The organism is Hydrogenophaga aquatica (assembly GCF_054780915.1).
Genome location: NZ_BAAGVK010000014.1, coordinates 53548 through 109995 on the forward strand (window position 1 = coordinate 53548; position 56448 = coordinate 109995).

49 protein-coding genes, 5 tRNA genes and 2 pseudogenes (2 of these 56 cut by a window edge) are annotated in these 56448 nt (G+C 61.5%); 22 read left to right on the forward strand and 34 right to left on the reverse strand.

Annotated features, from left to right (window positions below; all coding sequences use genetic code 11):
• From ACYVHH_RS12210 to ACYVHH_RS12225, 4 genes are all read left to right on the forward strand, one after another.
• Positions 1 to 19 (forward strand) — tRNA-Glu (locus ACYVHH_RS12210) (it extends 57 nt beyond the left edge of the window).
• A gap of 6 nt (positions 20 to 25) precedes the next feature.
• A tRNA-Asp gene (locus ACYVHH_RS12215) sits at positions 26 to 102 on the forward strand.
• Positions 103 to 149: 47 nt separating this feature from the next.
• Positions 150 to 225: transfer RNA gene (locus ACYVHH_RS12220), tRNA-Glu, on the forward strand.
• Between the two features lie 6 nt (positions 226 to 231).
• Positions 232 to 308: transfer RNA gene (locus tag ACYVHH_RS12225), tRNA-Asp, on the forward strand.
• Positions 309 to 389: 81 nt separating this feature from the next.
• Here ACYVHH_RS12225 and ACYVHH_RS12230 read toward each other — a convergent pair.
• Together ACYVHH_RS12230 and ACYVHH_RS12235 are read right to left on the reverse strand one after the other, a co-directional pair.
• Entirely contained in the window at positions 390 to 764 is a 375-nt protein-coding gene (locus tag ACYVHH_RS12230) for an ATPase with chaperone activity (RefSeq protein WP_460565456.1), read from the reverse strand.
• Complete coding sequence (locus ACYVHH_RS12235; RefSeq protein ID WP_460565457.1) at positions 757 to 1032, reverse strand: hypothetical protein; 276 nt, start codon at positions 1030 to 1032, stop codon at positions 757 to 759. Before ACYVHH_RS12235 ends, ACYVHH_RS12230 begins: the two co-directional genes overlap by 8 nt.
• Before the next feature lie 206 nt (positions 1033 to 1238).
• Between ACYVHH_RS12235 and ACYVHH_RS12240 the strand changes: the two genes are divergently transcribed.
• Positions 1239 to 1919 carry a carbonic anhydrase gene (locus tag ACYVHH_RS12240; protein WP_460565458.1) on the forward strand — a complete coding sequence of 227 codons (681 nt, stop codon included), beginning with the start codon at positions 1239 to 1241 and terminating at the stop codon, positions 1917 to 1919.
• A 15-nt stretch (positions 1920 to 1934) separates the two neighbouring features.
• Here the strand turns inward: ACYVHH_RS12240 and ACYVHH_RS12245 are convergent, their stop codons facing one another.
• The 4 genes from ACYVHH_RS12245 to ACYVHH_RS12260 all read right to left on the reverse strand — a co-directional run bounded on the left by ACYVHH_RS12245 (position 1935) and on the right by ACYVHH_RS12260 (position 5996).
• Entirely contained in the window at positions 1935 to 2375 is a 441-nt protein-coding gene (locus tag ACYVHH_RS12245; protein WP_460565459.1) for a bacteriohemerythrin, read from the reverse strand.
• Positions 2376 to 2391: 16 nt separating this feature from the next.
• Positions 2392 to 3939: a methyl-accepting chemotaxis protein gene (locus ACYVHH_RS12250; protein ID WP_460565460.1), complete on the reverse strand. Its 1548-nt coding sequence runs from the start codon at positions 3937 to 3939 to the stop codon at positions 2392 to 2394.
• Positions 3940 to 4063: 124 nt separating this feature from the next.
• Entirely contained in the window at positions 4064 to 4678 is a 615-nt protein-coding gene (locus ACYVHH_RS12255; RefSeq protein WP_460565461.1) for a nitroreductase family protein, read from the reverse strand.
• A 19-nt stretch (positions 4679 to 4697) separates the two neighbouring features.
• Positions 4698 to 5996, reverse strand: a complete 1299-nt coding sequence (locus ACYVHH_RS12260) for an NnrS family protein (protein ID WP_460565462.1) — start codon at positions 5994 to 5996, stop codon at positions 4698 to 4700.
• A 159-nt stretch (positions 5997 to 6155) separates the two neighbouring features.
• Between ACYVHH_RS12260 and ACYVHH_RS12265 the strand changes: the two genes are divergently transcribed.
• From ACYVHH_RS12265 to ACYVHH_RS12305, 9 genes are all read left to right on the forward strand, one after another.
• Entirely contained in the window at positions 6156 to 8003 is a 1848-nt protein-coding gene (locus tag ACYVHH_RS12265) for a type IV pili methyl-accepting chemotaxis transducer N-terminal domain-containing protein (RefSeq protein ID WP_460565463.1), read from the forward strand.
• The gene (locus ACYVHH_RS12270) at positions 8004 to 8726 is read left to right on the forward strand and encodes a response regulator (protein ID WP_460565464.1); all 723 of its coding nucleotides are present in this window, start codon (positions 8004 to 8006) and stop codon (positions 8724 to 8726) included. It begins immediately after the preceding gene.
• Positions 8727 to 8868: 142 nt separating this feature from the next.
• Complete coding sequence (locus ACYVHH_RS12275; RefSeq protein WP_460565465.1) at positions 8869 to 10137, forward strand: MFS transporter; 1269 nt, start codon at positions 8869 to 8871, stop codon at positions 10135 to 10137.
• A gap of 28 nt (positions 10138 to 10165) precedes the next feature.
• Positions 10166 to 11827: an MFS transporter gene (locus ACYVHH_RS12280; RefSeq protein ID WP_460565466.1), complete on the forward strand. Its 1662-nt coding sequence runs from the start codon at positions 10166 to 10168 to the stop codon at positions 11825 to 11827.
• Positions 11828 to 11869: 42 nt separating this feature from the next.
• Positions 11870 to 15685, forward strand: coding sequence for a nitrate reductase subunit alpha (locus tag ACYVHH_RS12285; protein ID WP_460565467.1), 3816 nt, complete (start codon positions 11870 to 11872; stop codon positions 15683 to 15685).
• 28 nt (positions 15686 to 15713) lie between these two features.
• Complete coding sequence (gene narH / locus ACYVHH_RS12290) at positions 15714 to 17246, forward strand: nitrate reductase subunit beta (RefSeq protein ID WP_460565468.1); 1533 nt, start codon at positions 15714 to 15716, stop codon at positions 17244 to 17246.
• A 3-nt stretch (positions 17247 to 17249) separates the two neighbouring features.
• Positions 17250 to 17948 carry a nitrate reductase molybdenum cofactor assembly chaperone gene (gene narJ / locus ACYVHH_RS12295; protein WP_460565469.1) on the forward strand — a complete coding sequence of 233 codons (699 nt, stop codon included), beginning with the start codon at positions 17250 to 17252 and terminating at the stop codon, positions 17946 to 17948.
• The gene (gene narI / locus ACYVHH_RS12300) at positions 17945 to 18661 is read left to right on the forward strand and encodes a respiratory nitrate reductase subunit gamma (protein ID WP_460565470.1); all 717 of its coding nucleotides are present in this window, start codon (positions 17945 to 17947) and stop codon (positions 18659 to 18661) included. The genes narJ and narI overlap by 4 nt, the downstream gene beginning before the upstream one ends.
• 28 nt (positions 18662 to 18689) lie before the next feature.
• Positions 18690 to 19523 carry a peptidylprolyl isomerase gene (locus ACYVHH_RS12305; RefSeq protein ID WP_460565471.1) on the forward strand — a complete coding sequence of 278 codons (834 nt, stop codon included), beginning with the start codon at positions 18690 to 18692 and terminating at the stop codon, positions 19521 to 19523.
• Between the two features lie 16 nt (positions 19524 to 19539).
• Here ACYVHH_RS12305 and ACYVHH_RS12310 read toward each other — a convergent pair whose 3' ends face one another.
• From ACYVHH_RS12310 to ACYVHH_RS12325, 4 genes are read right to left on the reverse strand one after another with little or no spacing between them, the layout of a single operon-like run.
• A complete protein-coding gene (locus ACYVHH_RS12310) occupies positions 19540 to 20289 on the reverse strand; it encodes a DUF2894 domain-containing protein (protein WP_460565472.1) in 750 nt (249 codons plus the stop codon).
• Entirely contained in the window at positions 20282 to 20926 is a 645-nt protein-coding gene (locus ACYVHH_RS12315; protein WP_460565473.1) for an OmpA family protein, read from the reverse strand. The genes ACYVHH_RS12310 and ACYVHH_RS12315 overlap by 8 nt, the downstream gene beginning before the upstream one ends.
• A complete protein-coding gene (locus tag ACYVHH_RS12320; protein ID WP_460565474.1) occupies positions 20923 to 22953 on the reverse strand; it encodes a coiled-coil domain-containing protein in 2031 nt (676 codons plus the stop codon). Before ACYVHH_RS12320 ends, ACYVHH_RS12315 begins: the two co-directional genes overlap by 4 nt.
• A complete protein-coding gene (locus ACYVHH_RS12325; protein ID WP_460565475.1) occupies positions 22950 to 23615 on the reverse strand; it encodes a DUF3348 family protein in 666 nt (221 codons plus the stop codon). Before ACYVHH_RS12325 ends, ACYVHH_RS12320 begins: the two co-directional genes overlap by 4 nt.
• A 252-nt stretch (positions 23616 to 23867) precedes the next feature.
• On the opposite strand from ACYVHH_RS12325, the gene ACYVHH_RS12330 reads away from it, so the two are divergent.
• The gene (locus ACYVHH_RS12330) at positions 23868 to 24146 is read left to right on the forward strand and encodes a cupin domain-containing protein (RefSeq protein WP_460565476.1); all 279 of its coding nucleotides are present in this window, start codon (positions 23868 to 23870) and stop codon (positions 24144 to 24146) included.
• A 26-nt stretch (positions 24147 to 24172) separates the two neighbouring features.
• Here the strand turns inward: ACYVHH_RS12330 and ACYVHH_RS12335 are convergent, their stop codons facing one another.
• The gene (locus ACYVHH_RS12335; protein ID WP_460565477.1) at positions 24173 to 25615 is read right to left on the reverse strand and encodes an NCS1 family nucleobase:cation symporter-1; all 1443 of its coding nucleotides are present in this window, start codon (positions 25613 to 25615) and stop codon (positions 24173 to 24175) included.
• A 390-nt stretch (positions 25616 to 26005) separates the two neighbouring features.
• On the opposite strand from ACYVHH_RS12335, the gene ACYVHH_RS12340 reads away from it, so the two are divergent.
• Positions 26006 to 27145 (forward strand): HD-GYP domain-containing protein, encoded by a 1140-nt coding sequence (locus tag ACYVHH_RS12340; protein WP_460565478.1) that lies wholly within the window; start codon positions 26006 to 26008, stop codon positions 27143 to 27145.
• A gap of 12 nt (positions 27146 to 27157) precedes the next feature.
• Positions 27158 to 28180: a thiosulfate oxidation carrier complex protein SoxZ gene (soxZ, locus tag ACYVHH_RS12345; RefSeq protein ID WP_460565479.1), complete on the forward strand. Its 1023-nt coding sequence runs from the start codon at positions 27158 to 27160 to the stop codon at positions 28178 to 28180.
• Positions 28181 to 28279: 99 nt separating this feature from the next.
• Here the strand turns inward: soxZ and ACYVHH_RS12350 are convergent.
• Positions 28280 to 28355, reverse strand: a tRNA-Asn gene (locus ACYVHH_RS12350).
• Between the two features lie 201 nt (positions 28356 to 28556).
• On the opposite strand from ACYVHH_RS12350, the gene ACYVHH_RS12355 reads away from it, so the two are divergent.
• Genes ACYVHH_RS12355 through ACYVHH_RS12365 form a run of 3 tightly spaced genes read left to right on the forward strand, consistent with a single transcriptional unit; the run spans position 28557 to position 30387 of the window.
• Positions 28557 to 29510 (forward strand): Acg family FMN-binding oxidoreductase, encoded by a 954-nt coding sequence (locus ACYVHH_RS12355; RefSeq protein ID WP_460565480.1) that lies wholly within the window; start codon positions 28557 to 28559, stop codon positions 29508 to 29510.
• Between the two features lie 29 nt (positions 29511 to 29539).
• The gene (locus ACYVHH_RS12360; protein ID WP_460565481.1) at positions 29540 to 29887 is read left to right on the forward strand and encodes a DUF6920 family protein; all 348 of its coding nucleotides are present in this window, start codon (positions 29540 to 29542) and stop codon (positions 29885 to 29887) included.
• 32 nt (positions 29888 to 29919) lie between these two features.
• The gene (locus ACYVHH_RS12365; RefSeq protein ID WP_460565482.1) at positions 29920 to 30387 is read left to right on the forward strand and encodes a helix-turn-helix transcriptional regulator; all 468 of its coding nucleotides are present in this window, start codon (positions 29920 to 29922) and stop codon (positions 30385 to 30387) included.
• A gap of 14 nt (positions 30388 to 30401) precedes the next feature.
• Here ACYVHH_RS12365 and ACYVHH_RS12370 read toward each other — a convergent pair whose 3' ends face one another.
• The 5 genes from ACYVHH_RS12370 to ACYVHH_RS12390 form a co-directional block, all read right to left on the reverse strand.
• The gene (locus tag ACYVHH_RS12370; protein WP_460565483.1) at positions 30402 to 32345 is read right to left on the reverse strand and encodes a polysaccharide biosynthesis protein; all 1944 of its coding nucleotides are present in this window, start codon (positions 32343 to 32345) and stop codon (positions 30402 to 30404) included.
• A 45-nt stretch (positions 32346 to 32390) separates the two neighbouring features.
• Positions 32391 to 33632, reverse strand: coding sequence for a DegT/DnrJ/EryC1/StrS family aminotransferase (locus ACYVHH_RS12375; RefSeq protein ID WP_460565484.1), 1242 nt, complete (start codon positions 33630 to 33632; stop codon positions 32391 to 32393).
• Positions 33633 to 33651: 19 nt separating this feature from the next.
• Positions 33652 to 34284: an acetyltransferase gene (locus ACYVHH_RS12380; RefSeq protein WP_460565485.1), complete on the reverse strand. Its 633-nt coding sequence runs from the start codon at positions 34282 to 34284 to the stop codon at positions 33652 to 33654.
• Complete coding sequence (locus ACYVHH_RS12385; protein WP_460565516.1) at positions 34281 to 34877, reverse strand: sugar transferase; 597 nt, start codon at positions 34875 to 34877, stop codon at positions 34281 to 34283. The genes ACYVHH_RS12380 and ACYVHH_RS12385 overlap by 4 nt, the downstream gene beginning before the upstream one ends.
• A 69-nt stretch (positions 34878 to 34946) precedes the next feature.
• Complete coding sequence (locus ACYVHH_RS12390) at positions 34947 to 36341, reverse strand: glycosyltransferase family 4 protein (protein ID WP_460565486.1); 1395 nt, start codon at positions 36339 to 36341, stop codon at positions 34947 to 34949.
• On the opposite strand from ACYVHH_RS12390, the pseudogene ACYVHH_RS12395 reads away from it, so the two are divergent.
• Positions 36282 to 36541, forward strand: a pseudogene (locus ACYVHH_RS12395) (IS3 family transposase); the annotation flags it as partial. The gene ACYVHH_RS12390 and the pseudogene ACYVHH_RS12395 sit on opposite strands and share 60 nt — an antisense overlap.
• A 4-nt stretch (positions 36542 to 36545) precedes the next feature.
• Here ACYVHH_RS12395 and ACYVHH_RS12400 read toward each other — a convergent pair.
• From ACYVHH_RS12400 to ACYVHH_RS12415, 4 genes are read right to left on the reverse strand one after another with little or no spacing between them, the layout of a single operon-like run.
• Positions 36546 to 38564 carry an acyltransferase family protein gene (locus tag ACYVHH_RS12400; RefSeq protein WP_460565487.1) on the reverse strand — a complete coding sequence of 673 codons (2019 nt, stop codon included), beginning with the start codon at positions 38562 to 38564 and terminating at the stop codon, positions 36546 to 36548.
• Positions 38561 to 39772: a glycosyltransferase gene (locus ACYVHH_RS12405; protein ID WP_460565489.1), complete on the reverse strand. Its 1212-nt coding sequence runs from the start codon at positions 39770 to 39772 to the stop codon at positions 38561 to 38563. Before ACYVHH_RS12405 ends, ACYVHH_RS12400 begins: the two co-directional genes overlap by 4 nt.
• The gene (locus tag ACYVHH_RS12410) at positions 39772 to 41211 is read right to left on the reverse strand and encodes a hypothetical protein (protein WP_460565490.1); all 1440 of its coding nucleotides are present in this window, start codon (positions 41209 to 41211) and stop codon (positions 39772 to 39774) included. Before ACYVHH_RS12410 ends, ACYVHH_RS12405 begins: the two co-directional genes overlap by 1 nt.
• A complete protein-coding gene (locus tag ACYVHH_RS12415) occupies positions 41208 to 43175 on the reverse strand; it encodes a hypothetical protein (protein ID WP_460565491.1) in 1968 nt (655 codons plus the stop codon). The genes ACYVHH_RS12410 and ACYVHH_RS12415 overlap by 4 nt, the downstream gene beginning before the upstream one ends.
• 126 nt (positions 43176 to 43301) lie before the next feature.
• On the opposite strand from ACYVHH_RS12415, the pseudogene ACYVHH_RS12420 reads away from it, so the two are divergent.
• Positions 43302 to 43553: pseudogene (locus ACYVHH_RS12420) on the forward strand (transposase); the annotation flags it as partial.
• Positions 43554 to 43578: 25 nt separating this feature from the next.
• Here ACYVHH_RS12420 and ACYVHH_RS12425 read toward each other — a convergent pair.
• The 13 genes from ACYVHH_RS12425 to ACYVHH_RS12485 form a co-directional block, all read right to left on the reverse strand.
• Entirely contained in the window at positions 43579 to 44715 is a 1137-nt protein-coding gene (locus ACYVHH_RS12425; protein ID WP_460565492.1) for an N-acetyl sugar amidotransferase, read from the reverse strand.
• Position 44716: 1 nt separating this feature from the next.
• Positions 44717 to 45481 carry an AglZ/HisF2 family acetamidino modification protein gene (locus ACYVHH_RS12430; protein ID WP_460565493.1) on the reverse strand — a complete coding sequence of 255 codons (765 nt, stop codon included), beginning with the start codon at positions 45479 to 45481 and terminating at the stop codon, positions 44717 to 44719.
• Positions 45478 to 46095, reverse strand: a complete 618-nt coding sequence (gene hisH / locus ACYVHH_RS12435) for an imidazole glycerol phosphate synthase subunit HisH (protein ID WP_460565494.1) — start codon at positions 46093 to 46095, stop codon at positions 45478 to 45480. The genes ACYVHH_RS12430 and hisH overlap by 4 nt, the downstream gene beginning before the upstream one ends.
• Complete coding sequence (locus tag ACYVHH_RS12440; RefSeq protein ID WP_460565495.1) at positions 46092 to 47372, reverse strand: lipopolysaccharide biosynthesis protein; 1281 nt, start codon at positions 47370 to 47372, stop codon at positions 46092 to 46094. Before ACYVHH_RS12440 ends, hisH begins: the two co-directional genes overlap by 4 nt.
• A gap of 151 nt (positions 47373 to 47523) precedes the next feature.
• A complete protein-coding gene (locus ACYVHH_RS12445; protein WP_460565496.1) occupies positions 47524 to 48612 on the reverse strand; it encodes a DegT/DnrJ/EryC1/StrS family aminotransferase in 1089 nt (362 codons plus the stop codon).
• Positions 48613 to 48630: 18 nt separating this feature from the next.
• On the reverse strand, positions 48631 to 49209 hold the full coding sequence (locus ACYVHH_RS12450; RefSeq protein ID WP_460565497.1) for an acyltransferase: 579 nt from the start codon (positions 49207 to 49209) through the stop codon (positions 48631 to 48633).
• Complete coding sequence (locus ACYVHH_RS12455) at positions 49209 to 50267, reverse strand: Gfo/Idh/MocA family protein (protein WP_460565498.1); 1059 nt, start codon at positions 50265 to 50267, stop codon at positions 49209 to 49211. The genes ACYVHH_RS12450 and ACYVHH_RS12455 overlap by 1 nt, the downstream gene beginning before the upstream one ends.
• 25 nt (positions 50268 to 50292) lie before the next feature.
• Entirely contained in the window at positions 50293 to 51588 is a 1296-nt protein-coding gene (tviB, locus tag ACYVHH_RS12460) for a Vi polysaccharide biosynthesis UDP-N-acetylglucosamine C-6 dehydrogenase TviB (RefSeq protein ID WP_460565499.1), read from the reverse strand.
• A 55-nt stretch (positions 51589 to 51643) separates the two neighbouring features.
• A complete protein-coding gene (locus ACYVHH_RS12465) occupies positions 51644 to 51991 on the reverse strand; it encodes a MarR family EPS-associated transcriptional regulator (RefSeq protein WP_460565500.1) in 348 nt (115 codons plus the stop codon).
• Positions 51992 to 52185: 194 nt separating this feature from the next.
• Entirely contained in the window at positions 52186 to 52683 is a 498-nt protein-coding gene (gene rfaH, locus ACYVHH_RS12470) for a transcription/translation regulatory transformer protein RfaH (RefSeq protein WP_460565501.1), read from the reverse strand.
• A gap of 95 nt (positions 52684 to 52778) precedes the next feature.
• Positions 52779 to 53909 carry a plasmid partitioning protein RepB C-terminal domain-containing protein gene (locus ACYVHH_RS12475; RefSeq protein ID WP_460565502.1) on the reverse strand — a complete coding sequence of 377 codons (1131 nt, stop codon included), beginning with the start codon at positions 53907 to 53909 and terminating at the stop codon, positions 52779 to 52781.
• The gene (locus ACYVHH_RS12480; protein WP_460565503.1) at positions 53906 to 54805 is read right to left on the reverse strand and encodes a plasmid partitioning protein RepB C-terminal domain-containing protein; all 900 of its coding nucleotides are present in this window, start codon (positions 54803 to 54805) and stop codon (positions 53906 to 53908) included. The genes ACYVHH_RS12475 and ACYVHH_RS12480 overlap by 4 nt, the downstream gene beginning before the upstream one ends.
• Before the next feature lie 97 nt (positions 54806 to 54902).
• Positions 54903 to 56448: the 3' portion of a recombinase family protein gene (locus tag ACYVHH_RS12485; protein WP_460565504.1), read on the reverse strand. It continues 29 nt past the right edge of the window; only the last 1546 of its 1575 coding nucleotides appear in the window; its start codon lies off the right edge, out of view; the stop codon is at positions 54903 to 54905.

Genomic DNA, 56448 nt, shown 5'->3' on the forward strand with positions numbered 1-56448 from the left:
AATCCCCGTAGGGTCGCCACTACCAGGAGTGGTAGTTCAGTTGGTTAGAATACCGGCCTGTCACGCCGGGGGTCGCGGGTTCGAGCCCCGTCCACTCCGCCAAAATTTGAAAAAATGCCCACAAAGTGGGTATTTTTTTGTCCAGGTTTGACCCTATCGTCTAGAGGCCTAGGACATCACCCTTTCACGGTGAGTACCGGGGTTCGAATCCCCGTAGGGTCGCCACTTCCAGGAGTGGTAGTTCAGTTGGTTAGAATACCGGCCTGTCACGCCGGGGGTCGCGGGTTCGAGCCCCGTCCACTCCGCCAACACACATTGATCAAGCCCACCTATGGTGGGCTTTTTCATTGGGCGCGCGAAAAGGGCTGCCTACCCGCCCACTGGCCCCTTCAAGCCGTGGCAGCCCGGGCAAGCTGCAGTTGCCACCAGGCCTGGGCTTCCTCGCCCAGCGGCGCGGCCAGCCCGGCAGGCAGCGGCCATTGCAGCAGTTCCGCCAGCCGGCTCACCACCCAGAGTGCTTCGCCTTCGCTCAGGCGGCCTTCGTCGGCCACCAGGCCCTGCAGCATGCGCGCCAGCACATCGCCTTCGGTGATGCCGAGCTTCACCAGCACCTGAGAAGCGTGCTCGGTGAGCATTTGCGCCATGTCTTCGCACAGTTCGAACCGCAGCGCCAGGCTGGCGCGGTCAATGGCGGGCTTGCGCTGCCCGGGCGGCACGTGCAGTTCGACAAAGGATTCGGGGACAAGCAGTTGGGACTCATCCATGGGTGGCCCCATCGCGCCATTCGCGCACGTTGGTGAATGAAAACTTGCAGCGCACGCACTGGTAGCGGCCGGTGGGGCGCATGGCGCCCAGGGCGTCGCGGTCCAGGATGGGTCGGTAGGCGGTGGCGCCGCAGCGGTGGCAGGCGTTCATGGGTCTCCCTGTGGTCATCCCTGGATTGTGCCAAGCCTTGCCCTGGTTTTCTGCGGCCCGGTGAATGGCCGTGGGGTTGGCGTGCATGCCCAGGTAGAGGACGTTGGATGTGTGCATGTGTGGCTCCTTGGGGCACGTTTCATGTGCCGCGCTTGAAGCCATTGTTGGCGGCATGCGTATCAAAAATCGATACGCACTTGGTAGGGCCTGCGCCGTCTGGCGGTGGGGGCGCACTGTCCGGAATGACTATCCCGTCAGAGGGATGTACAGCCAGGCGGGCCTGAGGCAACCTTGGCGGGTACAAGAGCTTTCCCACACGCGCCATGGATTCGACCGACGACCTGCTGACCCGTTTGCAAGAGTTCCATTCGGACTATTTTCCGCGTCACCAGCAAAGGTTTCAGGACCTGGTGGCCGGCGGCCAGCACCCGAAGACCTTGTTCATTGGCTGTTCGGACTCTCGCGTGGTGCCCTGGCTGTTGACCGGCGCGGGCCCGGGTGACCTGTTCATCGTTCGCAACGTGGGGGCGCTGGTGCCGCCGTACGATGGCTCGCACGGCCTGCACGGCACGATGGCGGGCGTGGAGTACGCGGTGCTGAGCCTGAGGGTGGAGCACATCATCGTCTGCGGGCACAGCCACTGCGGGGCCATACGTGCCGCCTACGAGGGCGTGCCCGAGGGGGCGCCCGCGTTGACGAGCTGGCTGCACCTGGTGGACGAGGCCCTGCTGCCGGTGCAGACCACCAAAGAGGCGCTGCGGCGCACCGAACAGCGCAGCGTGGTGCTGCAGCTGGAGCGGCTGCTGGACTACCCGATGGTGCGCGCAGGCGTGGAGGCGGGGACGCTGCAGCTCCACGGATGGCACTTCGTGATCGAGGACGGCGAGGTGCACGTGTTCGATGGCGCAACGGGCGGTTTCGTGCCCGCGTCGCAGGCGCAGCACAGCGGCACTGGGCCGTACCCGCCCTATGTGGAGAACGACGGGCAGATCCCAGAAGTGTGAGGCTGGGGCCCGGCCTCAGCCCCGGGGGAGTTGCCGCAGGGGTGAGACGGTTCCGGCCTGCACGCGACGGATGAACTCGAGCAGCTCCTTGTCGGAGCGGCGGATGTGCAGCGAGAGCCAGTCGCGCAGCACGGAGGACAGCTGCGCGGCCACGGTGATGTGGCCCGCCTCGTAGCGCTGCTGCAGTTCGCGCAGGCTGTCCACGAAGTGGGCGTGGCCCTTGCGGTGGCCTTCCAGGTTGGGAAAGTGCACGGCCTCCATCTGGGCTTCCTCGCGGCGCAGGTGGTCGCTGGTGTAGCGGATGAGTTCTTCCAGGATCTGGCCGACGACCTCGACGCCACGGCCCTCGCTCGTGGCGGTGTGCAACTGGTTGACCAGATCGACCAGATGGCGGTGATCCGCGTCGATGGGGCCGTTGTCGATGACCATGTCATCGGCCCATTGGAAGTAAGCCATGCTGTTGTCTCCTGTTTCAGGCGGCGAGGCGGAACACGCTGACCGCCTGCACCAGCGCTTTGGCCTGGTGTTCAAGGGATTGAGCGGCGGCGGCCGACTCTTCGACCAGGGCCGCGTTCTGCTGTGTCACCTGGTCCATCTGGCCCACGGCCTGGTTGATCTGATCCAGCCCGCTGGACTGGTCCTGGCTGGCCATGGTGACTTCGCGCATCAGGTCGGCCACGCGGCGCACATGCACGACGATCTCGTCCATCGTGCTGCCCGCCTGTTCCACGAGCTTGCAGCCCTGGGACACGTTTTCGACGGAGTTGCCGATCAGGTCCTTGATCTCCTTGGCGGCGGTGGCCGAGCGCCCGGCCAGGCTGCGCACCTCGCTGGCCACCACGGCAAAGCCACGGCCCTGCTCGCCCGCGCGCGCTGCTTCCACGGCGGCGTTGAGCGCGAGGATGTTGGTCTGGAAGGCGATGCCGTCGATGACGCCGATGATGTCGGCAATGCGCTTGGACGACGCGTTGATGGCTTCCATGGTGTCAACGACCTGACCCACCACGGTGCCGCCCTTGACGGCCACTTCGGAGGCGGACTCGGCCAGCTGGTTGGCGTGCCTGCCGCTGTCGTAGTTCTGCTTCACGGTCTGGGTGAGTTCGGCCATCGAGGCTGCCGTTTCTTCCAGCGCGCTGGCCTGCTCCTCGGTGCGCGACGAGAGGTCCAGGTTGCCCGCAGCGATCTGGCTGGTGGCCGTGGCCATGCCGTCGGCGCCCTGGCGAACCTGGCTGACGATGCGGGTGAGGCTGTCGTTCATGTCGCGCAGCGCTTCCAGCAGCTGCCCGCATTCGTCGCGGCTGTCGACCGTGATGTGGTTGTCCAGGTGGCCTTGCGCCACCCGCTGTGACAGCGTGACGGCTTCGCGCAGGGGGCGGGTGATGGAACGCGTGACCCACATGGCGAACCCCACGGCGATGAGCGCGCTGGCCAGGCCCAGCCCCAGCAGCAGCTGGCGCGACGCCACGATGCTGGACTGCACCTCGGCGCTGCTGGCGGCGACGAGCTTCTGCTGCAGCGCGTTGAGCTGGTCGATAGGCTGCTGCAAGGCGTCGAGCGCGGGGAGCGTCTCGGTGAGCATCAGGCGGGTGGCGCCTTCGCGGTCACCTGCGTCAACCAGCTGCGCCACGCGCCCGAAGGAGGCGACGTACTGGGCACGCGCCTGCTTCAGCGTGGCGAGCAGGTCTTTGCCCTCTTGCAGGTAGACCAGGCGGTCCAGGGTTTCCAGCGCAACGTCAATGTCTTTCTTGTTGCTGGCAATGCGTTCCTTGACCCGGGCCATGTGTGCCGCGTCGGTGCTGATGAGCAGCTCCATCGTGCGCCGCGCGTTGGCACGCGTGGTGGCGTTGATGGTGCTTGCCGCCTGCGCCTTGACCCATTCGGATTCGATGATGCGGGTGTTGATGCCGCCAATCCCGGTGAGGCGGAGGATGGCGATTGCCACGGCCAGGACAGAGAGAAAGATGAGAAGGCCGAACCCGAGGCCGAGGCGGGTGCCTATCTTCAAGTTGTTGAATTTCATGCCTTGATCGTAAGAATTCAGGGCATGCGTGGGGATCACCCGCAGGTACTATCCACCCCCCTGGCGGGGGTGTGCAAAGGAACTATCCGGAGTATGAAAGAGCCCGCCCGCCCGGGGGGCGGCGTCAGTCCAGGCAGGACCAGTAAGCGGCGACGTCTGGGCGCTGCCGGGGGCGCCGCTCGGTGCCGATGGTGCCGACATTGACGAAGCACAGCGCCTGTTCACCCGGCCCCAGGCGGAACAGGTTGCGAATGGCCTGGGACTCCATGGCCTTGCCGCTGGTGAGGCTGGAACCAAAGCCCAGGGCCGTGGCCATGAGCAGCATGTTCTGGATGGCCGCCCCGGCCGAGACCAGCCGGTCTTGCGCGGAGACGTCGGTGTGTTCGTCTTGCAGACGGGCCACGGCCAGCAGCAGCCAGGGGGAGCGGTGGGCTTTTTCGCGGGCCTGGGCTACCTCTTCCGGGCTGGCCTGGGGGTCGCGCTCCAGCAGCGCTGCGGCAAAGGCGTCGCCCAGGGCCGTGCGGCGCGCGGGGGGGATTTCGATGAAGCGCCAGGGCAGCAGCTGATCGTGGTCGGGGGCGGCGGCGGCGGCGCGCAGGATGGACTGCTGTTGCAGCGGGTCGGGGCCGGGGCCCGTCAGGCGCTTGGGCAGCGTGGTGCGGCGGCTGTGCAGGAGCGTTTCCGCCCACTGCCTGGCGTCTTGATGGCTGTCCTGAGAGGCCGTTGCTTGCTGGTGCATGGAAGGTGTCATCGGGGTATCAGTCGGGGCGGCCGTCGGCGCGGGGGCGGCCAAACCAGTCGAGCAGCCGCAGGCTCCACGGTATCACGCAGGCGTTCCACAGCAGGGCCGACAGCAGGGTCAGGGCGTTGGCCAGTTCGGGCTGGCCGGTGCTCATGGCGGCGGCCACCCGGGCAAGGGCGGCGAACTGGAGCAGGCCGAACAGCGACCAGGTGAGATTGTCTGCCACGAGCTTGCGGCCGCCGTGGCCGCAGGACACGCGGGTGACCATGGCCAGCATGAGCGACCCCATGAAGCCGATGGTGGTGGCGTGCAGGGCGCCCAGCGCCCAGGGCTCCGAGCGGATGACCACCGACCAGAAGTGGCCAAGCGCGTCCAGCAGGAAGGCGATGCCCAGCCACACGAAACCGACGTGCAGCATGGCGAGCAGGCGGATGCTGAGGCTTTGCGCCAGCCCCCACATGAAGGCCAGCCACAGCACGACCAGACCGCTGACCGCCATCCAGAAGCTGCTGAGCGTCTGCAGGGTGGTCACGTTCCAGCCGGACCACTCCAGCCAGACCAGGGCCACCTTCTGTGCGACTGCCAGCAGCAGGAAGTACAGCACCCACATGGGCCGCCACACGGCCACCATGGGCAGTGCGCTGGAGGTGAAGAAGGGGATGAGCCGGTGTGCCGCGGCGATGTAGGTGGTGGCGGCGTATGCCCACAGCCCGGTGAGCAGCCACACCCGTGTGAGGTCCAGCCGGCCCGTCAGGAGGGTGATGCCCGCGCACGCCAGGCACACGGACCCGATGGCACCCGCGAGCAGGATCACCTTCGGGTGGGTCTTGTCGTCGGCGGTGCTGGTGCGGGTCAGGCGCCAGAAACGCCAGAGGTTCCAGCTCAGCCCCGCCCAGGCGAAGGCCATGCCGCTGGCCGCCACATAAGCGTGCAGGTGGCTGCCCGCGATGAACATGAGCCAGCCCACGGTTTGCAGCAGGGTGGCCGTGGCCAGTTCGCGGGCAGGGGGAGCCTGCACGCCCAGCCACTTGGGCCCGGCGGTGAAGAGGAAGCCCGAGAAAAACAGCGGCATGAAGCCGTAGACCATGAGCAGGCTGTGGGTGATGGTGGGAGACACCGCCAGGTAAGGCACGGGCAGCCAACCCATGCGCGTGGCCTGCAGCCACAGCCACCACAGGCTGCTGCAGATGAGCAGCAGGCACGCCGCCGCGAACCCCAGACGGTGTGGGGCCCACAGCAGCCTGGCGGGACGCCAGTGGACCGAACGGTCCACGCCGTCGGGCCAGGCATGGAGGTAAAAGGCTTTGTCGCGCACGATGTGTCAACTGTGGCCCGAAGCGCACTTTGGCGCTATCCTCCGATGGTCGGTCAACATTGGTGATGTTTGGGTGTCTGGCCGCGCGCGCTCTAGTTCTTTCGAACGATGTTCGACTCTCTTCCGACCTGAATTTCTCGCATGGCCCGACAAAGACGCTTGTCCACCAAATTCATGGCGCTGGGTCTGGCCCTGCTGGTGCTGGCGCTGGTGTCCATCGGTTCCACCATGTGGGTGACGCGCACGCTGGATGGCGGCGCGGCTGCGGTGAACGAGGCGGGCCGTCTGCGGATGCAGGCCTGGCGGCTGGTGAGCACCAAGGTGGTGGGCATGGACCCTGTGCGCCAGCGCGAGCTGGTGTACGAACTGGACGAAACCATGCGTGTGCTGCGCGAAGGCGACCCGGAGCGCCCGCTGCAGGTGCCCTGGGACGATGCCACGATGGCGCAGTTTGCCGAGGTGGAGCGCGCCTGGGACAACATGCGCCCCCTGTGGGGCGACGCAGGCGAGGTGCAGCCGCCGCCAGAGCTGCTTACCCGTTCGGTGGACGCCTTCGTGCAGGAGGTGGACCGGCTGGTGCGCGGGATCGAGGGCGTGATGTCGCGCATGACGGCGCTGCTCAACCTGTTCCAGTTCGTGATGATGGGCCTTGCCGTGGCGGCGGCGGTGCTGGCCCTGTACCTGGGCTACCTGTTCATCATCCAGCCCTTGCAGCGGCTGCGCGGCGGTTTGCAGCGCGTGCAGCGGGGGGATTTCGACACCCGCATCGAGACCGAGTCCCTGCTGGAGTTCCAGGAGCTGGCCACGGGCTACAACCACATGGCCGAAAACCTGCGTGCTCTTTACCACGGGCTGGAGGCCCAGGTGCAGGCCAAGACGCAGGACTTGCAGGCGGAACGTTCGCGCCTGGAGGCGCTGTACGAGGTGAGCATTTTCCTGGCGCAAGCCGATTCTCTGGAAGAGCTGGGCCGGGGCTTCGCGCAGAAGCTGCGCCGCATCAGCGGGGCGGACGCCGTGGCGGTGCGGTGGTCCGACGAGACCAGCCAGCGCTACCTGATGCTGGGCAGCGACTGCCTGCCGCAGGAGCTGGTGGACGAGGAGCGCTGCCTGGAAGCCGGGCTGTGCGCCTGCGGGCAACCCAAGGCCACGGCGCGCACCCGTGTCATACCCATCGTCTCGGAGGACGATTACCGGTTGGGCAATTGCGCCAAGGCGGGGTACACCTCGCTCATCAGTGTGCCCATCCGGTTGCAGCAGCGCGTTCTGGGTGAGGTGGATCTGTTCTACCGTCACGAGGCAGCGCTGGACGCCGAAGACCGGTCGCTCTACGACGCGCTGGCCGGGCACCTGGCCAGCGCCATGGAGAGCCTGCGCAGCGAAGCCCTGTTGCGCGAGGCGGCCGTGAGCGAGGAACGCACGATGCTGGCGCGGGAGTTGCACGACTCGATTGCCCAGTCGCTGGCTTTCCTGAAGATACAGATGACGCTGTTGCGGCAGGCCGTGCAGCGCGCCGACGAGGCGCAGACGGCGCAGGTGATCGACGAGCTGGACGCGGGCATTCGCGAAAGCACGAACGACGTGAGGGAGCTGCTGGTGCACTTCCGCACCCGTGCCAACAGTGCCGACATCGAGCAGGCACTGCGCATCACCCTGCGCAAGTTCGAGCTGCAAAGCGGCCTGGAGGCCCACCTGGACCTGCAGGGCGATGGCCTGGCGCTGCCGTCCGACGTGCAGTTGCAGGTGCTGCACATCGTGCAGGAAGCGTTGTCCAACGTGCGCAAGCATGCGCAGGCCAGCGAGGTGTGGGTGAGCGTGCAGCGCGGGCCGCGCTGGACCTTCACGGTGCGTGACAATGGGCGCGGATTCCAACCTGCGGCTCCGTCGGCCGAGGACACGCACGTGGGCCTGCACATCATGCGCGAGCGCGCGCAGCGCATTGGCGCGGCGGTGCGCCTGCAGTCGCTGCCCGGCGCGGGCACCGAGGTCTGTCTTGAACTGAGTGATTGAATGAAAGAAGCAACTGCATCACCGATCCGCCTGCTGGTGGTGGACGACCACAACCTGTTCCGCCGGGGCCTGATCGCGCTGTTGTCGCAGGACCGGCGCTTCAGCGTGGTGGGCGAGGCGGCCGATGCCAACGCCGCCCTGGCCAGTGTGCGCTTGCTGCAGCCTGACCTGGTGCTGCTGGACAACCACATGCCTGGCGTGAACGGCGTGGATGCCATCGCCGGGTTGAAGGAGGCCCACTCGGCGGCCCGCATCGTCATGCTGACGGTGAGCGAAAACGTGGAGGACCTGGCCGCCGGCCTGCGCGCGGGGGCCGACGGCTACCTGCTCAAGACCATCCACACCGAGGACCTGTGCGACTCCATCCGGCGCGTGTGGGAGGGCGATTCGGTGATCAGCCCCGAGATGATGGGAAAACTCGTCGGCCTGCTGCGCCAGGCGCCCGGCACCGCACCCGCCGCGGACCGCGCTGCAGCGCCCGTGGTGGAGCTGCCCATGACGGCACCACTGCTGGACGCCGACGACCCGATCCACAGCCTGTCGCCGCGCGAGACGGAGATCCTGCGCCAGATTGCCAAGGGGGAAAGCAACAAGCAGATCGCACGCACGCTGGACATTGCCGAGACGACGGTGAAGATCCACGTGCAGCACATCCTGCGCAAGCTGGACCTGAGCAACCGCGTGCACGCCGCCGTGTACGCCAGCGAACGCGGCCTGGGCTGAGCCACAGGCACAGACTACTACCAAAGGAGTAGGGCCCGGGGCCGCCCGCTCGTTCTTCCCGCTGCAAGGCCCCATCAGTCCGGAGGATACCCAGCCCGGCTGAAAAACAAGACAGTTCAACCCATGTGTTTGGAGAGAAACCATGGGAATGGAACTGAGCAATAAGCGCAAGGCATGGTCGGTGCTGATCGTCAGCACCCTGTCGTTCACCGTGTGCTTCATGGTCTGGATGATGTTCGGGGTGATCGGCATCCCGATCAAGAAGATGCTGGACCTCAACGCCACCCAGTTCGGGTTGCTGATGGCCACGCCGGTGCTGACCGGCTCGCTGGTGCGGGTGCCGCTGGGCATCTGGACCGACCGCTACGGCGGTCGCATCGTGATGACGGTGCTGATGGCCGCCACGGTGCCCGCCATCTGGTTGATGGCCTACGCCACCGAGTTCTGGCACTTCCTGACCATCGGCCTGTTCGTGGGGTTGGCAGGGGGCTCGTTCTCGGTGGGCACGCCCTATGTGGCGCGCTGGTTCCCCAAGAGCCAGCAGGGCATGGCCATGGGGGTGTACGGGGCGGGTAACTCCGGCTCGGCGGTGAACAAGTTCGTGGCGCCGGCCATTCTGGTGGCCTTTGGCTGGGCTGCCGTGCCGCAGGTGTACGCGGCCATCATGGCGGGCACGGTGGTGCTGTTCTGGCTGTTCAGCCACAGCGACCCGGCGCACCTGGTGCCCAGCAACGTGAGCTTCACCGATCAGCTCAAGGCGCTGAAGGACCCGAAGGTGCTGAAGTACTGCCAGTACTACAGCATCGTGTTCGGCGGCTACGTGGCGCTGGCGCTGTGGATGGTGCAGTACTACATCGGCGAGTACGGGCTGGACATCCGCGTGGCCGCGCTGCTGGCGGCGTGCTTCAGCCTGCCTGGCGGCGTGCTGCGCGCAGTGGGCGGGGTGTTGAGCGACAAGTACGGCGCGCACAAGGTCACATGGTGGGTGATGTGGGTGAGCTGGATCTGCCTGTTCCTGCTGAGTTACCCGCAGACGCAGTTCACCATCGCCACCGTCAACGGCCCGCAGACCTTCCACATCGGCCTGAACGTCTACACCTTCACCGCGCTGATGTTCGTGCTGGGCATTGCCTGGGCCTTCGGCAAGGCCAGCGTCTTCAAGTACATCGCCGACGACTACCCCAAGAACATCGGCGCCATCAGCGGCATTGTGGGCCTGGCGGGCGGCCTGGGCGGCTTCATCCTGCCCATCCTGTTCGGCGCGCTGCTCGACCTCACCGGCATCCGTTCCAGCGCCTTCATGCTGCTGTACGGCGTGGTGTGGGTGTCGCTGATCTGGATGTATTTCACCGAGGTCAAGCGCACCGAAGTGATGGGCGACAACGCCCCGGCCTTCACCCTGCGCGGCTGAGGCCCGGCACCACCAACGGAGCAATGACATGAATTCCACCTCAACCAACACGGCTGGCGCCCAGAGCGCGGCCAAGAGCGGCTCCGCCGACATCGAGATCTGGCAACCCGAGGACGAGCGCTTCTGGGAAAGCACCGGCAAGCGCATTGCCTACCGCAACCTGTGGCTGTCGGTGCCTGCGCTGCTGTGCGGCTTCGCCATCTGGGGCATGTGGGGCATCATCACCGTGCAGATGCACAACCTCGGCTTCCCCTTCAGCCAGGCCGAGCTGTTTTCGCTGACCGCCATCGCGGGCCTGGCAGGCGCGACGATGCGCATTCCCGCATCCTTCCTGGTGCGGCTGGCTGGCGGGCGCAACACCATCTTCCTGACCACGGCCATGCTGCTGTCGCCCGCCATTGGCACGGGCATTGCGCTGCAGCACCCCGAGTGGCCGCTGTGGGTGTTCCAGCTGATGGCGCTGTGGTCGGGCGTGGGTGGCGGCAACTTTGCCAGCTCCATGTCCAACATCAGCACCTTCTTTCCCAAGCGGCTGCAGGGCACCGCGCTGGGTCTGAACGCGGGCCTGGGCAACTTCGGCGTGACGACCATGCAGATCGTCATTCCGCTGGTGATGACCGTTGGCATCTTCGGTGCCATTGGCGGCGAGCCCATGGTGCTGCAGAAGGACAGCGGGTGGATCTTCGGCAAGATTCCCGCCGGTACGCAGACTTGGATACAGAACGCGGGCTTTGCCTGGCTGCTGTCGCTGGTGCCGCTGTCGGTGCTGTGCTGGTTTGGCATGAACAACCTCAAGACGGTGTCGCCCAGCACGGGCAGCCCGATCGTGGCGTTCATGAAGATCACCTGGCTGTACACGCTGGCCTTCGTGCCTGCGGGCATTGGCCTGTACCTGTACCTGCCCGCGCCCACCGGCCTGGGTGTGCTCAACATGTGGGTGACCATGCCCTTCATCATCGTGAGCACGCTGCTGGTGATGAAGCTGACCGCCTTCGGCACGATGAAGGACAACATCGCCAAGCAGTTCGCCATCTTCCGCAACAAGCACACCTGGTCGCTGACGGCGTTGTACATCGTCACCTTCGGCTCGTTCATCGGTTTTTCCATGGCGCTGCCGCTGGCCATCACGGTGATCTTCGGCTTCAGCCACGTGCCCGACGCCAATGGCGTGATCCAGCACACGCTGAAGAACCCGAACGCGCCTTCCGCGCTGACCTACGCGTGGATCGGGCCCTTCGTGGGCGCGGCCGTGCGGCCCATTGGCGGCTGGATTTCTGACAAGTGGGGCGGCTCCATCGTCACGCAGATCATTTCGGTGGTGATGGTGGGCGCCTCGGTGGCGGTGGGCTACGTGATGATGCAGGCCTACGCCTCGGCCACGCCCGAGCAGTACTTCCCCATGTTCCTGGGCCTGTTCATCGTGCTGTTCATGGCCAGCGGCATCGGCAACGGCTCCACCTTCCGCACCATCGGCGTGATCTTCGACCGCCAGCAGGCCGGCCCCGTGCTGGGCTGGACGTCCGCCATCGCCGCCTACGGCGCCTTCATCGCACCGGTCGTGATCGGCCAGCAGATCAAGGCTGGCACCCCCCAGACCGCCATGTACGGCTTTGCCGTGTTCTACGCGGTCTGCATCGTTTTGAACTGGTGGTTCTACCTGCGCCCCGGTTCCGAGATCCGCAACCCCTGACACCACAGACCTGGACACGACAACGCTTCAACGGAGTCAACAATGAGCCATTTTCTTGACCGACTGACACACTTCAACCTGCCCAAGGAGACCTTCTCTGACGGGCACGGCCAGGTCACCAACGAAGACCGCACCTGGGAAGACGCCTACCGCAACCGCTGGGCGCATGACAAGATCGTGCGTTCCACCCACGGCGTGAACTGCACGGGCTCCTGCTCGTGGAAGATTTACGTGAAGGGCGGCATCGTCACCTGGGAAACCCAGCAGACCGACTACCCCCGCACCCGGTGGGACATGCCCAACCACGAGCCGCGCGGCTGTGCGCGCGGCGCCAGCTACAGCTGGTACCTGTACAGCGCCAACCGCGTGAAGTACCCCATGGTGCGCGGCCGCCTGCTGGAGCGCTGGCGCGCTGCCTTGAAGGTGGCCAAGACGCCGGTGGATGCCTGGTCGCTGATCGTGGAAGACGATGCTGCGCGGCGCGACTACCAGCAGGTGCGCGGCATGGGCGGTTTTGTGCGTTCCACCTGGGACGAGGTGAACCAGCTGATCGCTGCCGCCAACGTGTACACCATCAAGAAGCACGGGCCGGACCGCATCATCGGCTTCTCGCCCATTCCGGCGATGAGCATGGTGAGCTACGCGGCCGGTTCGCGCTACCTGAGCCTGCTGGGCGGCGTGTGCATGAGCTTCTACGACTGGTACTGCGACCTGCCGCCCGCCAGCCCGCAGATCTGGGGCGAGCAGACCGACGTGCCCGAATCCGCCGACTGGTACAACTCCAGCTTCATCATCGCCTGGGGCTCCAACGTGCCGCAGACGCGCACGCCGGACGCCCACTTCTTCACCGAGGTGCGCTACAAGGGCACCAAGACGGTGGCGGTGACGCCCGACTATTCCGAGGTGGCCAAGCTGGCCGACCTGTGGCTGCACCCCAAGCAGGGCACCGACGCCGCCATGGCCATGGCCATGGGCCACGTGGTGCTCAAGGAGTTCTACTTCCCCGACAACGGCCAGCGCAGCGCCTACTTTGACGACTACGCCCGCCGCTACACCGACCTGCCCATGCTGGTGATGCTGAAGGAACAGCAGTTGCCCGACGGCAGCACCACCCTGGTGCCGGACCGCTACCTGCGCGCCAGCGACTTCAACGGCAAGCTGGGCCAGGCCAACAACCCCGAGTGGAAAACCATTGCCTTTGACACCGACGGCAAGGCCGTGCTGCCCAACGGCTCCATCGGCTTCCGCTGGGGCCCCGAGGGCCGCGAGGACACCGGCAAGTGGAACCTGGAGAACAAGGAAGCGCGCGACGGCGACGAGGTGAAGCTGAAGCTGTCGGTGCTGGAAGACGGCGAGCAGGACCACGAAGTGGTGGAAGTGGGCTTCCCGTACTTTGGCGGGCAGCAGACGCCGCACTTCCAGGCCAACGCCGCCACGGGCGACGTGAACCGCGCCAAGGTGCCCGCCGTGCGGCTGCGCCTGGGCAAGGCTGGCGAGGAACGCCACGCGCTGGTGGCCACCGTGTTCGACCTGCAGGTGGCGCAGTACGGCATTGACCGGGGCCTGGGCGGCGGCGCCAAGAGCTACGACGACAACGCCCCCTATACCCCCGCCTGGCAGGAAGCCATCACCGGCGTGCCGCGCGAGCAGGTCATCACCGTGGCGCGCCAGTTTGCCGACAACGCCGACAAGACGCACGGCAAGTCCATGGTCATCATCGGCGCGGCCATGAACCACTGGTACCACGCCGACATGAACTACCGTGGCGTGATCAACCTGCTGATGATGTGCGGCTGCATTGGCCAGAGCGGCGGCGGCTGGGCACACTACGTGGGCCAGGAAAAGCTGCGCCCGCAGACCGGCTGGACGGCGCTGGCCTTTGCGCTGGACTGGATACGCCCGCCGCGCCAGCAGAACTCCACCAGCTTCTTCTATGCCCACACCGACCAGTGGCGCTACGAGAAGCTGGACCTGTCGGACATCGTCTCGCCGCTGGCCGACAAGAACGCCTTCGGCGGCAGCATGATCGACTACAACGTGCGTGCCGAGCGCATGGGCTGGCTGCCGTCGGCACCGCAGCTCAAGACCAACCCGCTGCAGGTGGTGAAGGACGCCACCGCCGCAGGCATGGACCCGAAGGACTACGTGGTCAAGGCGCTGCGCGACGGCTCGCTGGAGATGAGCTGCGAAGACCCGGACGCACCGCAGAACTGGCCGCGCAATTTGTTCGTGTGGCGTTCCAACCTGCTGGGCTCCAGCGGCAAGGGCCACGAGTACTTCTGCAAACACCTGCTGGGCACCGAGAACGGCGTGCAGGGCAAGGACCTGGGGCCTGACGACGCCAAGCCCAAGGAAGTGAAGTGGCACGCCGAAGCGCCCCAGGGCAAGCTGGACCTGCTGGTGACGCTGGACTTCCGCATGAGCACCACCTGTCTGTACAGCGACATCGTGCTGCCCACGGCCAGCTGGTACGAGAAGAACGACCTCAACACCAGCGACATGCACCCCTTCATCCACCCGCTGTCTGCAGCGGTGGACCCGGTGTGGCAGTCAAAGAGCGACTGGGAGATCTACAAGGGCTTTGCCAAGGCCTTCAGCGAGGTGTGCGTGGGCCACCTGGGCGTGGAGAAGGAAGTGGTGCTGACGCCCCTGATGCACGACAGCCCGGGCGAACTGGCCCAGCCCTTCGAGGTGAAGGAATGGAAGAAGGGCGAATGCGACTTGATTCCCGGCAAGACCGCGCCGCAGATCGCCGTGGTGGAGCGCGACTACCCCAACCTGTACAAGCGCTTCACGGCGCTGGGCCCCTTGATGAACAAGGTGGGCAACGGCGGCAAGGGCATTGCCTGGAAGACCGAGACCGAGGTGACGCAGCTTGGCCAGCTCAACGGCAACACGCTGGAAGAGGGCGTGACCAAGGGCATGCCGCGCATCGTCAGCGACATCGACGCTTGCGAGGTGATCCTGCAACTGGCGCCCGAGACCAACGGCCACGTGGCTGTGAAGGCCTGGGAAGCGCTGGGCAAGGCCACCGGGCGCGACCACAAGCACCTGGCCCTGTACCGCGAGGACGAGAAGATCCGCTACCGCGACATCCAGGCGCAGCCGCGCAAGATCATCAGTTCGCCCACGTGGAGCGGCATCGAAAGCGAGACCGTGAGCTACAACGCGGGCTACACCAACGTGCACGAGCTGATTCCATGGCGCACCCTCACCGGTCGCCAGCAGTTCTACCAGGACCACCCCTGGATGATCGCCTTCGGCGAGGGCTTCAGCAGCTACCGCCCGCCGGTGGACCTGAAGACCACCGACGAGGTGCAGGGCCGCAAGCCTAACGGTAACCCCGAGATCGTGCTGAACTTCATCACCCCGCACCAGAAGTGGGGCATCCACAGCACGTACAGCGACAACCTGCTCATGCTCACGCTCAACCGTGGCGGCACGGTGATCTGGCTGAGCGAGGACGACGCCAAGAGCGCGGGCATCGAGGACAACGACTGGGTGGAGCTGTTCAACGTGAACGGCGCCGTGGCGGCGCGCGCGGTGGTGAGCCAGCGCGTCAACCCCGGCATGGTGATGATGTACCACTCCCAGGAAAAGATCATCAACACGCCCGGCTCCGAGATCACCGGCGTGCGCGGCGGCATCCACAACTCCGTCACGCGCATCGTGCTCAAGCCCACGCACATGATCGGCGGCTACGCCCAGCAGAGCTACGGCTTCAACTACTACGGAACCATCGGCACCAACCGCGACGAGTTCGTGGTGGTGCGCAAGATGAAGAAGGTGGACTGGCTCGACACCCCGCGTGACGACCACCTCGTCAAGGCCTACCAGTCGCAGGGCGAGAACCCCTGAGCCCGACAGAAAGACAAGGAGTGATGCAATGAAAGTACGCGCTCAGATCGGCATGGTCCTCAACCTGGACAAGTGCATTGGCTGCCACACCTGCTCGGTCACCTGCAAGAACGTGTGGACGAGCCGCCCCGGTGTGGAATACGCCTGGTTCAACAACGTCGAGTCCAAGCCCGGCATTGGCTACCCCAAGGACTGGGAGAACCAGGACAAGTGGAAGGGCGGCTGGGTTCGCCGCGCAGACGGCTCCATCGTGCCCAAACAGGGCGGCAAGTGGCAGCTGCTGATGAAGATCTTCGCCAACCCGCACCTGCCGCAGATTGACGACTACTACGAGCCCTACACCTTCGACTACGACCACCTGCAGTCGGCCCCCGAGATGCAGCACGCGCCCACGGCGCGGCCGCGCTCGCTCATCACCGGCAAGCGCATGGAGAAGATCGAGTGGGGCCCGAACTGGGAGGAAATCCTGGGCGGCGAATTCGCCAAACGCAGCAAGGACGCCAACTTCGACGGCTTCGAGGCCGCGCAGAAGGCCATGGTGGGTGAGTTCGAGAACACCTTCATGATGTACCTGCCGCGCCTGTGCGAGCACTGCCTGAACCCGGCGTGCGTGGCGTCGTGCCCCTCGGGCTCGATCTACAAGCGCGAGGAAGACGGCATTGTGCTGATCGACCAGGACAAGTGCCGTGGCTGGCGCATGTGCGTCAGCGGCTGCCCGTACAAAAAGATTTACTACAACTGGAAGAGCGGCAAGGCCGAGAAGTGCACCTTCTGCTTCCCGCGCATCGAGGCCGGGCAGCCTACCGTGTGCTCCGAAACTTGCGTGGGCCGCATTCGCTACCTGGGCGTGCTGCTGTACGACGCCGACCGCATCGGCGAAGCCGCCAGCACCGAGCGCGAGACCGACCTGTACCAGTCGCAGCTTGACATCTTCCTGGACCCCAACGACCCGGCGGTGATTGCCCAGGCGCGCGCCGACGGCATTCCCGAAGCGTGGCTGGAAGCCGCCCGCAACAGCCCCGTCTACAAGATGGCCGTGGACTGGAAGGTGGCCTTGCCCCTGCACCCGGAATACCGCACGCTGCCCATGGTGTGGTACGTGCCGCCGCTGTCGCCCATCACCGCTGCGGCCAATGCCGGACACGTGGGCATCAACGGCGAGATTCCTGATGTGAGCCAGCTGCGCATTCCCGTGAAGTACCTGGCCAACCTGCTGACCGCTGGCGACACTTTCCCCGTGGTGAAGGCGCTGGAGCGCATGCTGGCCATGCGCGCCTACCAGCGCGCCAAGCACGTGGACGGCGTGACCAACCACGCCGTGCTGGAACAGGTGCAGCTGAGCGCCGCGCAAGTGGAAGAGATGTACCGCTACATGGCGATTGCCAACTACGAGGACCGCTTCGTGATTCCCTCCACGCACCGCGAGTACGCCGAGAACGCGTTCAACGTCAAGGGCGGTTGCGGCTTCAGCTTCGGCAACGGCTGCTCCGAAGGGGTGACCGAGACCAGCCTTTTCGGCAGCGAGAAGAAGCGCACCATTCCCATCAAGGTGGAGGGCTGAGCCATGCTGTTTTCCGCACCCCCCAAATCCATGCGCATGACGCTGCGCGTGCTGTCGCACCTGCTGAGCTACCCCAGCGTGGAATTGCTGGCGCACCTGGGCGAGCTGGCCCAGGCCTTGCGAGACGAGGCTGTGCTGGACGGCCAGCGCACCGGCGAGCTGGAAGCGTTGATGCACCGGCTGGAGCGGCTGCCGTCGATGCAGGTGCAGTCCGAATACGTGGAGCTGTTCGACCGTGGTCGCAGCACCGCGCTCAACCTGTTCGAGCACGTGCACGGCGACTCGCGCGACCGTGGCCCAGCCATGATCGACTTGATCCAGACCTTCGAGAAGGCTGGCCTGATGCTGAGCACCGAGGAGCTGCCCGACCATCTGCCGGTGCTGCTGGAGTTCGCCTCCACGCAGCCGCCGCAGCAGGCGCGCGAGTTCCTGGGTGAGATTGCCCACATCGTGCGGGTGATCTTCAGCGCGCTGCAAAAGCGCCAGAGTCCCTACGCCAGCGTGCTGGCCGCCGTGCTCGAACTGGCCGGGCACAAGGCCGAAGCCGTGCCCGTGCCCGCCGAGGAGGCCATGGACGAGTCGTGGGAAGAGCCGCCCGTCTTCGGCGGTTGCTCCACCCAGGGGCAGGCCAAGCCCGGCCAGCCCCAACCCATCCAACTGGTCAAGAAAGCTGTTTCGTCATCACAAGGAGTGCAGGCATGAACACCCTCCACAACTTCCTGTTCAACGTCTATCCCTACATCTGCCTGTCGGTGTTCCTGATGGGCAGCCTGGCGCGCTTTGACCGCGACCAGTACACCTGGAAAAGCGACTCGTCGCAACTGCTGCGCAAGGGGCAGCTGCGCTGGGGCAGCAACCTGTTCCACATCGGCATCCTGTTCCTGTTCTTCGGGCACAGCGTGGGCCTGCTCACCCCGCACTGGGTGTACGAGCCCTTCATCACCCCGGGGCAGAAGCAGCTACTGGCCGTGGTGGCTGGCGGCGTGGCGGGCTTCATCTGCTTCATCGGCCTGTCGCTGCTGTTGCACCGGCGCATCTTCGACCCGCGCATCCGCCTCACCAGCCACCGCACCGACCTGTTCATCCTCGTCATCCTGTGGGTGCAACTGGTGCTCGGGCTCATCACGCTGCCGTACTCCATCGGCCACAGCGACGGCTCGGTGATGCTGGCGCTGTCGGACTGGGCGCAGCGCATCGTCACCTTCCGCCCTGATGCTGCTGGTCTGGTGGCGCTGGACTGGCCCTACAAGGTCCACCTGGTGCTGGGCATGACGATCTTCCTGCTCTTCCCGTTCAGCCGCCTGGTGCACGTGTGGAGCGGCTTTGCCACCGTGGCCTACGCCTTCCGCCCCTACCAGGTGGTGCGCAGCCGCCGCCTGGGGCTGGTCAAGGGTTCGCAGGACCAGGGCCGTTGAGCGGCCGCCGAATGGAAGGTTGAATGCCATGAATACCGAATACACCATGGGCTGCGGCAGCGGCCATTGCTCCTGTGCGGGCGATGCCGGCGAGACCCGGGTCACCATCAACGGCGTGCGCTTGCGGCTGCCTGCGGAAAACGCGTCGGCGGAGGAGCTGCTGGAGCGCGTGCACAGCGAGCTGTTGCGCCAGGAGGCGGTGCGCCTGGGGCGCCTGTCGCAAGGCAAGCCGGCCGAGGCGCCGGAGCTTGGGGACCACGAGCGCGAGGTGATTGAGGCGATGCTGGAGGAGCAGGTGACCGTTCCCGCGCCGACACCGGAGGAGTGCCTGCGCTACTACGAGGGGCACAAGCCGCATTTCGTGGTGGGGCAGGCCATGCACGTGCGGCACATCCTGTTTGCCGTGACGCCGGGCGTGGATGTACATGCCTTGGCCAAGCGTGCCGAGCTGGCCTTGCTGGAGCTGTCGCGCAAGGACGTGCCCGAGGGCCGTTTCGAGGCGCTGGCCCGTGAGCTGTCCAACTGCCCCACGGGTGCCAGCGGTGGCGACCTGGGCTGGATCGGCCCGGACGACTGCGCCCCAGAACTGGCCAACGAGCTGTTCTTCCAGACCGATTCGGGCTGGGGCATGGGGCTGCACCCCAGGCTGGTGCACACGCGTTACGGTTTCCACATCATCGAAGTGCTGGGCCGCCGCCGTGGCAAGCCTCTGGACTTTGACGAGGTGAAGGAGCGCATTGCGCGGCAGCTGGAGATGCAGTCCCGCGCGACGGCGCTGCGGCAATACATCAAGATCCTGATTGGGCAGGCGGCCATTGAGGGCATGGATCTGGAGGGTACCAGCAGTCCACTGGTGCAGTGAGGGGCCGTTCCTGCCGTCAACCGCGCGGCTTGCGGGCGCGCGGTTTGCGCTCGGCCTTGGCTGCCGCCGCAGACGCCATTGCGCGCGGGCTGGCCTGTTCCAGCCACAGCAGGGTGTCGAGCTGCGTGACGAAGCGGGCCAGGTAGTCGGGTGACAGGTCGCGCATCAGTTCGATGGTGCGCAGCACCAGCATGTGCGAATTCAGCGGCCCGGCGTTGCGCGGCTGGCGCTGCAGGGCGCGTTGCACCTTGTCTTGCGCCGCCACCTTGGTCCACACCTGGCGGAAGCGCCGCAGGCTGCGCATTTCGCCTTTGTCTTGCGCTGGGGCAGTGGCAGGTGGCAGGGCGGCGCCTGTGGTGCAGTCATCACCCGCCCGCTCGGCTGCGCGCAGGTGGCCGTTGAGTTTGGCCAGCGCCGTGGCGGCGGGAGCTTCCAGCAGGATGGCCAGCCTGCGCAGGCCAGCGGCGTCGCTCTCGTGCAGCATGGCGCGCACGGTGCGGGCCTGTGCGGGGTGGACCTGTTGCAGGTGGCTGGTCTGTTGCGTCAAGGCTCCGTGCGCCTGTTGCAGCCGGTGTTCGTGCTCGGCCAGGGCACGCTCCAGGCGCTCGTGCAGCAGACGCCGCACACCCGGGGCAGCGTTGTCCATGCGGGCGCCCAGGGCTTCCAGGTAGCGAAAGCGCACCGGGTCCAGCCGGTCGGCGCCTTGCGCGCGCCAGCCGTCGAGCCGGGCACGCCAGGGCTGTGCAGGGCGCGCGGGTTCATTCATGGCGCGGGGCCGGGGTCTTGGGCACCGGGGCCATTTCCACGCGGCGGTTGAGGGTGCGGCCCTGCTCGCTGTCGTTCGGTGCCACGGGCTGCTGCGGGCCAAAGGCCGCCGCAAACACCTGGGACGGCGGCATGCCTTCGCCGATGAGTGCCCTGGTCACGGTGAGTGCACGCTGCGCGGACAGCTCCAGGTTGTCCGCGAAGCGGCGGTTGCCCTCGTGGATGGGGCGGTCGTCGGTGAAGCCGCTCACCATGAGCATTTCCTGCCGCTCGCTCAGGTACACCTTCAAGGGCGGCACCAGGCTGCGCAGCAGTTGCAGACCTTCGGGGTGCAGCTGGTCGGAGTTGAGCGGAAACAGCACGCTGCCGCTGATGCCGATGCGCCCGTCGCGCAGCGTGACGCGGCCGGACTGCAGCGGCACCGCCAGGGCCTTTTCCAGGGCCATGCGGCGGTGTTCTTCCTCCCGCCGCTTGGCCACTTCGGCTTCCAGGCTGGACACCAGGTCCATCTGCACCACCAGCACGCCAATCAGCACCAGCACGAATGCGCCCAGCAGACCGGCCATCAGGTCGCCAAACACGGCCCACACCGGGGCAGTGTGGCTTTCGCCGTCGTCGCGTTCGTCGAACTCGATCATCCGGCGGCCCCTTCGGCCTCCAGTGCCGCACTGCCCCGCAGGCGCTGCAGGTCTTGCACGATGCTTTGCTGCGAGGTGATGCTGAGGTCGATGACCTCACGGGCCTGGGCCACGTAGTAGTCGAGCTGCTCGTCGCTGCGGGTGATGGAGCGCTGGATGGCGGATTCGATGCGGGCCAGGGTGTCGAGCAGCTTGTCGTTGGAGGCACTGTAGAGCTGCACGCCATGGCCGAAGGCTTCGCCCAGCGCCGCCAGTTCCACTGCGCTGCCATTGACCTGGTCTGCTGCGTCGCCCACCTGCTGCGCCAGCTGCGCGGCCTGGGTCTGCAGGGTCTGCTCGAACTGCGTGCCCGCCTGCGCCAGCACTTGCGTGGCCGCGCCCACCAGGGCTTCGATGCGGTTGCGTTGCTCGCCTGCCGCCTGGTCCAGCGACTGGATCAGCCCCTGCAATTGGGTGGCCAGGCGGGTGCGTTCTTCCAGGGCCAGGTTGTCGCGTTCAGACAGGCGCGACATTTCCTGGCGCAGCTCGGCAATCACTTGCGCGGCCGCCTGGGGTACTTCCGAAGCCGTTTGCAGCAGGCGCGACAGCGGGGCTTCCAGGGCCGTGCCCAGCGTGGCCAGGTGGCTGGCCACGGCGGCCTGCAGTTCGCCCAGGCGCTCCACGGCGGCCTGGCCGCGCGCGGCTTCGTCGTTGCGCAGCTGGCCCAGTTCGGCTTGCAGCGTGTGGGTGAGCTGGTCCATGCGCTGGGCGTGCTGTTCCAGCCATTGCGCTTCAGACGCGGTGCGGTGGCGCACCAGTTCTTCGGAGCGTTCCAGCAGCCGCGACACCTCTTGCAAGGTGGCACCCGCCTGCTGGCTGGTGCGCTGGGTGATGTCGCCCACCGCCTGTTCCAGCGCCGCGCAGATGCCCTGGTGGCGCTGCAGCGACTGTTCGCCCAGCCGCTGCCATTCGCCATGCAGGTTGGCGGCCATGGTCTGCAGCGCGCCGGTCCAGGTTTGCTGGCGTTCGCTTTCGGCCTGGGCCTGGGCGGCCTGTTGTTGTTTGGCAGAAGCGTTGAATTCGGTGATGAGCGTCTGCAGCTGGGCCTGGATGGCGTCTGCCTGGCGGCGCTGCGTTTCCTGCGCGAAGACGCTCAGGTCTTGCATGGTGCTGGCCACCACGGGGCGCAGGCTGTCGCCAGCGGCCTGGGCGGTGGCGGTGAGGCTGTCCAGCAGGCTCTGGCGCACCTGGGCGGCCAGATCGGTGTACGCGGTTTTCACCTCGCGGTGGAAGGCGTCCTGCTGGCTGGCGAGTTGGGTGCTCAACTGCTGGCTGCGTTGCTCCAGCCCGTCCAGCACGGCGTGCAGGCGGTCCACCACGGCGGGCAGGGCTTCGGTCTGTGCCTGCAAGGCGTTGAGGGAGGCTTGCCGCTGGTGCGCGTGTGAAAAGGGGCGCAGCACGCTGGCCACCCGCTGGTCCAGCAGGCGCGAGGCTTCCTGCCGTTCACGCCTGCAGAAGGTCGCCATGAGCCCCAGCATGGCAGAGGTGGCCACACCCGCCACCGATGTGCCAAACGACAGGCCCAACCCCTTGATGGGCGCGGCCAGCGCGGAGCGGATGGCTTGCAGGTCGGCCGAGCCTTCCAGCGCGAACACGGCCCCCTTGAAGGTCATGACCATGCCCAGGAAGGTGCCGAGCATGCCCAGCATCACCAGCAGGCCCACCAGGTAGGGCGTGAGCGCCGGGCCGGGCAGGGCGGCGCGTTCACCTTCCACGCGCAGGCGCACGGCTTGGCGCAGCGGCGCGGGCACCTGGTCCAGCCAGTTGCCCAGTTCGGGCAGGGGGGCGGGAATGTTGTCCAGCGCCTGGTGCAGCTGCGCGGTGTGGGCGCGAAAGCGCTGCAGCTCGCGCGCCCCGTGCAGGTACACGGCGGCGATCAACAGCGTCATCAGCAGCGCGGTCCAGCTGGTGCCGATGAAGCCGATGCCGATCCAGACGAGGGTGGCGAGTCCGAGGGCGAAGGCGGTGGCAAAGACAGTGCGGTTCATGGCTTGGCAGGGTGTTCGTTCTTCAGGGCTTCCAGCAGGCCGTGCAGGGGTTGCAGACGCAGATCCAGCTCGGCGAGCAGGGCGGCGTGCCAGTCCTGCCCGAAGCGCAGGGCAGGCTGGTCAGCCTCTTCGCTGGCCTGGGTGTGCAGCTGCTTGAAGCGCTGTTCCAGGTGGGCTGGCACGGTGGCCAGCAGTTTGTGTTCATGGGCGTCCAGCTGCTGCTCCAGCAGCGCGTCCAGCGCGGCCAGCTGGCGCAGCGGGCCTGCAGCGCGGGCCAGGGCCTGGCGCAGCCGTGCCCGCAGCGGTGCGATGGACGTGGCCATCAGCCGCTGCAGTTCGGTGTGGCGGCGGCGGTAGGGGGCAAATCCCGTCTCCCCGGTTTCGGCGGGCTGGGCCTGTAGCAGCGTGGCGCTGAGCGAGGCTTGCAGCTTTTGCAGTTCATCGGCCAACGCGCGCACGGCTGCGGGGGCGGGCGAGGCGCGGTCCACCGGCATGGCCCTGATCGACTGTTGCGCCGCCTGCAGGCGCACCGCGTCCAGCGGGCCGAGCCACAGGCTCCAGCGTTCCGCCAGGTCGGCGCCAGACTCCGCGCCGGGCGCGCTCGCCCATCCGTCCAGCAGACGGACCAGAGGGGAGCTGGTGAGTGCGTTTGGTGCAGACATGTCGTGTGGCCACCTTGCCGGGGCAGGGTGTCAGGCGGTGCGGCGGTGTGATTCGCCCAATGAACAAAGGCTTGCGCTGTGGAAAGACGCAAGCCTCCGGTGGGACAGGATGCGCCGGGCGCCGTTTGCCGCCAGGGGCGGGACGGGCAGGCACGGGCATCGCCACGGGGGTGGATTTTAGTTCACACGCGTTCCAGGGGCTTTCGGGCGTCCCTACACTGGGGGACGTTCAAGAACAATGCAGAGGTCGGCATGGCGCTTCCCACTTACGAACAGTTTGAACAGGCCGCCCGGGCCCGGGGTGCCGACGAGGTGCTGGTGCGCGAATGGGCGCCAGACTTTGAAAACCCCCTGCATGACCACCCTTTTGACACCGACGCCCTGGTGGTGCAGGGCGAGTTCTGGCTGACCGTTGACGGGCAGACGCGCCACCTTGGCGTGGGCGACGCCTTCCAGCTTGGCAGGGGTGTGCGGCACGCCGAAAAGTACGGCCCCCAGGGCGCCACCTTCTGGGCTGCGCGCAAGAACTGAACGGCGTCTGCCCACCTGACCAGGCGTCAGACCTTCACATGCTGGCGTGCCAGCGCGTTGTAGATCACCCCGCCCAGCACCGCGCCAATCACCCAGTTGTACCCCGACAGGAATTCAAACCAGGGCACCCACACCGTGGCCACCGAGAAGATGGCCGCCAGCCCGAACGCCTTGACGGCGACGCGGTTCCAGCCATCGACGTAGTGGTAGCGGCCGCCTTCCATGTTGTACAGATCGTCCAGGTGGAGGCGCTGCTTGCGGTGCACGTAGTAATCGACAATCATGATCCCGAAGATCGGGGCCAGGGTCGCGCCCAGCGTGTTCACGAAGCCGCTGATCCCGAATTCGCTGATGAAGCTGTTCCAGAAGCCGCCGATGACCAGCGCGAACAGGGAGGTGATGAAACCCGCCTTGCGAAAGCTGATCTTCCCGGGAGCCAGGTTGGCAATACCGTTGACCGCCGGAATGAAGTTGGCCACCAGGTTGATGCCGACGGTTGCGGCAAAGAAGGTGATCGCCGCGATCACGCTGAGCAGCACGCTGTCCGTGCGTTCAACGATCTCCGTGGGGTTGATGATCTGTTCGCCAAACACCACCGCAGCGCCGCCGGTGGTCAGCAGTGCCAGGGCCGAGAACAGAATCATGTTCAACGGCAAGCCCGTCAGGTTGCCTACCACCATCGTCTTTCTGTCCTTCGCGTAGCGTGAAAAGTCGCTGAAGTTGATCATCACCGCCGCGAAGTACGCGACCATGGTGCCAACGATGGCGACAAAGCCCTTGAACTCGGTGGCCCACGTGCCTTCCGGGTTGGCGAAGATTGTTGCGGTTGCTGTCAGCAGCTGCCCGTCAGAGCGCTGCCACAACACGATGACCAGGCCGATCATCACCACGTACACAAAGGGGCCGGCAATGTTCAGGAAGGTCTCCACCCAGTTCATGCCGCGCCAGAAGATCAGGATGTGGAACGCCCACACGGCGATGAAAGATGCCCAGTCGATGCCCGTGAGCCCAAGAAACTGCGCGCCCCCGCTGGCACCGGTGAGGGAGCGTATGAGCAAGGCCAGCGCCGTGGACGCGAAATACACCTGCACGCCGTACCAGAAGACCGCCACGGTCGACCGCAGCACCGCAGGCAGCTTGGCCCCCTCGGTACCCAGGCTGGCCCTGGCCAGCACGGGGTAGGGTATGCCGTACTGTTCCCCTGCCGCCCCCGACAGGTTCACCATCCACATGACGAAGAGCCCCGCCACGATCAAGGCGGCGAAGGCTGTCCAGCCCCCTACGCCATACGAGATGAACAGCGACGCGACCAGCGAATAGCCAAAGAGCGACTGCACGTCGTTGGCCCAGATGTTGAAGATGGCGAACCACCCCCAGGTTTTTTCGTCTTTCCCCACGGGGTTGAGCGTATTGCCCTCGGGGTCGAGGGTGTTGCCCCGATCGACGTGGGCTTGTGAGTGAGGGTCCATGGATGTCTCCTGTGTCTGCGTTATTGATCCGGCCGGTTGGCTTGCCACGCTCAGCACCCCCGGACCGTGGCGCTGAATGGCTGACCGCTTTCACTCCCTGCGTTTTCCTCCAGCACATTTCCATCCTCGGGGTTGACTGGTTTTGTTTTCAATTATTGGATGTGTTTTTTGTATACAAATATAGGGTGCATTTTCCCCTGGGCGTCATGGCGTTTACCCTTACAAGCCATGCGGCTCATCCCCGGCCAGGGCGGAATTCACCGTCTACAACGGCGGGCGGCCGCACCGAAGGCTGGCCGGAAGTGCCGGGCGGCAGCGTGATAATGCTCCCCAGTTGCGGCGTTGTCCAAGTGTGTGTCTTCAACGACGCCGCCCAACCGAGGTTGAACCATGTCGAGTCTCCCGCGATTGCCCGTCAACGTTCCTGCGCACCAGATGGACACGCTCAACGAGCGGTTGAAGTCTTTGCACGCCAGACTTCTGGCAACCATGCCGCAGGTCGACCGCATCGCATGCGCGCTGTACGACCCTGGCGAAGACCTGCTCAAAACCTTCATCAACAGCACGCGTGACGGCAAGCCGCTTCTGGGTTATGAATACAAGCTGGCTGACAGCCGCGCACTCAAGGAACTGGCCGCCAACGGCGAATTCCGGGTGCTCGACGACATCGAGCAGGTCCTGCAATCGAACTCTGCCCACACGGCGTGGTTGCTGGAGCAGGGCTACCGCTCCTCTTTCACCGTCCCTATCTACGATGGCTCCAGCCTGCTGGGCTTTGTGTTTTTCGACTCCCGGCAAAGGGGCGCGTTCAGCCCCCAGATGCAGCGCGATCTGGTGCTCTACGCCAGCCTCATCAACATGGCCATTGCGGGCGAAATGTCGGCCGTGCGTTCGGTGCTGGAGGCAACACGCATTGCCCGGGAGCTGGCCGAGGTTCGCGACTTCGAGACTGGCGCGCACCTGGAGCGCATGGCCCATTACTCCCGGATCATCGCCAAATATGCCGCTTCCCGGCACGGTCTGGATGACGAGTTCGTTGAAAGCGTCTTCCTGTTCTCGTCCTTGCACGACATCGGCAAGATAGGGATTCCCGACAGCGTTCTGCTCAAGCGCAGCCGCCTGGATCCCGACGAACGCCGCATCATGGAAACCCACGTCGAGAAAGGCGTTCTCATCATCGACCGTGTCGTGGGCACGGGCCTGCAGCAGCGCCTGCCGGATTCGTCCATCCTGCGAAACATCGTCCACTGCCATCACGAATACCTGGATGGCTCTGGCTACCCGCGCCACCTTCGCGGCGACCAGATACCGATGGAGGCGCGGGTTGTGACCGTGGCGGACATATTCGACGCGCTCACCGCCTACAGGCCCTACAAGCGCCCCTGGACGCCGGAGCAGGCCCTGGGCGAGCTGGACCGTATGGTCCAGGAGGGCAAACTTGACCCCGACTGCGTCGCAGCCGTCCACGAGTGCTGGGCGGAGATCCTCGCCATCGGCGAGCGCTACAAGGACGTCGATGCGATAGCCTGAGGGCGAGCCTTCATGCCGCTGATCGCCGCTGAAGCCAATGGGCGGCAACGTCACTCCTGGCACGGGACGGCCGCCTCAACGCCACGCCCGGCCCGAAAAGAAGCTGCTTTGCAGCGGTACTGGTGGCTGGCCGCTCGAATGGCGAAAAAGAACAGAAAAAATCAAGAAATCCTTAAGGACAGTCTCCGTGCCTGTCGGCACCATCGGGTTCGCCCATTCTCAAGGAGCAGAACCATGGACCGGCGGCGACGTACCTTGAACCAGGCTGGCGCGCACTGGTTGGGGTGGACGGCCATTCTGGGTGCAGGGTCGCCTGTGCTGGCCTGGGCCCAGCGTGCGGGCTTCTCCGACACCCGCGTGCAAGACGCGCTGGCGAGCGCCGGAATACTGGCACCCCAGCCCACCGACGCGATCCAGTTCGAAGCGCCAGAGTTTGCTGACAACGCTGCTGTGGTGCCATTCATGTTGCACAGCCATATTCCCCAGACACGGCAGATGTGGCTTGTCCTGGATCTCAATCCATTTCCACTCATCGCTTTCGCACGCTTCCATGCTGGCGCTATACCTTACCTGGGGTTGCGAAGCCGGCTGGCCGAAAGCTCACCAGCCCGTGCCATCGTCGAGACCGATGCCGGCTTGCAATTCATGGCCAGGCGTCTCATTCGGACCACCGCCGGAGGCTGTGCGGCAGACGATGCACAACAGCCCGTTTATCCCGACCCGCCTGCAGCCACCCGCATGAGGGCTTCTCGGTTGGACAGCGCCACCGAAGTGCGGGTGCTGCTGTCCCATCCAATGGAGAACGGCTTGCGCAGAACAGCACGCGGCACGCTTATTCCGGCCAGACATGTGGAGCGAGTCGAGTTGAGATTGGCCGAGCGCGTGGTGCTGGAGGTCTATCTAGGGCGATCGGTTTCCGCCAATCCGTTGCTCACATTCCGGCTCTCGGGCGTGCAAAGGGGTGACAGGCTGAAATGCAGCTGGAAGGATACGGAAGGTGCCAGCCGCGAAGACGAGCTGGAATTGCTCGTCTAGCAGGGCGGTGTGGGAAGGCGCGTGCCAGCCCCTGGCCGCGCAAGGCCCGCGCAAAGAAAAAGGCCTGCTTCATTGCTGAAGCAGGCCTTTGATCAATTTTGGCTCCCCGACCTGGGCTCGAACCAGGGACCTACGGATTAACAGTCCGGCGCTCTACCGACTGAGCTATCGGGGAATGGCAACGAAGTGAACTTCGTCGGCAAACCGCAATTATACGGTCATTTTTGGCTGGTTTTCCAGGCCTGCGCCGCGCCTGGTGATTCTGGTTGCACAAGGCCGACGCTTCGGTGCAGGCCGCCCTTTATCGACAGACGCACCATCTCGATAATCGCTGAGCCGTCGCATTGATTCTGACCCCATGGAAAAGGGCCGCGCCATGCTCACCACAGACACCATTCGTCTCGTTGTCCAACAGGCCGTTCTGGCCCCCTCGAGCCACAACACCCAACCCTGGCGGTTTCGATGGACGAATTCCGCAGTGGACGTCCTTGCCGACCGCACGCGAGCCCTTCCCGTCAACGATCCGTTCGACCGGGAACTCGTCATCAGCTGCGGCGCAGCCCTGATGGCACTGCGCATCGCTGTCTCTGCCATGGGCCTTGGGGCACGGGTGCAGCTGCTGCCCGACGGCCCCGAGGGCGACTGCCTGGCCCGCGTCGAGATCACGCCCAACCAGCCCGACCCGGATCTCGCAGCCCTTTCCCCGTTCATCGAGCAGCGCCGCACCTACCGCAAGGCCTTTTCTACGCGCGAGGTCGCGCCCGATCTTGTTGCCGACGTCACGTCAGCGGCAATGAACGAAGGCTCGAACCTCTTGACGCTGAACGCCGCGCAACGGCAGGCGGCCGGTGCCTTGGTGGCCGAAGGCGACCGCGCACAGTGGGACGACCCACGCTGGCGGCGCGAGTTGGCCATGTGGATGCACCCCCGCCGCGACGGCGATGGCCTGAGCGTACCCGCCCTGGCGGCGCCGATGGCCCGGGCCGTGGTGCGCACCTTCGACATGGGCAACGGCGTCGCTGCCAAGGACGAGCAGCTGCTGCTCGGCTCGCCCTGGCTGACGGTCTTGGCCACGGCCGGGGACGACGCCCATGCCTGGTTGCATGCCGGACAAGCGCTGCAGCGCGCTCTGCTTGTGGGTTGCCGCCATGGCTTGCAAGCGTCTTACCTCAACCAGCCCGTCGAGATCGATTCACTGCGCGAGCGCTTGCGATCGGTGCTCGACACGCAGGCGCATCCGCAATTGCTCATACGCTGGGGCTATACGGCCGAAGCCCTCCCGGCTGCGCCGCGACGCCCTGTGGATGCGGTGATTGAGCAAGCGGCCTGACCGACCCCGTCGCACGCCACCTGCGTCTGGTGCTGCCGCCAGGCACGCCACTGGTCCGCGCCGCCGACGTGGCGCACGAGGGCATGTTCAACATGAGCCAGGGGGGGCAGTGGAAGCCTTTCACTTCACGCCAGCGCGTTGTGACAAGGCGGCAGGGTTTCGTCTGGGACGGCCGGGTATTCATGGCGCCCGGGCTGGCGGTGCATGTGTACGACGCCTATGTCGATGGAGAGGGCATCCTGGAGCCCGCCATCCTGGGGCTTTTCACGCTGCTGAATCTGCGTGACCGTGGCGAGGTGGCGCGCGGCGAACGCATGCGATTCGTTGGTGGTGGAAAGGCGTCTGGTTTCGAACCTTTCTCCAAAACGCCTGGGTAATGCTGCGGGTCAGTGAGGAAAGATTCGGGTGATTGTCCGATTCGCCCTACACCCCTCGCATTTGCGACTACGCACTGAAACCAAGGGAGAAAAACATCCACCTTGACTTCTTCTGCTTCCAGCGCCTTCATTGGAGTCCTGAAAACCCCTGCGAACGGATGCGAAACATGGACGGACGATGCATGACCCAAACCGAGCTGGCTGAACGCTGGCAGATCAGCGAAGCGACGCTGGAGCGCTGGCGAACCGAAGCAGGCGGTCCGATGTTTCTCAAACTTGGCGCCCAAGTCCGGTACCGCGTTCATGACGTTGAAGCCTTCGAAGCGGAGGTCCTTCGTGAGTCGACCAAGTCGGACGGAGGCACCCACCACCAGATCGTTGATCAACCGAAACGCCAAATCAAAACCACAATTCGCCCGGCACCACCAATCACCATCTGGTTGCATGCCGGCCCTCGCCGCACCCGTTTGCGCTCAGGTTTCGCTGGCCGCACCCGGTGACGACGATTGCATCATCAAGCCAAACCCAATGCTTGAGCCTCGGCTTCCTGCTCCAGATAGACCCAATCCACGATCTCATCGCTCGGCGTGTAGCCACTGACGAGCTTTTCCATCATCAGCCGGATGACGCCAACGTCGTTCACATTGAGCGCCATCTCCAGCGATCTGAGCTGGCCTTCAAGCTCTGCCCACGGGATGAACTCCTCGTGGGCTTTCATGATCCTCGAATGGGAGGTTGGCTTGGGGTTGTCACCGATGAGCAGTTCTTCGTAAAGCTTCTCACCAGGACGCAAGCCGGTGATCTCGATCTCGATGTCGCCGTCGGGGTTCTGCTCATTTTTGACGGTCAAGCCTGAAAGTTCTATCATGCGGTGCGCTAGGTCCATGATCTTGACCGACTGGCCCATATCGAGGAGAAACACGTCGCCCCCTTTGGCCATTGCGCCTGCCTGGATCACCAGCTGCGAAGCTTCAGGGATGGTCATGAAGTAGCGGGTGATTTCGGGGTGCGTCAGTGTGATCGGACCACCGTCGCGGATCTGTTGCCGGAACTTGGGCACGACCGAGCCTGAAGACCCCAATACATTGCCAAATCGCACCATGCTGAATTTGGTACCGGAGGTGCTTGCCGCTAAGGCCTGCAGGGCCATTTCCGCCAGTCGCTTGCTGGCGCCCATGATGTTGGTCGGACGCACCGCCTTGTCAGTGCTGATCAGCACAAAGTCCGAAACGCCGTTTTCGGCAGCAGCCTGCGCCGTTCGCAGCGTGCCGAGTACGTTGTTCTTGATTCCTTCGGCCGGGTTGTGCTCGACCAAGGGCACATGTTTATAGGCGGCGGCGTGATAGACCGTGTCCGGATGCCACGTGGACATAATCTCGTGCATGCGCTCATTGTCCTGAACCGAGGCCAGCAAGGGTACAAGGACGATGCCACGGCCTGCGAGCTTTTCTTCGAGTTCTTGGTGGATGCCAAAGAGGGCGAATTCACTCTGCTCGATCAGCAGCAATTTGCTCGGACCCACGGAGAGGATCTGACGGCAAAGTTCGCTACCGATTGAGCCGCCGGCACCAGTCACCATCACGATCTTACTGCGCACGTTCATCGCCAGAAGGATGTGATTGGGCATCACCGGCTCGCGGCCAAGTAGGTCGTCAATCTCCAGTTCACGGAGATCGGAGATGCTGACTTTGCCTTGCGCCAAATCGGTGACGCTGGGCAGGGTGCGCACAGCGACTTTTGCCACACGAATCTGCCCCAGAATCTCGTTGCGGCGGCGACGCGACAGGCTGGGCATGGCCAGCAACACATCGCTGATATTGAGCGTAGTGACTAGGTTGTCTAGGTCTGCCGGGTTGTAGATAGGCTGGCCGTTTAGCACGTGGCCGTGCAGACGATCATCGTCATCCAGGAACCCTGCCACCTGCATTTCGTGACTATTGGCCATGGCCGCCGCCAACTGGCGCCCTGTATTGCCCGCACCGTAGATCAGCACTTTGGGGCGCGAGGCATGTTTGAGAATGCCCAGGTACTGATCACCCAGCCAAACTCGGGCAAGTGCGCGCGATGCACCCACAAACAGCAATAGCAGAATGGGCTGAATGATTCCGACGGTGCGCGGGACGCCAACAACACCAATGGCAGTGAAGACGGACGCATAGAGCAAGCCGTAAATGCCTACGGCACGAGCCACCGCCAGCAACGCTGGCCAACCGCTGTAGCGGAAGATAGCGCGGTACAGGCCCGACACCACAAAAATGGGTAGCGCTATACCTACTGATGCAGCCACCGCCCACAAAGCGGTGCCAGACAAAGCGATAAACTCCCCCAGCCGCAGATAAAAAGCCAACCACGCCGTCAGGACGCAGAGGCCCAGATCGACTGACAAAGCGACGAATCGCTTTGCTGCTCGCGGCAGGGCAAGGATGGGAACGGCCAGTTTAAACAGCGGCTGTTTCATATCGCGCAGATCCAAACCGTAATGCCGGTGCCCCCGGAAGACAGATCATCCATTTGAAGCCTCACGCAAGACACCCGCAACAACCTGACAAGTTTTTACAATTTCCGCTGAGGTCAAGGTTGGATGAACCAGGAACATGAGGCTGGTTTCACCTAATTCACGGGTAACAGGCAGCCGCTGGGCTGGGCACCAGCCCGTGCCTTCAAAAGCCTTTTCCAGATACACCTCGGAACAGCTGCCCTGATAGCAGGGCACACCTTGCCCGTTGATGGCTTCGATGATGCGGTCGCGGCTCCAGGCAGGGGCCAGGATGTGTGGGCGCACGTAGGCGTAGAACTTGTACTGGCCGTGCACACAGCCCATCGCACAGGGCTGTGCGCCACCCGGGCCGCAACCCCCACCACACCCGATGCAGCCCAACTGCGGCAGGCGCACTGGTCCGCCTTCACCAGCGAAGGGTTGCAGTGCCGCTGCCAGCACTGCCGCGTTGGCCTGTCGGCGCGCCGACCATTCGGCCATGCGGCGCAACTGGATTCGCCCGATGACCGCCTGCATTTCCAGCATGCGCCAGTTGGTGCCAAAGCTTTCATGCAACCAACGAAAACCTGGCAGGTGCTGCCGTTCGTACACGGCCTGGTAGCTCTTACCGTGGTCCTTGTACGCCCACATGGCACGCCACAGGGATTCGTCGTTGGTGGTGACCATACCACCTTCACCGCCCGTGGTCATGATCTTGTCCTGGCAAAAGCTCCAGGCGCCGACATCGCCAATGCTGCCAACCGCACGGCCCTTGTAGCGCGCTCCGTGGGCCTGCGCACAATCCTCAATCACTTTCAGGCCATGCTGGCGCGCCAGGTCCATGATCGGGTCCATATCGCAGGGCCAGCCTGCCAGGTGCACACAGATCACGGCCCGGGTGCGCGGCGTCAACACGCGCGCGATGGTGGCAGCGGACAGGTTGCCGCTATCGGCCTCGACGTCGGCAAACACCGGAATCGCACCGGCGTTGACCACGCAGGAAACGCTGGCGATGAAAGTGCGCGGGGTGACCACCACCTCGTCACCCGGGCCGATCCCCAGGCCCTTGAGGGCCAAGTCCAGCGCCAGGGTGCCGTTGGACAGGGCGATGGCATGGCGCGTGCCGCACCAGGCGGCGAACTCACGCTCGAACTCGCGACATTCGTTGCCGGTCCAGTAATTGACCTTATTGGACAGCAGCACCTGCTGCACGGCCCGAGCCTCCTCTTCGGTATAGCTGGGCCAGGGGGAGAAAGGCGTGTTTAGCATGATCTTGATGACTCTGCGCTCATGTTTTGCCCGCGCCCATGGGCATGGCGGGATTGCCGACGACCGTGAGCCCGTCGGGCACGGCCTGCACCACCACAGCACCAGCGCCCACCATGACGCGCTCACCGAGGATCATGCCCTGCTTCACGGCAGCCCCCACGCCCACCCAGCTGCCGTGGCCGACCTGGACGTTACCTGAAAGGTGCGCACCCGGGCAGATGTGCACGGCGTCTCCCAGGCGGCAGTCATGATCCACCGTAGCGCCGGTGTTGATGATGCCGGCCTGGCCCACGACGGCGTCGATGTTCACGACCGCGCCCGCCATCACCACTGTGCCCGCGCCCAGCGCGGCGTAGCGGCTGACCACGGCGGCCGGATGCACCACAGTGACCAGCGGCGCACCTGCAGCCTGCAAGGCCTGGTGCTTGTCCCAGCGCACGGCGCAGTCGCCGATGGACACGATCACGCCCTGGAATTCCTTGAGACGCGCCAGCAGCGTAGCGCAGTCGCCCGTCACGGACCAAGGGCCGTTCTGTTGGCACTGCGGCCAGGCGTCGTCGAATAAGTCCACCGCTTCCCAGCCGCCAGCAAGGGCCGCATCGGCGACCACCTTGCCGTGGCCGCTGGCACCGAGCAGGGCCAGCCGCCTCATGGTTTGCTCCCCGTGAACTTTGGCATTGTCGCCTCGCCTTTCGCGTTGATTCCTTCGCGTACGATAACCTTGCGCAGCGTTAGCCAGAGGATGCGCAGATCTAGCCCGAGCGATCGGTGGTCGACATACCAGACGTCAAGCTTGAAGCGCTCTTCCCAACTGAGGGCGTTGCGGCCATTCACCTGCGCCCAGCCTGTGATTCCTGGCCGCACCTCATGACGGCGCGCCTGCTCTGGCGAGTACAGCGGCAGATACTCCATCAGCAGGGGCCTCGGGCCCACCAGGCTCATTTCTCCGCGCAGCACGTTCCACAACTCGGGCAACTCGTCGAGGCTGGTAGCGCGCAAAAAACGACCAAAAGCGGTCAGGCGCTGGGCATCAGGCAGCAACTCACCGTCCGCGCCGCGTTCGTCCGTCATGGTACGGAACTTCACCATCATGAAAGGCCGCCCGTGCAGGCCAGGGCGGACCTGGCGGAACAGCACGGGACTACCGAAGCTGATACGCACCAAAACCGACAGCAACAGCAATGGCGGCGCCAACAACATCAGCGCCGCGCTCGCCATCAAGATATCCATTATTCGTTTCGCCATAGGGTGCCATTGTCTCGCCATTTCAAGGAATGATGCGCCCATCCTTTCGATCGGTGTTCGCGTTTGCGCCTACGTGTCGTGTTTGAGTGCGTTATCCAAAACCGCCGCGAATCGCTTGGCGATCATTTCAAACGAGAAATTCGCGCGGACGAAATCACGACCTTTGCGGCCCAATTCCGCTCTTTGCGCCGCCGGCATTTGCACGATGCTTAGGACGGCATCGCGGAAAGCGACTGGATCGCCGGGAGATATCGAAATTCCGGAGCCGCTTTCCGAGACAGGATTGTTGCTGGGATTTCCGGCGAAGATGATCGGTCGGCCTGCAGCCATGTAATCGTAAAGCTTATTGAGGCTGATCCCGAATTTGTAGAGCGGAATGTCCGGCAGACAAACCACGAAGGCATCCGCCTCTGCGGCGATCTTAGGGATAGCGGATCGCGGAACGCCCGGTTGAAAACGAACTTGGCTCAAACCAAGGGACTCGGCTTGATGCTGGTAATGTGCTTTCAGCGGTCCTTCACCGATCAAATCCAGGACGATCCTGCCATTCGGGTCGGCGACGCGAACCTCGGCCATTCCCTCGATCAATTGATCGATGCCGTTCGCGTTTCCGAAGGAGCCGAAGTACATGAGGCAGAATGGCTCCTTGTCCTTGCCGGAATCGGCCGGTTCACTGAAGATTTCCAAGTCTGCCCCATTCGGAACATACCGGATTTTTTCGCGCTGCACCCCGAAATGTTCAATGTATTTCCATGCGTCAGGAAGAAGGGTGATGATGAGCGAGGATCGTCGATACATGATGCGTTCCATTAGCCTCAGTAGGATCGCTAGAGGGCTCATCGGCTTGATCCGCCCTAGATCGATCAGCGTCTGCGGCCAAAGGTCTCGCACTTCGAATATGAACGGGGTCCGGCGGATAAAGGCCAGAATCATCGCGGCGAAAGCGGCGAACGGATGGACGCTCGAACCCACGATGACATCCGGGTTGGGCACTACTCCCACTTTTGGAACCGTTAACAGGCGAAGGCTGAAGTGAAACATGTTGAGCATTCGCCCGATTCCATTGCCCGAGTACTCGGGCGACCGAATCCAATAGAATTTTCCAGCAGCCGTTTCGTCGACCCGGTGGGTTTCGCCTTCGGCAAGCCGTTGACGGTTGGTGTTTAATTCCACGCTGGATGCGAAGATAGTCGCGGTCCACCCGCACCTGATCAACTCTCGCGCGATGGAGTAATGCCTCGTGCCACCGGTGCCGGTCGGGATCTGCGCGTAGTGATTCACGATCCAAACATGTTTCAAGGGCAACTCACAAGTCGAAGGTTGAGGTAGGCTGAAGTCGGTGAAGTCCAATGTTTCGTCGGTGTGCGCGTTGGCGACGCGGCTGTCGGCTCCGCTCCGAAGAACAGGCGCCCCGGCAAAGGGACGATTTACCACTTGGACCGAGGCAGCCAGTATTACGTCCATGACTACCAGAAACCGCTACGGCAATTCGGCATGCAGGCTTCAATGAGTCGCTGGGACGGCTGCTGGGACAATGAGCCGAAGGAAAGCTTCTGGCGATGGCTGAAAAGCGAATTGGTTCATCATCGGCGTACCCCTCCCGCGAACAAGCGAAACGGGAGATTACTGAATACATCGAGATCATCTACAACCGAGCTTTCAAATTGATCAATTCGCGACAAGTACTGTTTGAAATATGTTTCGCAACTGAGTAGCGCCGTAGTCCGTCAAGTGATGCATATCCCGATACCACGTACGAGAGTCTCGCGCGACCATGCATTGCCCCGTCCCGCACAATGCAGACGTTGGCGAAAGCGTCCGAATTCCGGATTGCGCCTCCATCCGCTTGAAAACCTCAAGTGCCGCGCTCTGACGCGATAGATGCTCTGCCAAGGATGGGCCGAAAGCGGCCTGCCCCTGTCCCTTAATACTCTCAATTCCCTTGCGATAGGGCATCAAGTTATTGGCGAGCTCCGGCACATCTTCGACGAATACCACCTCCTTGCCCGCCCGGCGGAGGAACGTGGCGGTCTGCTCAACTGCCGACCAAAAATCAATCCCACTACCAACAGCCGAAGATCTCGCCGCATCTGCCGAATCCACCCAATACCCGGCGAGGATAATTCTACGCACCGGTTGCGCCGCGATAAAATCGAAAAGTGCATCCATGATCGCGGCGCATTCCGGACGGCTTGGCGGAATATACCCCCGCACCGGCGTGCAACTCGAATAAGTGAATGCAATCCCGGAAACGCCGAGCTCTCTGGCAAGCTGATCCAAACCCGCAACCCACATCCGTGCGTGCGAATCACCGATAAGCACAAACTCAGGCGCCCTCGAAGACGAAGTTAGATCGCCAAGTACACAGCCGCCCCTGCCTAGACGTATTTCAGACAGATCAGCATTTCCCTCACACCGTATGCCTGGAGTTTCCCGTATCTCATCGCCGAGCCGAACCACTGCCTCCGGTAACGGCATCGGATACTTCGACGAATTCTCTCCAATCTTAATGGCGATTGACCCCCCAGCAATGAAAGCCAGCAACACGGCGATACCGACACCCATTGTCAACTGGGACCCGGCGTCCAACCGAGACCGACGGCGAAATGGCCGCTCGACGAAGCGCCAGGACAGCCACGAGATGCCAAACACGACCGCTAGAACAACCGCAATCGGCATCTCGGGCAGTTTCCACCCATACCATCCGGCCGACCGAAAGAGCACCAACAGCGGCCAATGCCACAAATATAAAGAATAGGAGATCAACCCAACGAACACAAGCGGGCGTAGCGCGAGCAGTCGCGAGGGCCACGGATGTGGAGTCCCGCACGAGCCCGCATAGATCAACAGGCATGTGCCAAGCACTACAGGCATGGCGCTCAATCCTGGAAAAGGCGTGCTCTCCGAATACGCAAGAACGGGTACCGCCACCAATGTCAGCCCTAAGAATCCGCATACATTAGCCATAAGCGCGCTTGCACGACGAGTCGGCTTATCAATGAGCCAGACCGCCAAGAGCCCTCCCGCCAGCAATTCCCAACTACGCGCAGGAAGCAGATAGAACGCCGCAGCTGAATCTGCCGACATCCAGATCACGCTACAAACCAGCGAGGCGGCCATTAGCGCACCGAATATCCATGTAAAGGCCAACTTGTTGCGTGCGGGAAGAGACACATCGCCGCCTCGCCTCAATCGGTGAAGCACCGCCAGCAGACCAGGCAATACGATGTAGAACTGCTCTTCGACGGCAAGCGACCATGTGTGAAGCAACGGCTGAGTCGCCAGCGCATTCTGATTCCAGTAATTGTTCTGAGTTTCCCAGAAAAGATGGTTCGAGAAAAAATACCCAGTACTGCGCACAGCGCGCCCTGCCTCAAGGTACTCTGACGGAGTCATTAGAAACAATCCTCCCAGCAAGGTGAATAGCACCATTGCCGCTAGGGCCGGAAATATTCGTCGTACGCGTCGTTCGTAGAAATCCACGGCCGAGAACGCACCGCGCTTCATGTCCGAAAGAATATGCCCCGTAATCAGGTACCCTGAGATGACGAAGAAAACATCAACGCCGACGTAGCCTCCGCTAAACCCGGCGACACCCGCATGAAAAAGGACAACTGGCACCACCGCCAGAGCGCGCAGTCCGTCGATATCGGGACGATAACGATTCCTTGGGAGATTTTGATTCAATTCAATGGGATGTTCGTAAGGAGCCGGGAATACATACGCGTGAGCTCGATCTCTTGGTACTTCCAGCCGATGGTCTCGCGCGCCGTTTTCGCTAATCTGGATTTCAGAATGATATCCTCGCGGGAGATCGAACTGACCAAGTTGCGGATCGCGTCTTCTTGGGGCGTGATGATCCAGCCGCAAGCCTTCGACTCCAAGACCCGCTTCGTCACGGGGAAATCGCTAGCGATGACCGGAACCCCGCACGAAATGTATTCGAAAACCTTGTTCGGCAAACTGAGATAGTAACTTTGGCAGGCGTTCTCGATTAGGGAGAAGCCGACGTCCGCGTCGACCGTAAATACAGGCAATTGATCGACCGGCACGGCATCGTGGTAATGCACGTTCGCGAGCTCGGCTGAGGCCTTCTTGATTTCTTGAGCGAGCGGCCCGTAACCCATCACAACCAAGTGTCGGTCATTCGGCACGTCGCGGAAGACGTTCAGCAACTTTCTCAATCCGCGGCCGTCCGAGAGCAATCCTTGATAAAGAAATATCAGGTCTTGCTCCGCTATGCACAGCGCAGAGCGAAGCGCTCCTGATCTCTCAGGAGGGACTTCTTTGATTTCCGGAACGTTCTCGACGACCCAAACACGCTCGAATCCGTAACGCCGTTTGTACCAATCTGCGATTTCAGCGTTAACAACTGATATTTCGTCACAAAACCCGATAAACGCCGCTTCAGTGAATTTATATAGCACACGGAGCAATCCTTTGGAGCGCATGACCTCCGTCTCGAGCTCATGTGTGTCGTACACGAGTCTCGCGCCTGTGATGATCTTCGCCGCCGCACAAAGGGGAAGAACCGGCAGACTGTGCGCGTTGATGCAGTCAGGGCGAACGCGCAAGAGAGCCTTGAATGCACGACCGTACCAAGTCAGTACTTTAAGCACTCTTGCTGGTGTGCCTTTCAGGCCGAACGCGGAAGCGGTGAGTCGGACGAGTTCGACATTTTCGGTGAGGGCTTCCCGCTCCGCTAGCCCATGCTCGTGCTTCCCGAAGACTTCGACTTTCGCGAATATTCCATTGCGGACTATGGACTTCGCGATCTTGAAGATACGTGACTCGTTATTGAGATTGGAAGGGTAGATGTGAACGTTCAGCCCGGTTGCGCCCTTGACTGCGACCGAATGCACACTATGTTTAATTGGAGACGGGCGGCTTTGCATTACAAATCCAACAATTTCAGGATTTCATTCCGCGTCCGTTTCACGACACGTTTGAGCAAGGGTTCGGGCGGATTGTACGGAAATTCATCGAGTTTCGGGAACAAAAGGGAAGTGATCGTTGCCTGGAATCGGCACGCCTCACGGATTTCCGGCGGCACCGAGAGCAATAGGTCAAACTGCTCGCGGTTGCACGCAGGATAGAATAGATCGGCAAACAAATCATGTTCTTGGGTCATGCGCGCGTACACGCCGTTGATGTTGCCAGTCCAAAAGATCAAATCCCGGCGATCGAACTTTTCGGATAGCGGTTGGTTCTGCCAGTAGTCCTGTAGCTCGGAGTAGTCCTCTTCCGTTAGATTGAAGCCAAATAGGCGGAGGTGCGAAAGGCCGAAGTCCACCGGGAATTTGTTCCGATGGTAATTGACGGCAAGCTCATAGCACTGGCCGTCAAGCACCGGTTTTCCGAGACCGGCTTGATCCCAATACCCATGTACGTAGTGGTCGTATCCGCTTCCGGGGAATGAACTGACCATTCCGCCCGAATGCTCGATATACGCGCGAGCGCGCGCCAAGCTCGGAGAACCGCTCCGAATCATCTTGTGTTCGACGCCACTCGCTTTCGCGATCTGAGGGGGCAGGAGGCGATCCGCTTCGGTGATATAGAAATACGATTTTTCAAATGTATAGGCGCGGACAGGAACGCCGCTAGCTTTGCTCGCCGCCAAGTTGAGGCGGGTGTCGTAACCACCGCTGAGCGCGCAGAGTAGGGTCTCATTCGTGGTTTCGTGCAAACGCGTGACCGCAGTTTTCAGAAAATCTGCCACTTTCGCGCGAACCTCATCGGGTTCGATATCCGCGGGCTTAAAGAGGACGAATGGAAAAGAACGCTCTGCCGAATGGAGATTCCATCTCTCACCGGCGAGCATGGTACGCAGATCCGGCACAAAAGTCTTAGGCGCCATCGGGAAGAGAGCCGTCTTTTTGGGGCTGAACTCCTCGATGTCGAGCCCGTAAATCAGACTCATCAACACGGGGCTGTTCGAGCAGAACAGGATGCCGAATTTATCGAGGAGCCGACGGCGCGGTTGGTACAAGGATAACAGTCCGCAGCAATCGCCGTAAATGAAGTCGCCAATCACAAGAAGCCAGTGTCCGCACCAAGAGGCCGTCATCGCTTCGATGTTTCCATGGTTCAGCCTAGGCAGAATCTGTTCGGGCGAAGGCTTTTCCGCATTCGCTTCGACCACGGTGCCGATCAGGAAAACCACTTTGCCTTCTTCGTCCTTGGCTGAGGTCGTTCGCAGATCGGGGCAGAAGCGAATCGATAAACCTCCATTCAGCTCAGTTTCGCGGAATCGGTCTGGCAAGGTGATTTTGGAGAGCTGCGCGTGCGGACCGATTACGAACTGTTTTCTGTGAGGAACTCCGACGAAATTCACTTTGCGACTCCCTTCGTTTCCAGTCTCGCGGAAACCTTGCGCGCCGCGACGGATAACACACCGTACAGCGCAATGAATGCGATAAGCCCGAACAGGTAAAAATCAAGGATGAATCTCGTCAAATTGCTTTCTCCGAACGAAGCGTAGTGGCCGACCAGCCACGCCAATAGACCTGTGCGGACGAATGAATGGCGAATCTTGGAGGCGAGGAACTCCACCGCGGCCAAGATAAGGCCGAAAGTCGCGGCGAATAGAGCGGCGCCGAACGCGCCGAAATTCGCATAACCTTGAAGCCAGAATGGGCCGGTCGCGGTCCCCGACAAGTGAGAAAAGTACGACGAATGGAAAATTTGTCTCCACATGAAAAGGTCCAGATCGAACTGTTCGGCCGTGATCCCGAAATCGAAAATCCTCAAGCTGGCCCCTCCGAGAAACGTGTGTTCCGCCGGAAAGATCTTCAGAGCCGTATAGGCGACGGTCAGGGAGCCGAGCAACGCGCGATCCGCCCATAGAAGAACCGATTTCGGGCCCCAGATCACAAGTAAGCAACCCAACGCGGTTATGCTTACGAAACTGAGAAGCACAGTCTTGGGAGGCGTGCGATATAACGTTATCAAAATGAACACGACTGCGCCCAGGTGCCAGACGATTGGGGCTTTTTCACCCGAGAGCACCAACAAGAAAGATTGGGCGACGAAGAGGGCCGAGGCCAACCAGAAGCGGCGCGTGTAGGTCGAGTAGACAATCAAAAGCAAATTTAGGAAGGTCGGGATGTCGGTGAAAATCAGTTTGTACCAGTGCGACTTGATGCCAAGCGCATTTGAAGAAATGTTGTTGCGAATTACGGAAGCGCGCGTAGCGGCACCGGGGATGTGGTCGCTCATCAAGGTGACGTAGTAGTCAATCACATCACGGAACCCGAACCAAATGCTAAGCACGAACAGAATGCCATAGACGACCAACGTGGAAGGCAAGTGGTAACTCACCGAGAGATCGGGCAGGTGGACCACTTTAGGGAGCAGCCTTTTCATCCCCAAATAACACGCGGAGGCCATGGTAATCACGAGGCACTGATACCAGGCCAAGGAAACGATCAAGCTGCGGTCGGCCACGGCTTGTTCTAGTCGGATGTCGCTGAGCCCGAAGTAAAGAAGGAACAGGCCGACCACGTTCGTGGCGAAAAATCCGAGGGATAGGATCAGGGGGAAAGTCTCGCGTCGACGCGCGAGTATCCAAATCAGCGCGAGCGATAGCGCCGCGATGCCGAGCATGGGAATGAAGTCGGTGTATGCGACCGAGCCCACAAGCGGACTCTTTGTTTCGTAACACATGCCTATGGATCGTCGATCGCGTTCCATAAGTTGGCTATCGTTCAGGACCGAGGAGTTTGCGACGCGAATTCCGTCAAGCCTCTCAACGCCCGCCCCGACCCCAATGACGAAACCCCCGGCGTAGCTAAGCTTTTCACCCGGCGGCATCTCGCCCGTAAATGTGGTGGCATTCGTCCGCTGGAGCGGGACGTCGACCATGTCGCAGGCACTCGTGCAAATAAGCGCCCTGAGTTGCAGTTTTGCTTGTGTCGCGAACCGTCCCTTGAGCATCACCCGATAAGCAGGTTCGCTTCCGCTGAAGAAGTATTGCACGGACCTGACATAGATGTTGGAACTCACATCCAGGGAATGAAGTTTTATGCGGTTCTGCGGGAAAAAATACTCAGACCAGCAGGGAAGAATCTGATCGGGACCTTTGCGGAAAGCTTCTGGGAAGCTGATAGCCTGTGAACCGTTAAGCGCGAGGTTCGAGTTCAAAATCGGGTCGAGCATCGCGCGATCCCAGGGACGGTCATTGATCTCGGGCAACGCGGTCGCATGTGCGGACAACGCCGGCAAAAACGCAAAAAGAATCAAGAATGCGATCCGGACGTGCGTTTCTGCGCGCAGTATTATCAGGGATAAAAATGCCATAACTATCTGTCGCACGCGGAATCCGATTCCGATTTCATTACGTGCTTAGCGACAAACCTCAGCCAGGCTCATCTGGTGAGCCTGCGAGGGGTTGAAATAGGCGCATCTACCGAGAGGAGAGGTGCCATGGCAATGAATCGAGTGCAGTTTCAACGCGGACTTTCAATGGTCGAATTTATGGATCGGTACGGTACGGACGAGAAATGCACGGCAGTACTGGTGGAGTCGCGCTGGCCGGCCGGCCTTTGTTACCTGCACTGCGGGGATGAACGGCACAGCCGGTTTGTCCGCGACGTCCGTACCTACTGGCAATGCCACCGCTGCCATACCCAGACCACGGTGACCGCCGTCACCATTTTCCAGTCGAGCAGGCTGCCTGAGGTTTGTCGCTAATCACGTTTCATTATCGGAAAAGGCCGCATTTCACCAAAAGGCGTTTGCAGCTGCGCAGGAATTCCTCGAACTTGCTGCTATTGGGATAGTCTGTGAATTCCTTGTTCGGCAAATTCATCAACTCGTCGAGTTCCGAGGGTTTGAGGCCGAGTTTCTTGGAAATAAACTCGATATCCGAATCGATCGTCGAGGGATCGTAAGGCGGCGCCTCCAGATCCTTTAGTGCTTTCTCTCTCGTCAATTGTCCCGACACGATCAGGCTGGCCAAATGCGCGCGTCGTTTGTCATAACCAAATTTTGTCGGAAGGTAGTAGGACTGGAAAAACTTCGTCCAGCGTGATTCATAGTGTTTTCCGCCATAGTACGCCCAGCCGAACCGCTCGCTCAGGAACTTAATCGCCTCATCTTTGTTGAAAGGCATGTAGTTGAGCGGGGTCACGATTCTCATCTGGCGGATGTAGGGATAGTAAATGTGCGACCGGAACAGGCCAGAGATGGGGAAGGTTGCGAGTTTCTTTTTTCCGAATTTTTTGTGGATGGCCAAGAGCTGACGGGAGTCTTTCGCGTTGTATCCCCAAGCGCGCGGAAGGATGGACTCGGTCGCGTAGTTCGAGCCGGTGAGAACGTACTTGATGTCTTTCTTGATCGCGAACTCGTATAGCTTCGCAAAGAACGCGTGATCCTGGGGTACGTCCTGATTAGCGAGGGCTGCTTTCAGATATGCGACTTGAAGATCACGCATTTCCGACCAGTCGATCACGAACGTGAAAAGATCGATGCCCAACCCTTTGGTGAGGTTCTCTATATTGCGGACGGCGAGCTCAGAATTCCATCCTGCGTCGACATGAACCGCGAGCGGCCGAAGATTCATGATCTCCTTCGCGACGTAAAGGAGGTAGGAACTGTCGACGCCACCGCTGACACCTATGATGCAGTCGTATTCCCTGCCTTTTCCGTAGGTCTGGATTTCTTTCGCCCAATCAGCCAAGTATTTCGCGCCGACGTCGTTCGGAAACCAGTTCGGCTTGATCGTGGTTTCGAAATTTTGGCAGTGATTGCAAACGCCGCTGGAATCGAAGGTGATCCACGGATCTGAGGTATCCATCACACATTTTGTGCAGATTTGATATACGCGATTGGTGTGCATCTTAGCTCTCTAGGATTCTTTCAATTAGTTCAGGCGCCGGGTAAGAAATCAAAACGGCGCGATGTTTGCCTTGGTGAACGAAAAAACTGCCGCCTGAAGCCGCCGAGACTTTCGTGTGTTTGAGCAGATCGCGGAAGTGCTCAAGAGAGCCGCCACCTCCGCACGCGATCACGGGAATCCCAACCGCGGACGCCACGGAGTTACAAAGTTCGAGGTCGAAGCCTTCGCGCATGCCGTCCCTGTCGACCGACGTGAGCATGATTTCACCAGCGCCCGAAGTTTCCAAAATACGCGCAAACGCGACCGGGTTCTTCTCGAGAATCGGTCTGTTGCTATGGCTGTGCACGGCGTAGCTACCCAGAAACTTCCGTTTGCAGTCGATCGACGCGACCACGCTTTGCGCACCGAATTCGCTCGAGGCTTCGCGTATCAACTCGATGTTGGAAACGATCTTCGAATTGATCGCGATTTTTTCGATTCCGAGCGCGAAAAGCTTGCGCATTTCCTCGATGGTGGAAACCCCTCCGCCATAACACAAAGGCATGAAACATTCCTCGGCGATATCCGCGAGCATCTCAAAGTTGGGGCCGCGTCCCTCTTTGCTTGCGTCAATATCGAGAACAATCAGTTCGTCGACTTCTTTTTCGTTGAAAATTCGAACCGCATTGAGCGGGTCGCCGACGTAGGTGGCGTCCGCGAACTTATATGTTTTTACGAGCCCCCCGTCGCGAATCATGAGCACGGGGATGATTCTTGGGCGATTCAAAGCTTCAACTCCGCGAAATTCGAGAGCATCCTCATTCCGAACTTGTGACTCTTTTCAGGGTGGAACTGCACGGCGAGAATATGGTCTTTTGCGAGACTTGCCGTGAACTCGCCTCCGTAGGTGGACTTGGCTAGCTCGTGATCCGGGTTTGCGCACTCGACTTTGTACGAATGCACGAAGTAAAAGCGGCTCCTCTCCTCGAGTCCGTCGAAGAGCGGGTGCGATCTTTGGGGACATACCTCGTTCCAACCCATGTGAGGAACGCGGATTTCCGGACCATCCGCCGGGCTGACGAATTTTTTGGAATGCGCGGGAATCAAGCCGAGTCCGGGGAGCATGCCCTCTTCGCTGCTGTCGCATAAGAGTTGCATGCCGAGACAGATCCCGAGAAGCGGAACTTTTCTTTCGGCAGCAGCGCGGATCGCATCGGCCAGGCCGGCCTCATTGAGCCGCTTCATTCCGGCATCGAACGCACCGACGCCTGGCAAAAGGAGTTTGTCCGCTTTGAAGACGAGATCGGGATCCGATGTAACCCGGTAGGTTTGGCGGATTTTCTTAAGCATGTTTGCAAGAGAGCCGACGTTGCAAACTCCATAGTCAACGATGGTGATCATTTCCCATTTCCTCGTTCCTGCGGGAAACTATCCGATTTGCCGTAATAATATGAGAGAGCTAGATATATCAGATACATCGTGGAGTAGGAAAACGAGAATAATGTAACACTCAGTTTCGCATCGCCTAAGGCTGCTCCCGCGAAGAGTGACGCGGAATTAACCACCAGCAACGCGCCCTGCCAAAACAAGTCCACGTTCTGTTTTTCCGCAACGTACAGCACGAATCCAACGGGACTGATTGCAAATCGGATCGCGACCAGCGGTGCCATGACGCTGGCGTAGTCACCAGCTTCGTTCCATTTGTCGCCCAACACAAATGAAAACAACTGTGGCCCGAAAAAGAACAGTAGGAGAGACAGCGGCAAAGAAATTGCAAAAAGGCCCAAAAATGTCTTTATCAACAATGGGCGGCAGGTTCCCGTCTCGCGGAAATCCCTAGTGGCCCTTTCCTTGAAGACGTCCGACACCGCATTGGCTACCAAAGCAATCGGCGCCAGAGTCATTCGCTGCATCATGAAGTAGAGTCCGACCACGACCGGACCAAAGTATTTACCCAAGATGAAGAACGGCAGATAACTCGCAAGCGCATTGAGAGCGTCCGCCGGCAATGAGTACAGCGGAAAGCGAATATACCGTTTGCCGAGACGTCGCAGATCGGCCAGGGAAACCGACGCGAACGATTTCACGTCGGCGCACGCGATCAGTGCCACCATCATTGCGCAAACTCCCGCCAACTGCCCCAAAATTTGCCCCCACACCAAGCCGATCGCCGAGAAACCGGCAAATCCGGCCACCAGTTGTGAAAGGGCAGTCGCTGCCGATTGGGAAATCCGTGCGAACGTGAGTTGCCGGAACTGCGCGCCTCGAATCAGCCAGGAATTGAGTCCTTGCATGATTCCCATCAAACAGGTGCCAACGGCTATCCAAAGGAAGTAGTCGCTGAGCGACTCCGCTCCGATTAGTTCTAGCGTGCGATTTCCTCCGATTGCAAGGGTCGCGGCCAAAAGCAGCGAGATAATAGTCGCATTGAGGACGACCACGCAGACGATTCCTGCGGCTTCCTTTTCTTCTCTCGGCAATAAGATCGCGTTTTCGTATCGCAGAGTCACAAGAGGGCCTACCATCCCGACAAACGCGACAAATACGCCGAGGATTCCCATCTGTTCGGGCGAGTAGATGCGGGAAAGGATCGGTGTTACCGCCAATAGCAATGCCTGGGCTGCAACCGATCCGGAGAGCAGGAGCAAAACACGCCGGACGAAGATGTTCGCGCGCATTCGGCCTAAATGTGTTCTGATTCGCGCGTATGAATTCATCAATTCTAAGCGTCGTAGGCGCCTTCATCGCAGGCTCGAACTTCGCGATGCCCCATTGCGACGACACAATTTTTACAGTCACGAGGCGGTGCGCCGACGACGGTTACGATCTTCATACCATCGCTTCCTTCAGCGCATTGACAACCGCAAGTTGGTCGCTCGCTCTGAGATCCGGCCCCATCGGCAGGCTCATCACTTCCTGCGCCACCAGATCCCCCACCGGCAGGCGCGCCGTGGAATCCGAGACGGCAGGCTGCTTGTTGAGCGGAATCGGGTAGTGCACCGCCGTGGGAATACCCGTTTCCCTCAGAACCTTCTGGACCTGATCGCGCCCCGGCACGCGCACCGTATACTGCGCCCAGGCGCTGACATTGTGCGACTCGACCACCGGCACGCCCTGCAGATCGATGCCGCCCAGAAGCGCGGCGTAGCGCGCGGCGACCTCCTGGCGCTGCGCCATCTCTTCTTCGAAGACGGCCAACTTGGGCAACAGTATGGCGGCCTGCAGGGTGTCGAGCCGGCTGTTCACGCCGACACGCACATGGTGGTAGCGGCGGTCCTGGCCGTGACGCGCGATCTGGCGGATGACCTTGGCCAGTTCGTCGTCACTCGTGAAGATGGCGCCGCCGTCGCCGTAGCAACCCAGAGGCTTGCTCGGAAAGAAGCTGGCGCAGGCTATGGTGCTGAGGTTGCAGCTCTTGCGGCCCTTGTAGCTGGCGCCGAAGCTCTGCGCGGCATCCTCAATCACAGGAATGCCATGGCGCGCCGCGATGGCGTTGATGGCGTCGAAGTCAGCGCACTGGCCGTAGAGGCTGACCGGGATGATGGCCTTGGTACGCGACGTGATAGCAGCTTCGAGCAAGGCCGGATCGAGGTTGTAGGTGCGCGCATCGATGTCCACATAGACCGGCTTGGCACGCAGCAGCGCCACCGTCTCCGCCGTGGCGATGTAGGTGAAGCCAGGGGTGATGACTTCGTCACCCGGCCCCACGCCCAGGGCCATCAGCGCGATCTGCAGTGCATCCGTGCCATTGGCTACAGTGATGCAGTACTTGGCACCCGTATAGCCCACCAGCTTTTCCTCGAGCTCGGCGACTTCGGGACCAAGAATGTACTGGCCATGGTCCAGCACGCGCTGGATGGCAGCGTCGATCTGGGGCTTGAGCCGCCGGTACTGGCTTTTGAGGTCGATGAATTCCATGAGATCCCTGGTCAGTGTTCAGCCCACGAGGCGGCAGCGGCCGTCGCGCAGTTCGTATCGCTTACCTGTCTGCTCGCAGACGGCCTCGGCGCTGCCGCTTAGCGGTAGGTTCAAGCGCTCGCCGTGCTGGCTCATCCAGCCAATCTGGCGCGCGGGCACGCCCACCATCAACGCGTAGTCCGGCACGTCGTGGTTCACCACAGCGCCGGCACCGACAAAGGCGTACTCGCCGACGGTCACACCGCAGACGATGGTGGAATTGGCCCCCAGCGTCGCGCCGCGCCGGATCAGGGTACGCCGGTACTCGTCCTTGCGGATCACGGCGCTGCGCGGGTTGTAGACATTGGTGAACACCATGCTGGGGCCGCAGAACACGTCATCTTCCAGCGTGACCGCGTCGTAGACGCTGACGTTGTTCTGGACCTTGACGTTGTTGCCGATGACCACGTCATTGCCGACGAAGACGTTTTGACCGAAGGAGCAGCGTTCTCCAATGCGCGCGCCGGAACAAATGTGTACGAAATGCCAGATGCGGCTTCCCTCGCCGATCTGCGCCCCCTCGTCAACGATGGCTGTGGGGTGAATAGTCACACTCATCAATACTCCAGGGGCAAGGAAACCGTTTTCCCGTCGCGAGAGGCCAAGTAGGCAGCAATCAGCAACTCCAGAGACTTTAAGCCCTCGCGGCCATCAGTCTCGGGCTCAGCTTCCCCGCGCATGACATCGACAACGTTCTTGTAATAAAGAGGATGACCAAAACCATAGACTGAAGTGGTTTCGTAATTCGCCTCCTGAATTTGGCGGTCGTAGTCTTTAGGCTCGTCGAATTGCCAAAGCTGGATGTCATTGACCGCAACACCACCAATGCGCACAGTGCCTTTTTCGCCAAGGATCGTAATACTGCCCTCAAGATTCTGAGGATAAGTGAGCATAGTGACGCTCATGGAACCCAGCGCCCCATTGCGCCACTTGACGTTCAGCACCCCCGTGTCTTCCACCTCAATGTCACGGGTCGTGCTCATCATGGCCTGCACCTTATCGACAGGACCAATCAGCCAGTCAAGCAGATCAACATAGTGGCTGGCTTGGTTCATAAAGGCTCCGCCGTCGAACTCCCAGGTCCCGCGCCAGCCATTGCCTTGGTCGTAGTACGACTGAGGGCGAGTCCAAAAGACGTTGAGGTGGACCATGTGGATCTTGCCGAAACGTTTTTCGGTAACCGCTCGCTTGAGCAGTTGTAGGGTCGTGTTACGACGGTTTTGTTTAACCACAAACAACCGAACTCCAGCATCATCACAGGCCTTGACCATGCGCACACCATCGTTCCAGCGGGTGGCCATGGGCTTTTCAGTGATGACATGGACATTGTGTTTAGCCGCCAGCACGGTCTGGTCAGGATGAATGCCACTGGGTGTGCAGAGAGCAACCAGATCGATCTGCTCACTTTGAAGCATTTCTGCCATATCGCGATAGGCCGGGATTTTGTATTTTTCAGCATGCTCGGCCAGCACAGACGGATTGGTATCGCAAATGGCAACAAGCTCTAGTTCGCTGCTGTGTTGTTCAATCGAGCCAAAGTGATTTCGGGAAATACGGCCACAACCCACGACCGCAATCTTGATTTTTCTACCGGTGATGGCTGGGTAGTGATGCATACAGATTTTCCTTGAATGAGCTGCGTTAGAAGCGGAAGACAGTAAAGCCCGCCTTCAATGCGTCATGGCGGTTGTAGAGCGCTTTCACGTCAGCCAAAACGGGTTTTTCAGAGCCGCACAGATTCTTAAGTTGCACAGGGGACATGGCACGGAATTCGTTATGCCCAACTGCAACGATCAAAGAGTCCACTTTATTTGATTCATCGATGGTGCCCAGGCAAATTCCATACTCATGCTTGACCTCTTCTGCGTTGGCCCAGGGGTCTGTGACGACGACATTGGCTCCCCACCCCTGCAACTCTTTGACAAGATCAGCAACCTTGCTATTGCGAATATCGGGACAGTTTTCTTTAAAGGTTATGCCCATCACACCAACTGTGCTTCGCGCAACGTCAATGCCGTTTTTCAGCATAAGTCGGATGACATTACGCGCGGCATAACGTGCCATGTTGTCATTGATACGGCGACCAGCCAATATCACTTGCGGGTGATAGCCGACCTCTTCCGCCTTGTGCGTGAGGTAATAGGGATCGACGCCAATGCAATGGCCGCCCACCATGCCTGGACGGAACGGCAGAAAATTCCACTTGCTGCCCGCAGCTTCGAGCACCTCAATAGTATCGATACCCAACCGATCGAAAATCACGGAAAGCTCGTTCACGAAAGCGATATTAAGGTCGCGTTGGCTGTTTTCAATGACCTTAGCAGCCTCTGCGACTTTCAGGCTGGAGGCCTTCCAAGTCCCAGCCTTGATAATGCTTTTATAGAGATTGTCTACGGCGTCGGCCACCTCATCAGTACTGCCACTGGTAATTTTTTTAATCGTGGTAAGCGTATTGACTTTGTCACCTGGGTTGATGCGTTCTGGGCTGTAGCCACAGTAAAAGTCTTTATTGAATTTGAGGCCCGATTCCTTCTCAAGGATTGGCACACAAACTTCCTCAGTGCAACCAGGGTACACTGTCGATTCATAGATCACGATCGCACCTGCCTTCATTACTCTGCCAACTGTCTCGCTGGCTTTAATGATCGGCGTCAGATCTGGACGATTGGCTGTATCGATAGGCGTGGGGACCGTTACGATAAAAATGCCGCACTCTTCGAGCTTGCTGCGATCGCTGCTGTACTCTAGAAAGTTCGCCGCATCCAAATCGCCTGAAGTGACTTCAAGGGTACTGTCTTTTCCGGAACGCAGCTCTTCAATGCGCGCTTCGTTGATGTCGAAACCAAGTACCGGACGCACCTTGCCGAACTCTACAGCTAGAGGTAGTCCCACATAACCTAGGCCTATTAGAGCTATTTTTTGCTTGCTAGTGTCCATTTGAGTTCTCTGCACATTCGATAATCGTAAGCTAGTCCGAAATGATTGCCGCCTATCAAAGCTCGGCCCTCAACGCCTCGATCTCGGCTTGAAGCGTTTCATACTCGGCTACTTTGCGCCTCAAAAACTCCGCCGTGAGCTTGGATTTCTCAGCCCCCCCGGCCGGCGTGAGCAAATAGGCATAACGCAACTTGTTCTTGCTCTGACTGAAGTTCTGCATTTTCACCAAGCCCTTTTCCACCAGGGCCTGGAAGCAGAAATTGATCGTGCCAAGCCCCACCCCCAGATCCTTGACCAGTGCACGCTGACTGACCTGGGGCGTCTGGTGCAGACGGCGCAGCACTTCGAACTGGATTTCCTCTTGGAAACCAGCCAATTTCTGTAGTGGGGATACGAGGCTCAAGGCGATTCAGGCACGCTACCGCCATGCCGTTTCACGATCAGCAAGCGCGGTCAGCGGGTTATAGCAGGGAGTCCGGAGCAATAAAGTGCTGCAAAAGGTTCTGCCGCACGTTCGACGGACGAACAGAATTGTGCCACACCGTCATGACTTTGAGAAAGGTTTTTTGCCAAACAGGCAATAACGAGGCAGATTTATCAACTCGTCTTGCGCAAACTGGCCGGCGCGACACGCGCGGCCACGGGCTTGCTCAGTATCTCGATCAGCACCATGACCCGACGCTCGCCGTCGGCCATTTGGTAGATGCCCTCGATGCCGGCAAACGGTGCTTCTGTGAGGCGTACGCGCTCACCAGTCTTGAACAGCCGCTCCGGCTCGATCTGCACCGATGCTTCCTGTGTTCGCAACAGTTCGATCAGGCCATCATCCACTCGCGCCGGTTCGATCCCGAAGCTGACCAGACGGCTGACGCCCTTGGTCGAACGGATTGGTGCCCAACTCTTGGCCGAATCCCCCTGACCCAAGCGGATGAACAGGTATCGCGGAAACAGCGGCTCGTCCGCGACCGTTAGCAGTCCTTGGCGGAGCTTCTCAGATGGGATGGTCGGGAGGTAGCACTGATAACCCTGCCGGTGGAGGTTTTCCAGGGCGCACTTTTCCTGTCTGGGCTTGGTATGAACGAGATACCAGTGCATCGCCACCTCCGAAGGTTATCTTTATTGTCGGCATTTTACCCTTCGGGTTTGCAGCGCGGCAATGACTTTTCCATCGGTCATTACATCTTTGGCTCCTATTCAGTGGCGGCGTTGTCGCCCGGCTGCGTGGTTTCGTTGTCATTTTCGGAATCGGTAGACGTGTTTTCTTCAGGCGGTTGGTCGTTGCTGTCCGGGTCCCCCTCGAATTCGCCATCGGCCTCCATTTGCTGCTGTACCGCTTCCTCCATGCTGACGGTGTTCACCACCAGTTCGAAATGCTCGAGGATTTCGGGCTCATGGCGGGTGATGTAGCTTTTAACGGCATCGTTGCCGAGCAGCTTGGTCAAGTAACCCTTGGCCACCACCAGGTTGAGCAGGTCTGAACCGTAGTTTTCTTCAGCATCCTTGTACTGGGTCTGGACCTGGCTCATTTCCTTTTCGAGTTTGACGATCTGCTCGATGGGCGCCAGTTGCTTGTCACGCTCGGTGGGTTTGAAGTCTGTACGCTGCTCTGGCGGCGTGGCCTTGAGCAAAGCATCGGCATGGGCCACGGTGATGGTGTTGCTCGCAACCATTAGCTCCACCGCCTCCACCTGCCTGGCGGCTTTCATGTTGCGCAGTACCCGCGTCACATCCGGGGTGAACTGCTTGTCCTGCAGCCGGGCGATGGCGTCCGGGCAAATGCCTTCGAGCAAGTTGATGCGCCGGTTGATGGAACTCAGGTTCACGCCAAAGGCCCGGGCCAGGCGTTCCTTGCTGACGCCACGATCAATGGCGCGGCGGATCATGTAATGCTCCTGGATGGTGGAAAGCCGGTTGATGCGGTGGTTGTAGGTGTAGGTCTCGTCATCCTTGGCCAGCAGGCAGGGGGCTTCGTGGACGCCGAGATCCTTCAGGGCCAGCACCCTGAGATGGCCATCGAGCAGAATGAATTCCGACTTGGCCGGGTCGTGCTGGATCACCGACAGGGGTTCGATCAGGCCGATTTCATGGATGGACGAGACGACTTGCTTGTATTTGCGGGTGCTCATCACCCCATCCGGGATGCGTTTACTGGGCATCAGCGTGTCGAGTGGGATTTGGTAGGTCTCCAGATCGAAACCGAGCAAGGTGTTGAGCGGGGCCTTGGGCAAATCGGGGCCGTCATCAGTCTCAGATTGTTGGATGCCGGGGTACATCGGTGTGATGTTGGGTTGTGCCCGTTGTGTGTTGGCGGCGGGATTCATGCGATGGCTCCATTCAGGTTGTCGATGCGCTCTGCCAGGTACTTGGGCAGGGTGTCCAGGCCTTCGGCACGCAGCAGGTTGACGAAATGTTCGTCGGCGAACAGTTTCTTCAAGCCCTGGACCACCAGCAGCAGACGCTGGTGGGCGTGCTCGGCCTTGAGGACCATCTTGCGTTGCCGCTCGACTTCGCGCTGGTAGGTGCGCACCAGGCTATAGCTGGAGGTGGGTGGTTTGATCTGGCCGGGGTTAGGGGAACCGGGTCCATGTTCCTGCCGCTTCTCCACCAGGCGCTTGGTCTCGATGATCTGACGCCGGTTGAGCTGGCCGTTCTCATAGGCCTCCTGGAGCATTCCGCCCAGGCCCTCGTCATCGTCCTTGGCGCGGGCGATTTCCAAAGCCGTGGTAAGTGGTATGGCGCCGCGTTGCACACCCTCGATCAGGCGCTCTTCGCCCTGATCGAGCAGGAAGACGATGTCCTTGACGTACTTGGGCGAGAGGCCAGTTTTGTGGATGATCGTGTCGGCGTCGTAGCCTCGTTTGCGGAGGATTTCGATGTCGGCCAGGATTTCCAGTGGCCGGTGGCCACGCCGGGCGATGTTCTCCGCCAGGCTCATGATGAAGGCGTCTTCGTCGCTGACATCGACGACCAGGGCGGGGATGTGGGTTTCGCCCAAGATGCGGAAGGCGTTGAGTCGCCCCTCTCCGCAGACCAGCAGGTATTTGGGCTGGCCATCATCGCCCGGGCGTTCGGTGACGGTGATGGGTTTCTTCAACCCAATCGATTTGATGTTCTCGACGATCTCCTCGAAGATTTTCATGTTGCGTTCGCGGGAGTTGAGGATTTCAACCCGCGCGATCGGGATCAGGGTAACGGTCTCAGGGGTTCCGGTCAGCATGGGAGCCTCCAGTGGGTTTGAGGATCAGGGAGGTGAGATTTCATGGCAGGGTTCCTTTCTGGGTGGGTGGTAATTGGTATTTCGTGAGGCGGAAGGGTCAGATCCGTCGTTGCAGGCGCTCGCGCTCGGACATGCCGTAGAAGAAGTTCAGGTCGTCAAAGCGGAAGCATTCGATCTCGGCGCTGTTTCTGGCGGTGACCTGCAATTCCTGGTTCGGTAGGTCAAGACGTGGCAGCAGGTAGTAATCCAGTTCGGAGGAATTGCCGGGATCAAGCCGTACCGCCACCGTGATGTCCGGGTGGTAGCGGCTGGGGTCAAAGCGGATGCGCCAGCGCTGCAGGCCACTGGGCAGTTGCTGGCAACGCGCCAGTACCAAGCTGATGACCAGTTCCTGATTTAGGTGCAGCAGGTCGGTTTGTGGATCGCGCCAGATATCGCCGCCCAGCTCAGCAATGGTGTGCTGGGTGCGCTCGACGATTTCCGGGTGCAGTTGGCGCAAACGGCGGTTGATCTCGAGGAATTCAAGATCACGCCCCGGGCGGAAACCGACCAATTCATAGGCCTTGCTCAAACTGCCGAAGCGCTGGATGTAAGTGGCAGCACTCGGCAGTGCGGGCGCCTCGTTGATGATCAGGCCCGAGAGCGTGCCGCGTTCCTGGTAGAGCAAGCGTAGGTGTTCGAGCAGTTCTTCATCGGAAAACCGGCGGCTGCGCTCGGTCAGGATTTCTTGCGCGGCCATGAAGGTGTCGAGGGGCACGATGCCTTCGAACGCACCTTGTTTGCGGATCCACATCTGCGGCGGGTTGTCGACGTGCTTTTTCTTGAGCTTGAAGGAGTGGCGGTTGTAGACGTTGTTGCCGATGTACTTCTCGTTGGTCAGCACCTGACGCACCGTGCTGTAGGTCCAGGGGCAATCACGATCGGTGTAGATGGAGATGTCGTTGAGGCGCTGGGCGATTTCCGAGAGCGGTAGATCGTCATCGACCAGCCAGCGGTAAATCTGGTGGACGGTGGTCACTTCCTGCTCTGGACCCGGCACCAGGATCACCCGGTCGGTTTGCAGGCTTTTGTGCTCGCCGGGTTTCAAGGTGGCTTTGATGGCGCCAGTCTGGTCGATCAGTACCCGGCGCAGGCCGAAGCCGGCCGGACCACCCTGCCGGAAGCCGAGTTCGATCAGGCGGCACTGGCCAGCAAACACCTTGGCGGAGAGTTCGCGACTGTACTCGCCAGCCATGGCGCGCTTGACGCCTTTGACTATTGTTGAAACGGGAGAGCCGTCGTTTTCAAACTGCTCCGCGACGTAGGCGACGCTGATGCCCTTGCGCTTGCAGATGTACTCGTAATAAGCCGACTCGTCCGCATCCTGAAACCGGCCCCAACGGCTGACGTCGTAGACCAGAATCAGCTTGAAATCGGTGTTGTCGGATTCGACATCGGCGATCAGTTTTTGCAGTGAGGCGCGGCCACCGATGGACAGGCCGCTTTTGCCATCGTCAGCATAGGTGCGCACGATCTCAATGCCGCGCTTGTCGGCGTACTCTCGGATCTTGTCGGCCTGATTGAGCGTCGAGTACTGCTGGTGTTCGGTGGACATGCGCACGTATTGCGCGGCGCGGAAGGTTTGGTTTTCATTCAAGGTCATG

What these genes read in the sequence shown, in the direction of transcription:
- ACYVHH_RS12355 (WP_460565480.1), top strand. Translation starts at nt 28,557, where the DNA reads ATGCTCACCACAGACACCATTCGTCTCGTTGTCCAACAGGCCGTTCTG.
- narH (WP_460565468.1), top strand. Translation starts at nt 15,714, where the DNA reads ATGAAAGTACGCGCTCAGATCGGCATGGTCCTCAACCTGGACAAGTGC.
- ACYVHH_RS12375 (WP_460565484.1), bottom strand. Translation starts at nt 33,632, where the DNA reads ATGCTAAACACGCCTTTCTCCCCCTGGCCCAGCTATACCGAAGAGGAG.
- ACYVHH_RS12425 (WP_460565492.1), bottom strand. Translation starts at nt 44,715, where the DNA reads ATGCACACCAATCGCGTATATCAAATCTGCACAAAATGTGTGATGGAT.
- ACYVHH_RS12250 (WP_460565460.1), bottom strand. Translation starts at nt 3,939, where the DNA reads ATGAAATTCAACAACTTGAAGATAGGCACCCGCCTCGGCCTCGGGTTC.
- ACYVHH_RS12280 (WP_460565466.1), top strand. Translation starts at nt 10,166, where the DNA reads ATGAATTCCACCTCAACCAACACGGCTGGCGCCCAGAGCGCGGCCAAG.
- ACYVHH_RS12230 (WP_460565456.1), bottom strand. Translation starts at nt 764, where the DNA reads ATGGATGAGTCCCAACTGCTTGTCCCCGAATCCTTTGTCGAACTGCAC.
- narJ (WP_460565469.1), top strand. Translation starts at nt 17,250, where the DNA reads ATGCTGTTTTCCGCACCCCCCAAATCCATGCGCATGACGCTGCGCGTG.
- ACYVHH_RS12370 (WP_460565483.1), bottom strand. Translation starts at nt 32,345, where the DNA reads ATGAAACAGCCGCTGTTTAAACTGGCCGTTCCCATCCTTGCCCTGCCG.
- soxZ (WP_460565479.1), top strand. Translation starts at nt 27,158, where the DNA reads ATGCCGCTGATCGCCGCTGAAGCCAATGGGCGGCAACGTCACTCCTGG.
- ACYVHH_RS12235 (WP_460565457.1), bottom strand. Translation starts at nt 1,032, where the DNA reads ATGCACACATCCAACGTCCTCTACCTGGGCATGCACGCCAACCCCACG.
- ACYVHH_RS12415 (WP_460565491.1), bottom strand. Translation starts at nt 43,175, where the DNA reads ATGGCATTTTTATCCCTGATAATACTGCGCGCAGAAACGCACGTCCGG.
- ACYVHH_RS12385 (WP_460565516.1), bottom strand. Translation starts at nt 34,877, where the DNA reads ATGGCGAAACGAATAATGGATATCTTGATGGCGAGCGCGGCGCTGATG.
- ACYVHH_RS12390 (WP_460565486.1), bottom strand. Translation starts at nt 36,341, where the DNA reads ATGGACGTAATACTGGCTGCCTCGGTCCAAGTGGTAAATCGTCCCTTT.
- ACYVHH_RS12340 (WP_460565478.1), top strand. Translation starts at nt 26,006, where the DNA reads ATGTCGAGTCTCCCGCGATTGCCCGTCAACGTTCCTGCGCACCAGATG.
- ACYVHH_RS12325 (WP_460565475.1), bottom strand. Translation starts at nt 23,615, where the DNA reads ATGTCTGCACCAAACGCACTCACCAGCTCCCCTCTGGTCCGTCTGCTG.
- narI (WP_460565470.1), top strand. Translation starts at nt 17,945, where the DNA reads ATGAACACCCTCCACAACTTCCTGTTCAACGTCTATCCCTACATCTGC.
- tviB (WP_460565499.1), bottom strand. Translation starts at nt 51,588, where the DNA reads ATGGACACTAGCAAGCAAAAAATAGCTCTAATAGGCCTAGGTTATGTG.
- ACYVHH_RS12240 (WP_460565458.1), top strand. Translation starts at nt 1,239, where the DNA reads ATGGATTCGACCGACGACCTGCTGACCCGTTTGCAAGAGTTCCATTCG.
- ACYVHH_RS12245 (WP_460565459.1), bottom strand. Translation starts at nt 2,375, where the DNA reads ATGGCTTACTTCCAATGGGCCGATGACATGGTCATCGACAACGGCCCC.
- ACYVHH_RS12270 (WP_460565464.1), top strand. Translation starts at nt 8,004, where the DNA reads ATGAAAGAAGCAACTGCATCACCGATCCGCCTGCTGGTGGTGGACGAC.
- ACYVHH_RS12305 (WP_460565471.1), top strand. Translation starts at nt 18,690, where the DNA reads ATGAATACCGAATACACCATGGGCTGCGGCAGCGGCCATTGCTCCTGT.
- ACYVHH_RS12480 (WP_460565503.1), bottom strand. Translation starts at nt 54,805, where the DNA reads ATGCTGACCGGAACCCCTGAGACCGTTACCCTGATCCCGATCGCGCGG.
- ACYVHH_RS12315 (WP_460565473.1), bottom strand. Translation starts at nt 20,926, where the DNA reads ATGATCGAGTTCGACGAACGCGACGACGGCGAAAGCCACACTGCCCCG.
- hisH (WP_460565494.1), bottom strand. Translation starts at nt 46,095, where the DNA reads ATGATCACCATCGTTGACTATGGAGTTTGCAACGTCGGCTCTCTTGCA.
- ACYVHH_RS12450 (WP_460565497.1), bottom strand. Translation starts at nt 49,209, where the DNA reads ATGAGTGTGACTATTCACCCCACAGCCATCGTTGACGAGGGGGCGCAG.
- ACYVHH_RS12335 (WP_460565477.1), bottom strand. Translation starts at nt 25,615, where the DNA reads ATGGACCCTCACTCACAAGCCCACGTCGATCGGGGCAACACCCTCGAC.
- ACYVHH_RS12455 (WP_460565498.1), bottom strand. Translation starts at nt 50,267, where the DNA reads ATGCATCACTACCCAGCCATCACCGGTAGAAAAATCAAGATTGCGGTC.
- ACYVHH_RS12255 (WP_460565461.1), bottom strand. Translation starts at nt 4,678, where the DNA reads ATGCACCAGCAAGCAACGGCCTCTCAGGACAGCCATCAAGACGCCAGG.
- ACYVHH_RS12285 (WP_460565467.1), top strand. Translation starts at nt 11,870, where the DNA reads ATGAGCCATTTTCTTGACCGACTGACACACTTCAACCTGCCCAAGGAG.
- ACYVHH_RS12310 (WP_460565472.1), bottom strand. Translation starts at nt 20,289, where the DNA reads ATGAATGAACCCGCGCGCCCTGCACAGCCCTGGCGTGCCCGGCTCGAC.
- ACYVHH_RS12320 (WP_460565474.1), bottom strand. Translation starts at nt 22,953, where the DNA reads ATGAACCGCACTGTCTTTGCCACCGCCTTCGCCCTCGGACTCGCCACC.
- ACYVHH_RS12475 (WP_460565502.1), bottom strand. Translation starts at nt 53,909, where the DNA reads ATGAATCCCGCCGCCAACACACAACGGGCACAACCCAACATCACACCG.
- ACYVHH_RS12380 (WP_460565485.1), bottom strand. Translation starts at nt 34,284, where the DNA reads ATGAGGCGGCTGGCCCTGCTCGGTGCCAGCGGCCACGGCAAGGTGGTC.
- ACYVHH_RS12405 (WP_460565489.1), bottom strand. Translation starts at nt 39,772, where the DNA reads ATGCAAAGCCGCCCGTCTCCAATTAAACATAGTGTGCATTCGGTCGCA.
- ACYVHH_RS12330 (WP_460565476.1), top strand. Translation starts at nt 23,868, where the DNA reads ATGGCGCTTCCCACTTACGAACAGTTTGAACAGGCCGCCCGGGCCCGG.
- ACYVHH_RS12445 (WP_460565496.1), bottom strand. Translation starts at nt 48,612, where the DNA reads ATGGAATTCATCGACCTCAAAAGCCAGTACCGGCGGCTCAAGCCCCAG.
- ACYVHH_RS12275 (WP_460565465.1), top strand. Translation starts at nt 8,869, where the DNA reads ATGGGAATGGAACTGAGCAATAAGCGCAAGGCATGGTCGGTGCTGATC.
- rfaH (WP_460565501.1), bottom strand. Translation starts at nt 52,683, where the DNA reads ATGCACTGGTATCTCGTTCATACCAAGCCCAGACAGGAAAAGTGCGCC.
- ACYVHH_RS12440 (WP_460565495.1), bottom strand. Translation starts at nt 47,372, where the DNA reads ATGCGCGCGAACATCTTCGTCCGGCGTGTTTTGCTCCTGCTCTCCGGA.